This is a genomic window from Marinimicrobium sp. ARAG 43.8, assembly GCF_050113635.1.
Lineage (GTDB): Bacteria > Pseudomonadota > Gammaproteobacteria > Pseudomonadales > Cellvibrionaceae > Marinimicrobium.
The window spans coordinates 1-57,223 of the sequence record NZ_JBNJLT010000005.1 but is presented as its reverse complement, the minus strand read 5'-3'; the positions used below and the strand labels follow the sequence as shown (position 1 = coordinate 57,223).

54 protein-coding genes, 4 tRNA genes and 1 riboswitch (1 of these 59 cut by a window edge) are annotated in these 57,223 nt (G+C 57.4%); of the genes, 20 read left to right on the top strand and 38 right to left on the bottom strand.

Translation table 11 applies throughout. The annotated features are described in order from the left end of the window. The 4 genes from scpB to ACQCLF_RS10955 all read right to left on the bottom strand — a co-directional run. Positions 1-111: the beginning of an SMC-Scp complex subunit ScpB gene (gene scpB / locus ACQCLF_RS10970; RefSeq protein WP_426987186.1), read on the bottom strand. Its footprint begins 624 nt before the window's first position; only the first 111 of its 735 coding nucleotides appear in the window; its start codon is at positions 109-111; its stop codon lies off the left edge, out of view. A 51-nt stretch (positions 112-162) separates the two neighbouring features. Beyond that, the gene (locus tag ACQCLF_RS10965; protein WP_426987184.1) at positions 163-1,197 is read right to left on the bottom strand and encodes a segregation and condensation protein A; all 1,035 of its coding nucleotides are present in this window, start codon (positions 1,195-1,197) and stop codon (positions 163-165) included. Positions 1,198-1,267: 70 nt separating this feature from the next. Next, complete coding sequence (locus ACQCLF_RS10960; protein ID WP_426987182.1) at positions 1,268-1,891, bottom strand: L-threonylcarbamoyladenylate synthase; 624 nt, start codon at positions 1,889-1,891, stop codon at positions 1,268-1,270. Positions 1,892-2,020: 129 nt separating this feature from the next. Next, positions 2,021-2,866 carry a PHP domain-containing protein gene (locus ACQCLF_RS10955; protein ID WP_426987180.1) on the bottom strand — a complete coding sequence of 282 codons (846 nt, stop codon included), beginning with the start codon at positions 2,864-2,866 and terminating at the stop codon, positions 2,021-2,023. Between the two features lie 127 nt (positions 2,867-2,993). On the opposite strand from ACQCLF_RS10955, the gene ACQCLF_RS10950 reads away from it, so the two are divergent. From ACQCLF_RS10950 to rlmB, 6 genes are all read left to right on the top strand, one after another. Continuing rightward, complete coding sequence (locus ACQCLF_RS10950) at positions 2,994-3,728, top strand: VC0807 family protein (protein WP_426987178.1); 735 nt, start codon at positions 2,994-2,996, stop codon at positions 3,726-3,728. Between the two features lie 33 nt (positions 3,729-3,761). Beyond that, positions 3,762-4,061 (top strand): YciI family protein, encoded by a 300-nt coding sequence (locus tag ACQCLF_RS10945; protein WP_426987176.1) that lies wholly within the window; start codon positions 3,762-3,764, stop codon positions 4,059-4,061. A gap of 99 nt (positions 4,062-4,160) precedes the next feature. After that, positions 4,161-4,850 carry a TIGR04211 family SH3 domain-containing protein gene (locus ACQCLF_RS10940; protein WP_426987174.1) on the top strand — a complete coding sequence of 230 codons (690 nt, stop codon included), beginning with the start codon at positions 4,161-4,163 and terminating at the stop codon, positions 4,848-4,850. A gap of 47 nt (positions 4,851-4,897) precedes the next feature. After that, a complete protein-coding gene (locus tag ACQCLF_RS10935) occupies positions 4,898-5,491 on the top strand; it encodes a peptidylprolyl isomerase (protein ID WP_426987172.1) in 594 nt (197 codons plus the stop codon). 34 nt (positions 5,492-5,525) lie between these two features. After that, positions 5,526-6,308, top strand: a complete 783-nt coding sequence (locus tag ACQCLF_RS10930) for a pyridoxine 5'-phosphate synthase (RefSeq protein ID WP_426987171.1) — start codon at positions 5,526-5,528, stop codon at positions 6,306-6,308. Between the two features lie 55 nt (positions 6,309-6,363). Beyond that, complete coding sequence (gene rlmB / locus ACQCLF_RS10925; RefSeq protein WP_426987169.1) at positions 6,364-7,167, top strand: 23S rRNA (guanosine(2251)-2'-O)-methyltransferase RlmB; 804 nt, start codon at positions 6,364-6,366, stop codon at positions 7,165-7,167. A 17-nt stretch (positions 7,168-7,184) separates the two neighbouring features. Here the strand turns inward: rlmB and ACQCLF_RS10920 are convergent, their stop codons facing one another. Together ACQCLF_RS10920 and ACQCLF_RS10915 are read right to left on the bottom strand one after the other, a co-directional pair. Next, positions 7,185-9,254: a transglutaminase TgpA family protein gene (locus ACQCLF_RS10920; protein ID WP_426987167.1), complete on the bottom strand. Its 2,070-nt coding sequence runs from the start codon at positions 9,252-9,254 to the stop codon at positions 7,185-7,187. Then, complete coding sequence (locus tag ACQCLF_RS10915) at positions 9,247-10,218, bottom strand: DUF58 domain-containing protein (protein WP_426987165.1); 972 nt, start codon at positions 10,216-10,218, stop codon at positions 9,247-9,249. Before ACQCLF_RS10915 ends, ACQCLF_RS10920 begins: the two co-directional genes overlap by 8 nt. A gap of 165 nt (positions 10,219-10,383) precedes the next feature. On the opposite strand from ACQCLF_RS10915, the gene ACQCLF_RS10910 reads away from it, so the two are divergent. Further along, positions 10,384-12,318 carry an FTR1 family protein gene (locus tag ACQCLF_RS10910; RefSeq protein WP_426987163.1) on the top strand — a complete coding sequence of 645 codons (1,935 nt, stop codon included), beginning with the start codon at positions 10,384-10,386 and terminating at the stop codon, positions 12,316-12,318. A gap of 8 nt (positions 12,319-12,326) precedes the next feature. On the opposite strand, the gene ACQCLF_RS10905 is transcribed toward ACQCLF_RS10910, so the two are convergent. The 16 genes from ACQCLF_RS10905 to leuC form a co-directional block, all read right to left on the bottom strand. Continuing rightward, complete coding sequence (locus ACQCLF_RS10905; protein ID WP_426987161.1) at positions 12,327-13,247, bottom strand: AAA family ATPase; 921 nt, start codon at positions 13,245-13,247, stop codon at positions 12,327-12,329. Positions 13,248-13,278: 31 nt separating this feature from the next. Further along, positions 13,279-14,466, bottom strand: coding sequence for an O-succinylhomoserine sulfhydrylase (locus ACQCLF_RS10900; protein ID WP_426987159.1), 1,188 nt, complete (start codon positions 14,464-14,466; stop codon positions 13,279-13,281). Between the two features lie 20 nt (positions 14,467-14,486). Further along, positions 14,487-16,022: an amidophosphoribosyltransferase gene (gene purF, locus ACQCLF_RS10895; protein WP_426987157.1), complete on the bottom strand. Its 1,536-nt coding sequence runs from the start codon at positions 16,020-16,022 to the stop codon at positions 14,487-14,489. A gap of 24 nt (positions 16,023-16,046) precedes the next feature. Beyond that, the gene (locus ACQCLF_RS10890) at positions 16,047-16,544 is read right to left on the bottom strand and encodes a CvpA family protein (RefSeq protein WP_426987155.1); all 498 of its coding nucleotides are present in this window, start codon (positions 16,542-16,544) and stop codon (positions 16,047-16,049) included. A 94-nt stretch (positions 16,545-16,638) separates the two neighbouring features. After that, on the bottom strand, positions 16,639-17,241 hold the full coding sequence (locus tag ACQCLF_RS10885) for an SPOR domain-containing protein (protein ID WP_426987153.1): 603 nt from the start codon (positions 17,239-17,241) through the stop codon (positions 16,639-16,641). Then, a complete protein-coding gene (gene folC, locus ACQCLF_RS10880; protein ID WP_426987151.1) occupies positions 17,238-18,569 on the bottom strand; it encodes a bifunctional tetrahydrofolate synthase/dihydrofolate synthase in 1,332 nt (443 codons plus the stop codon). The genes ACQCLF_RS10885 and folC overlap by 4 nt, the downstream gene beginning before the upstream one ends. Then, positions 18,570-19,430 (bottom strand): acetyl-CoA carboxylase, carboxyltransferase subunit beta, encoded by an 861-nt coding sequence (accD, locus tag ACQCLF_RS10875; protein ID WP_426987149.1) that lies wholly within the window; start codon positions 19,428-19,430, stop codon positions 18,570-18,572. 93 nt (positions 19,431-19,523) lie between these two features. After that, on the bottom strand, positions 19,524-20,330 hold the full coding sequence (gene trpA / locus ACQCLF_RS10870) for a tryptophan synthase subunit alpha (RefSeq protein ID WP_426987147.1): 807 nt from the start codon (positions 20,328-20,330) through the stop codon (positions 19,524-19,526). A gap of 36 nt (positions 20,331-20,366) precedes the next feature. Further along, complete coding sequence (gene trpB, locus ACQCLF_RS10865; RefSeq protein ID WP_426987623.1) at positions 20,367-21,590, bottom strand: tryptophan synthase subunit beta; 1,224 nt, start codon at positions 21,588-21,590, stop codon at positions 20,367-20,369. Between the two features lie 17 nt (positions 21,591-21,607). Continuing rightward, positions 21,608-22,237: a phosphoribosylanthranilate isomerase gene (locus ACQCLF_RS10860; RefSeq protein ID WP_426987145.1), complete on the bottom strand. Its 630-nt coding sequence runs from the start codon at positions 22,235-22,237 to the stop codon at positions 21,608-21,610. A 73-nt stretch (positions 22,238-22,310) separates the two neighbouring features. Next, positions 22,311-23,126: a tRNA pseudouridine(38-40) synthase TruA gene (gene truA, locus ACQCLF_RS10855; protein ID WP_426987621.1), complete on the bottom strand. Its 816-nt coding sequence runs from the start codon at positions 23,124-23,126 to the stop codon at positions 22,311-22,313. A 198-nt stretch (positions 23,127-23,324) separates the two neighbouring features. Continuing rightward, entirely contained in the window at positions 23,325-26,531 is a 3,207-nt protein-coding gene (locus ACQCLF_RS10850; protein ID WP_426987143.1) for a FimV/HubP family polar landmark protein, read from the bottom strand. A 337-nt stretch (positions 26,532-26,868) separates the two neighbouring features. After that, positions 26,869-27,978 carry an aspartate-semialdehyde dehydrogenase gene (gene asd, locus ACQCLF_RS10845; RefSeq protein WP_426987141.1) on the bottom strand — a complete coding sequence of 370 codons (1,110 nt, stop codon included), beginning with the start codon at positions 27,976-27,978 and terminating at the stop codon, positions 26,869-26,871. Between the two features lie 67 nt (positions 27,979-28,045). After that, a complete protein-coding gene (gene leuB, locus ACQCLF_RS10840) occupies positions 28,046-29,125 on the bottom strand; it encodes a 3-isopropylmalate dehydrogenase (RefSeq protein ID WP_426987139.1) in 1,080 nt (359 codons plus the stop codon). A gap of 45 nt (positions 29,126-29,170) precedes the next feature. Then, complete coding sequence (gene leuD, locus ACQCLF_RS10835) at positions 29,171-29,818, bottom strand: 3-isopropylmalate dehydratase small subunit (protein ID WP_426987137.1); 648 nt, start codon at positions 29,816-29,818, stop codon at positions 29,171-29,173. After that, positions 29,815-31,251 carry a 3-isopropylmalate dehydratase large subunit gene (leuC, locus tag ACQCLF_RS10830; protein ID WP_426987135.1) on the bottom strand — a complete coding sequence of 479 codons (1,437 nt, stop codon included), beginning with the start codon at positions 31,249-31,251 and terminating at the stop codon, positions 29,815-29,817. The genes leuD and leuC overlap by 4 nt, the downstream gene beginning before the upstream one ends. Before the next feature lie 129 nt (positions 31,252-31,380). On the opposite strand from leuC, the gene ACQCLF_RS10825 reads away from it, so the two are divergent. Both ACQCLF_RS10825 and ACQCLF_RS10820 read left to right on the top strand, forming a co-directional pair. Further along, positions 31,381-32,247: a LysR family transcriptional regulator gene (locus ACQCLF_RS10825; RefSeq protein WP_426987133.1), complete on the top strand. Its 867-nt coding sequence runs from the start codon at positions 31,381-31,383 to the stop codon at positions 32,245-32,247. Positions 32,248-32,421: 174 nt separating this feature from the next. Continuing rightward, positions 32,422-33,159: a TIGR04219 family outer membrane beta-barrel protein gene (locus ACQCLF_RS10820; protein ID WP_426987131.1), complete on the top strand. Its 738-nt coding sequence runs from the start codon at positions 32,422-32,424 to the stop codon at positions 33,157-33,159. 56 nt (positions 33,160-33,215) lie between these two features. Here the strand turns inward: ACQCLF_RS10820 and ACQCLF_RS10815 are convergent, their stop codons facing one another. The 3 genes from ACQCLF_RS10815 to prmB all read right to left on the bottom strand — a co-directional run bounded on the left by ACQCLF_RS10815 (position 33,216) and on the right by prmB (position 36,146). Continuing rightward, the gene (locus tag ACQCLF_RS10815) at positions 33,216-33,992 is read right to left on the bottom strand and encodes an amidohydrolase (RefSeq protein WP_426987129.1); all 777 of its coding nucleotides are present in this window, start codon (positions 33,990-33,992) and stop codon (positions 33,216-33,218) included. Positions 33,993-34,087: 95 nt separating this feature from the next. Beyond that, positions 34,088-35,185, bottom strand: a complete 1,098-nt coding sequence (gene aroC, locus ACQCLF_RS10810; protein WP_426987127.1) for a chorismate synthase — start codon at positions 35,183-35,185, stop codon at positions 34,088-34,090. 49 nt (positions 35,186-35,234) lie between these two features. Next, a complete protein-coding gene (gene prmB / locus ACQCLF_RS10805; protein WP_426987125.1) occupies positions 35,235-36,146 on the bottom strand; it encodes a 50S ribosomal protein L3 N(5)-glutamine methyltransferase in 912 nt (303 codons plus the stop codon). Positions 36,147-36,335: 189 nt separating this feature from the next. Here prmB and folE point away from each other — a divergent pair, with 189 nt between their 5' ends. After that, on the top strand, positions 36,336-36,878 hold the full coding sequence (folE, locus tag ACQCLF_RS10800; protein WP_426987123.1) for a GTP cyclohydrolase I FolE: 543 nt from the start codon (positions 36,336-36,338) through the stop codon (positions 36,876-36,878). A 63-nt stretch (positions 36,879-36,941) separates the two neighbouring features. Here the strand turns inward: folE and ACQCLF_RS10795 are convergent, their stop codons facing one another. From ACQCLF_RS10795 to ACQCLF_RS10765, 7 genes are all read right to left on the bottom strand, one after another. Beyond that, positions 36,942-37,928, bottom strand: a complete 987-nt coding sequence (locus ACQCLF_RS10795; protein WP_426987122.1) for a DUF4892 domain-containing protein — start codon at positions 37,926-37,928, stop codon at positions 36,942-36,944. 37 nt (positions 37,929-37,965) lie between these two features. Next, on the bottom strand, positions 37,966-38,838 hold the full coding sequence (locus tag ACQCLF_RS10790) for an alpha/beta fold hydrolase (RefSeq protein WP_426987120.1): 873 nt from the start codon (positions 38,836-38,838) through the stop codon (positions 37,966-37,968). After that, positions 38,835-39,827 carry a diguanylate cyclase gene (locus ACQCLF_RS10785; RefSeq protein ID WP_426987118.1) on the bottom strand — a complete coding sequence of 331 codons (993 nt, stop codon included), beginning with the start codon at positions 39,825-39,827 and terminating at the stop codon, positions 38,835-38,837. The genes ACQCLF_RS10790 and ACQCLF_RS10785 overlap by 4 nt, the downstream gene beginning before the upstream one ends. Next, on the bottom strand, positions 39,827-40,297 hold the full coding sequence (gene sixA / locus ACQCLF_RS10780; protein WP_426987116.1) for a phosphohistidine phosphatase SixA: 471 nt from the start codon (positions 40,295-40,297) through the stop codon (positions 39,827-39,829). Before sixA ends, ACQCLF_RS10785 begins: the two co-directional genes overlap by 1 nt. A gap of 10 nt (positions 40,298-40,307) precedes the next feature. Continuing rightward, positions 40,308-40,715 carry a DUF4389 domain-containing protein gene (locus ACQCLF_RS10775; RefSeq protein WP_426987114.1) on the bottom strand — a complete coding sequence of 136 codons (408 nt, stop codon included), beginning with the start codon at positions 40,713-40,715 and terminating at the stop codon, positions 40,308-40,310. Continuing rightward, positions 40,712-41,734: an NAD(P)H-dependent glycerol-3-phosphate dehydrogenase gene (locus tag ACQCLF_RS10770; protein WP_426987112.1), complete on the bottom strand. Its 1,023-nt coding sequence runs from the start codon at positions 41,732-41,734 to the stop codon at positions 40,712-40,714. The genes ACQCLF_RS10775 and ACQCLF_RS10770 overlap by 4 nt, the downstream gene beginning before the upstream one ends. A 474-nt stretch (positions 41,735-42,208) precedes the next feature. After that, positions 42,209-42,742 carry a flavin reductase family protein gene (locus ACQCLF_RS10765; RefSeq protein WP_426987110.1) on the bottom strand — a complete coding sequence of 178 codons (534 nt, stop codon included), beginning with the start codon at positions 42,740-42,742 and terminating at the stop codon, positions 42,209-42,211. 219 nt (positions 42,743-42,961) lie between these two features. On the opposite strand from ACQCLF_RS10765, the gene ACQCLF_RS10760 reads away from it, so the two are divergent. From ACQCLF_RS10760 to ACQCLF_RS10735, 6 genes are all read left to right on the top strand, one after another. Further along, positions 42,962-43,038, top strand: a tRNA-Pro gene (locus tag ACQCLF_RS10760). A 25-nt stretch (positions 43,039-43,063) separates the two neighbouring features. Next, positions 43,064-43,140: transfer RNA gene (locus ACQCLF_RS10755), tRNA-Arg, on the top strand. Positions 43,141-43,326: 186 nt separating this feature from the next. Beyond that, a tRNA-His gene (locus ACQCLF_RS10750) sits at positions 43,327-43,402 on the top strand. Positions 43,403-43,597: 195 nt separating this feature from the next. After that, positions 43,598-44,449 (top strand): bifunctional methylenetetrahydrofolate dehydrogenase/methenyltetrahydrofolate cyclohydrolase FolD, encoded by an 852-nt coding sequence (folD, locus tag ACQCLF_RS10745; protein ID WP_426987108.1) that lies wholly within the window; start codon positions 43,598-43,600, stop codon positions 44,447-44,449. A 6-nt stretch (positions 44,450-44,455) separates the two neighbouring features. Next, on the top strand, positions 44,456-45,145 hold the full coding sequence (locus ACQCLF_RS10740) for a pseudouridine synthase (protein WP_426987106.1): 690 nt from the start codon (positions 44,456-44,458) through the stop codon (positions 45,143-45,145). After that, positions 45,138-46,184 carry a methyltransferase gene (locus ACQCLF_RS10735; protein ID WP_426987104.1) on the top strand — a complete coding sequence of 349 codons (1,047 nt, stop codon included), beginning with the start codon at positions 45,138-45,140 and terminating at the stop codon, positions 46,182-46,184. Before ACQCLF_RS10740 ends, ACQCLF_RS10735 begins: the two co-directional genes overlap by 8 nt. Positions 46,185-46,200: 16 nt before the next feature. On the opposite strand, the gene ACQCLF_RS10730 is transcribed toward ACQCLF_RS10735, so the two are convergent. The 5 genes from ACQCLF_RS10730 to ACQCLF_RS10710 form a co-directional block, all read right to left on the bottom strand. Then, on the bottom strand, positions 46,201-46,821 hold the full coding sequence (locus tag ACQCLF_RS10730; protein WP_426987102.1) for a DNA-J related domain-containing protein: 621 nt from the start codon (positions 46,819-46,821) through the stop codon (positions 46,201-46,203). A gap of 159 nt (positions 46,822-46,980) precedes the next feature. Next, positions 46,981-47,056: transfer RNA gene (locus ACQCLF_RS10725), tRNA-Asn, on the bottom strand. 235 nt (positions 47,057-47,291) lie between these two features. Further along, positions 47,292-48,824, bottom strand: coding sequence for an alpha/beta fold hydrolase (locus tag ACQCLF_RS10720; protein WP_426987100.1), 1,533 nt, complete (start codon positions 48,822-48,824; stop codon positions 47,292-47,294). Between the two features lie 99 nt (positions 48,825-48,923). Beyond that, the gene (locus ACQCLF_RS10715; protein ID WP_426987098.1) at positions 48,924-50,132 is read right to left on the bottom strand and encodes a glycoside hydrolase family 26 protein; all 1,209 of its coding nucleotides are present in this window, start codon (positions 50,130-50,132) and stop codon (positions 48,924-48,926) included. A 305-nt stretch (positions 50,133-50,437) separates the two neighbouring features. Further along, positions 50,438-51,190, bottom strand: coding sequence for a hypothetical protein (locus tag ACQCLF_RS10710; protein WP_426987096.1), 753 nt, complete (start codon positions 51,188-51,190; stop codon positions 50,438-50,440). Between the two features lie 132 nt (positions 51,191-51,322). On the opposite strand from ACQCLF_RS10710, the gene ACQCLF_RS10705 reads away from it, so the two are divergent. The 3 genes from ACQCLF_RS10705 (at position 51,323) to ACQCLF_RS10695 (ending at position 54,249) form a co-directional block, all read left to right on the top strand. Then, positions 51,323-52,891, top strand: coding sequence for an FMN-binding glutamate synthase family protein (locus tag ACQCLF_RS10705; RefSeq protein WP_426987094.1), 1,569 nt, complete (start codon positions 51,323-51,325; stop codon positions 52,889-52,891). Further along, on the top strand, positions 52,881-53,399 hold the full coding sequence (locus ACQCLF_RS10700; RefSeq protein WP_426987092.1) for a DUF3806 domain-containing protein: 519 nt from the start codon (positions 52,881-52,883) through the stop codon (positions 53,397-53,399). The genes ACQCLF_RS10705 and ACQCLF_RS10700 overlap by 11 nt, the downstream gene beginning before the upstream one ends. Positions 53,400-53,475: 76 nt before the next feature. Next, positions 53,476-53,637: riboswitch (yybP-ykoY riboswitch) on the top strand. Positions 53,638-53,676: 39 nt separating this feature from the next. Beyond that, complete coding sequence (locus tag ACQCLF_RS10695; RefSeq protein WP_426987090.1) at positions 53,677-54,249, top strand: TMEM165/GDT1 family protein; 573 nt, start codon at positions 53,677-53,679, stop codon at positions 54,247-54,249. An 18-nt stretch (positions 54,250-54,267) separates the two neighbouring features. Here the strand turns inward: ACQCLF_RS10695 and ACQCLF_RS10690 are convergent, their stop codons facing one another. Next, on the bottom strand, positions 54,268-54,693 hold the full coding sequence (locus ACQCLF_RS10690) for an HIT family protein (RefSeq protein ID WP_426987088.1): 426 nt from the start codon (positions 54,691-54,693) through the stop codon (positions 54,268-54,270). Positions 54,694-55,247: 554 nt separating this feature from the next. On the opposite strand from ACQCLF_RS10690, the gene ACQCLF_RS10685 reads away from it, so the two are divergent. Then, positions 55,248-57,086 (top strand): DEAD/DEAH box helicase, encoded by a 1,839-nt coding sequence (locus ACQCLF_RS10685; protein ID WP_426987086.1) that lies wholly within the window; start codon positions 55,248-55,250, stop codon positions 57,084-57,086. The last annotated feature ends 137 nt before the right edge of the window (positions 57,087-57,223 follow it).

The window sequence follows — 57,223 nt, the reverse complement described above, 5'->3', positions numbered from 1 at the left end:
ATCAGGAGCATCTTCTTCGTCAAAAAGGCTTTTCAGACGCGCGATGCTCAGCGGTTGGCCGGCGGCCAGTAAAGCGCCTTCGATAATATTGCGCAGTTGGGTCAATTCCATGGGTCTACTAGCTTCAACGATTGGGTTCAACGGAATCTTCTTGGCCTGGCATCACTGTACCCGGGCCTTGACGTGGATAGGACCGAACGCCTCACTCTGAACAATTTCCACCAGCGATTCCTTGATCAGTTCCATCACGGCGAGGAAAGTCACCACCACACCCAAGCGCCCTTCCTCCACCCGAAACAGCGTCACAAAGGGCATAAACTGGTTATGCGAGAGTTTGTCCAGCACCTGAGCCATGCGCTCTCGGGTGGATAACTTTTCCTTTTCCACATGGTGGCTTTCAAACATATCCGCCCGACGCAGCACTTCGGATAACGCCAGTAGAATTTCTTTTAACTCTACCTCGGGCTCCGGCCGGGTTAAGTTGCGGTCCGGTGCCTCGGCATTGGCCTGAAACACCTCCCGGCCCAACCGCGGCAATTCGTCCAGATCTTCGGCAGCTTCCTTGAAGCGCTCGTATTCCTGCAGACGACGAATGAGCGCCGCGCGCGGATCCTCTTCGTCCTCTTCCTCCTCCTGGGAGCGAGGCAGCAGCATCCGGGACTTGATTTCGGCCAGCATAGCGGCCATCACCAGATACTCGGCGGCCAGCTCGAAATGGGCCTTGTCCATCAGCTCGACATAGGCCATATACTGCCGGGTAATTTCCGACACATCGATATCGAGAATATCCAGGTTCTGGCGGCGAATCAGATACAGCAGTAAATCCAGTGGCCCCTCGAAGGCCTCGAGAAACACCTCCAGCGCATCCGGCGGAATATAGAGGTCCTTGGGAAGCTCGGTGTACGCTTTACCTTGTACCACAGCGAACGGCATCTCGCCCTGGCTGGGGCGCGCATCACCGGGCGCCTGGCTCAGCGTGTCACCCACCTGTGCTTCGGATTCGGGGCTGGACCCTGCGACGGCGTCAACCGGCTGACCGGATTCCTGAGAACCCGACGCCTCCGCCTTTTTATCGTCTGGCGCCTTCTCTTCAGCCGTATTCTCTGCGGATGAACTCATCAAGCCTCTCGCCCGAACCAGATCGGGATCAATGAAAACCGGGGCAAAACCAAAGGTTCCACCATGGGTGCGGGGCATTATAACGATTTCGCCACCCCGGGCCTACTCGCCGTAATCAATCGTCGGTCAGGCTTCACACCAGCGATACTTAAGGGATAAAAGCGGAGGCGTCTCCTTTACCCTGCCGGATGACTTCCGGGACCGGCCCCGTCAAATCCACCACAGTGGTGGGTTCAAGGCCGCAATTGCCGCCGTCGATGACCAGTTCAACCTGATGTTCCAGGCGATCTCGAATATCCTCCGGATCGCTCAGCGGCAGGTCGTCCCCCGGTAATAACAGAGAACTGCTCATCAAGGGCTCTCCCAGCGCTTCCATCAATGCCAGGGCAATGCGGTTATCGGGCACGCGCAATCCAATGGTCTTACGCTTGGGGTGCATCAATCGCCTCGGCACCTCCGACGTGCCCGGTAAAATAAAGGTAAAAGGGCCGGGCGTATGGTTTTTCAGCAACCGAAACGCCTGATTGTCCACGCGCGCATAGGTAGCCAGTTCCGACAGATCACGGCACATCAGCGTAAAGTTGTGGTGCTTATCCAGCTTGCGCATCAAGCGGATGCGATCAAGGGCCATTTTGTCGCCGATATGACAGGCCAGCGCATAGGCGGAGTCCGTGGGGTACGCAATAATACCGCCACTGCGGATGATATCCACCGCCTGCCGGACCAGGCGATCCTGAGGGTTTTCCGGGTGTATCTGAAAATATTGGGCCATAAGTGAACGAACGCTCTGACTGATTGGGAAGTGAAGGATAACAGCATCGATTCATGGTCATTGACCGGTCGGTTCCATTGACCGATCGGTTCCAATCCGATGCGTAACCGGAACCGCGTAAAAGATATTTCAGGGCGACCTGGGTGCCGGGAAGCCCGCCAGCTCCCACACCGGCGTACATCCGCCAGGCAGTGGTCCGAAATTGCCCAGTTCCTGCCAGGGTGCCTCCGGGCGGTGAAAATCACTGCCACAGGAAGCTGCCAACCCGGTTTGTTGGGCGATGCGGGCCAAATCATCAGCCTGGCCCGCTGGCTGCTGGCCGCTGATCACTTCTAACGCATCCCCGCCCGCTTCGGCGAAATCATGGATTAACGCGCACATTTTAGTGCGCGTGAGCGGGTATTTCTTGGGATGCGCAAGCACTGCCAGACCACCGGCACCGTGAATCCACTCAATCACGGTCGTCATATCGGGCCACGCAAACTTTACATCGGCGGGCTTGCCAGCACCCAGAAATTTTTTGAAGGCCGCGCCCATATCCCGCACAACGCCCTGCTCCACCAGAAAGCGGGCAAAATGCGGACGACCGATTTGACCGCCAGCAGCCACCTGACGAGCGCCCTCCAGCGCATGGGGAATGCCCAGTTTTTCCAGGCGCTCGGCGATGGCCAGGGCACGCTCCTCGCGAGCCTGACGCTGACGGGCCACCGCCGCGAGCAAGGCCGGGTGAGCGGTATCCAGCGACAAGCCAACAATATGCACCCCGCCCCGCCCCCACTGACTGGAGAACTCTATGCCGGGTATGAGTGTCACACCTTCGGCCTGCGCGGCACGATGAGCACGTTCGAGCCCATCCAGTGTATCGTGGTCGGTCAGGGCGAGAGTGGACACTCCTTGGGCGCGAGCCCTCGACATTAACGCCTCAGGGCTTAAAATACCGTCCGAGCAGTCACTGTGGCTGTGTAAATCGTACAAGCGCGGCTCCCGCAGCAAATAAGGACATTATGGCACGTCTGCTGGCTCCGGAGCCATCGCGCAGGCCGACATACCAACGACTTTGTGTGCAAATTAACGTTCCGACAACCAGCCATTTGAGGTCCCGATGACCGACAGCGTGAGTGACAAGTCCACACAGGTGGGCCCCAACCCCAAACGGGAGAGCCTGCTGGCCAACCTCCTGCTCAATATTGTGGTCCCCACCCTCATTCTCACCAAGTTCAGCGGCGAAGAGCACCTGGGCATTAAATGGGGCATTGTGGTCGCCCTGGCCTTCCCGCTGATCTACGGGGCCCGGGATTTTCTGGTTCGCCGCCAGTTCAACGTGTTCTCCGCCCTGGGTTTTTTCAGCATCCTGTTAACCGGTGGCATCAGCCTGCTGGAACTGGATCCTCAATATATCGCGATCAAGGAGGCAGCCATTCCTGGACTGATCGGGATTGCCACGCTCGTTTCGCTGAAAACCCGTTATCCGCTGGTACGCACCTTCCTGTATAACGACAAGGTTCTCAAAGTCGATAAAGTCTCCAGCGCGCTGCGCGAGCACGACAACGAGCTCGCCTTTGAAAAAACGCTGCAAACGGCGTCCTATTTGATTGCCGGCTCTTTTTTCCTGTCTTCCCTGCTCAATTACATTCTGGCCAAGGTCATTCTGCAAAGCCCTCCGGGTACTGTGGCCTTTAACGAAGAGCTGGGCAAAATGACCGCACTGAGCTTTCCCGTGATTGCCGTCCCGGCCATGCTGGTGATGATGCTGGCGCTGTTTTATCTGTTCCGTCGCATTCGTCACCTGACTCAATTAACGCTGGAAGATGTCATCAACGACGGCAGCCCGAATTAAACTGAAGCCAGAACCCAACTGGAGACCGCTTTCATGTTTTACGCCATTATGAGTGAAGATGTTCCCAATAGCCTGGAAAAGCGCAAGGGCGCGCGTGCGGATCATCTCGCACGCCTGAACGCGCTGAAAGATCAGGGCCGACTGCTGCTGGCGGGTCCACACCCGGCCACCGATGCCCAGGATCCCGGTGCGGCCGGTTTCACTGGCAGCCTGGTGGTGGCCGAGTTCGCCTCTCTCGACGAGGCGCAACGCTGGGCCGATGACGATCCGTATGTGGCCGCCGGCGTGTACGCTCAGGTGCAAGTTAAACCTTTCAAGCGAGTACTCCCCTAAAGCGCTCTCGATTTTGTGGCCCAGACCACTGGGCCAACGCTCCAATTGGCGTACAATTGGTGGTTTACATCCATTATTTCAGCGACAACAGGTAACCGCGTGAACAAGTTTCTGATCAGTCTCTGCCTCATCGTCCTGTCCATGCCCATGCTGAGCGTCACCGCCAGCGCACAGGACCGCTACGTGTCGGACGTGCTATACGTGCCTTTGCGCAGCGGCATGGGAAACCAATACCGAATCGTGCATCGAGGCCTGCCCAGTGGCACCGCCCTGGAATTAGTGCGGGAAGATCAAAGCGATGATGGTGAGGACTGGAGCCTCGTACGCACCCCGGGAGGCGAAGAGGGCTGGGTGCGCAGCCAGTTTCTGATGAGCGAGCCCACCGCCTCATTGCGTCTGGAGGCGGCCCAACGGCGCGCGGCCAACGTCTCCGGCGAGCGGCAGGCTCTGGTGGATCGGGTGGACACCGCTGAAGCGCGCTCCGAAGAACTGGCGCAAAGCCTGGCCGAACTGCAAACGCGCTACGATGACTTGCAGGCCGAACACGAGGAACTGGAGTCTCTTTCGAGCGATGCGGTCAGCCTGCATGAGCAACACCAGGAGCTCAGCGAAAACTACCAGATGCTGCAAACGCGCTACGATGTCATTCAAGCTGATAATGAGCGCCTGAAAAAAGACCGGCGCTACCAGGACTGGATATTCGGCGGCGGCATTCTGATCATGGGCGTGATTCTCTCGCTGATCTTGCAGGCCATCGGCAAACGCCGCCGGCAATCAGAATGGCGATAAGATAAAAATAGTCGCTCGCGATAACACACGGCCTTGAGGAGAATGGCGTGATAAAAGCCACTGTTGCCCTGCTTTTCTGTCTGACCGCCAGTGCGGTCCCATCTGTACTGGCCGCCGATGAAGGCGACCGCCCGGTGGTCAAGCTCACCACCGATGAGGGGGACATTTTGCTGGAGCTGTTTGCGCAGGCAGCCCCTCAGACCGTTGCCAATTTTTTGCAGTATGTGGATGAAGGATTTTACAACGGCACCATTTTCCACCGTGTCATCCCGGGTTTCGTGGTGCAAGGCGGAGGACTGACTTACGATTTCACACGAAAGGAAACCCGCGACCCGGTGGCGAACGAGTCTGATAACGGATTGAGCAACACACCGATGACACTGGCCATGGCGCGATTCAGCGAACCGGACAGTGCCACGTCTCAGTTTTACATCAACCTGAGTCACAACGGCAGCCTTGATGGCACCGAGGAGCAGCCCGGCTATACCGTTTTCGGGCGGGTGATTGATGGTTACGAGACGATCATTACGATTGTGGAGGCACCGCAGGGCAACTACGAACAGTACCCTAATGCCCCCAATACGCCGATTCGCGTACTGACCGCCCAGCGCGTAACGGATGAGTCAACCGACGCCCACTGACGCCGCGACCGCCGCAACAAGAGAAGCAGGCCCCATGAGCAAAACCACAAAACTGAGCGTCAACCTGAACAAGATCGCGCTGATTCGCAACTCCCGCGAAGGCAATTTTCCCGACGTGGTGGCTCATGGGCAGATGTGCCTCGATGCCGGTGCCGACGGTCTGACCGTACACCCGCGCCCCGATCAGCGCCACATTCGCCCGAGTGACGTTCGCGCACTGGCCGACCTGGTGCGGCCGCTAAAGGGGATCGAGTTCAATATCGAGGGCAATCCGAACGCCGATGCCCTCGGCGACTACCCCGGGTTTATGGCGCTGGTTCGGGAGACCCGACCCGACCAATGCACGCTGGTGCCGGACAGCAACGAGCAGTTGACGTCGGATCACGGTTTCGATCTTACCCGCAGCGGTGAAGCGTTGCGCCCGATCATTGATGAATTGCACGAATTGGGCTGTCGCGTCAGCCTGTTTATGGACCCTGACATTCGGCAAATTGATCTGGCCGCCTCGGTGGGCGCTGACCGCATTGAGCTCTACACCGGTCCCTACGCGGAAGCGCACAAGGCCCATAACTCAGAGTTAGCCGCGCTACTGGAGCAATACCGCTGCGCCGCTGCTCACGCCCGGGACATTGGACTAGGCGTGAACGCCGGTCACGATCTCAACCTCGACAATCTGGAAGCGTTCCTGCACATTCCCGGTATTGATGAGGTCTCCATTGGTCATGCTCTGACAGTGGACGCGTTGCGGATGGGGCTGCCTGCTGCGGTGCGTGCCTATCTGGAGATTTGCCGACACGGCAGCCACCCATCCGTATAATGCGGCGCTGCACGTCGTGCACCCGCCCTGCCCTTCACTCGGTTTCCGACTGTTTATGACCCACAACGATTCAAACCCCCGCGCCCCCAGCCAAACGGACTCGGAGCACTATCGGGAGAAAAAGCGATTTTTCGACACACTGCTCACCGTCTATGGTCGCAACCCCGTCAGAGAAGCGCTACAAAACCCGGCCGCCCGTCTGTTTCGCCTGCACCTGGCGGAGAGCAATAAACCGGCAAAAGTGCTGGATGAGATCATTGCGATTGCTCGACAGCAAGGGGCCGAGATTCAGTACCACGACCGCAAAAGTCTGTCCCGCATTTCAAAAAACGGCAAACAAGACCAGGGCGTTGCGGCGGATTTGCAGTGCCAGGGGTATCAAACTCTGGAACAGTTCCTGCGCTCGCCCCCGGCGTCTTTTCGGTTGCTTGCCTTGGACCGAATTACCAATCCACAAAACCTGGGGATGATTATCCGTTCAGCCTGTGCGGGCGGACTCGATGGTATATTACTGCCCCGCAAAGGCGGCGCACAAATAGACTCTCTGGTTATTAAAGCCAGTGCGGGCACGGTGTTTCGCGCGCCGATTGTGCGTTGCGATAACCTGCCTGAAGCGTTGTCCACGCTTCGCGAGCTAAACGCCACTGTCTGCGGTTTATCCTCCCACTCAACCACCTCGCTCCAGCAACTCGCCTCCAACCGGCGCTCTGTTTACGTGTTGGGAAATGAGTCCGAAGGCGTATCGCGAGCGGTCGCCGATCAATGCAACGCGAGTGTGTATATTCCAATGCACAATGGTGTGGAATCGCTGAATGTCGCGGTGACTGCCGCGCTGATTGCTTTTCGGGGAAATTTATAGTCGCAGACGCACAGTTTTTATGCGGAGCCTTGGTGCGCTGCACTGGAAACAGGCGAAGAACGCAGAGGCACTCGTAACTGAGCAATCGCCGAACGAAGCGATGCCTGAGCGTTACGAGCGAGAGCCGTGCCAGCGGAACTCTGACTGGCTTCCCCATAACTGAGGTAATCGTAAAGAGCGGCAATGTGCGCCAACGACACTGACAGGGCTGGTTCCTCCGGACTCACACGGCGCGCCATGGCCGACAGGGTTTCCCCCCGTTCACGCTCCCACCCCGCCTTTGCCAGCTTACGATCCAGGCGCGCGAGCTGACGATCCGCCGGGTAGCGATAGGTTGCTCGAGTGCGCCAGAACATGAAAAGCAACAAAACGCCCACGAACAGCGCCCCACTAACCAGGATAACGGCCGCAATCCGCCACAACTGCAGACCGCCCAGCCATTCTTGAAGAAAGTGACGTTGCGCGCTGCGGTCATAACTCAGTACCCAGCGATGCCACTGGTAATTCATGGCTTCCCAGCGCAACTGAAGCTGCGCCACGAACGGCAAGTTGCGACCCAGCCCCCGATCCAGCAACTCCGCATCGGCCGTGTCCAGTGACAGATCCAGGCCCTGCTCGATACGCTCGGGAGCCACGGCTTCGGTGGGATCCAGCCGGACCCAGCCCTGCCCTTCGAGCCAGACTTCAGCCCAGGCATGCGCGTCCCGTTGGCGTACTGTCCAGTAATCCTCGACCGGGCTCTGGGTTGCCCCGAGATAGCCGACCACTACGCGGGCCGGGATGCCAGCGGCTCGCAGAAAAAAGACTGTACTGCTGGCAAAATGCTCGCAAAAACCGGCTTGGGTCTGCCATAAAAACTCATCCACACTGTGCTCGCCGAGGGTTCCAGGGCGTAGCGTGTAGCGAAACCGCTCGCGGTAGAACCCCATCAGTCGCTGAATCAACGTTTGCGCCGAGGCGGATTCTTCCGCCCAACGCCGGGCTGTCTCTCGGGTGCGGGGATTACCGTGATCGGGCAACTGTAACTCACGGCGCCGCTCAAGCTCAGTCAGTGCATTCGGCTTGAACCGGTAATCTGTCACCGAGGTGACCTCATAGGACACTCGTCGCATCACTGGCTCTCTACGCTGTAAACGCAGATCCTCCGACAGACCTGCCTCTGTTTGCCACTGAACCGGTGCACCGAGCGCAAACAGCCAGGGCTGGCGCGTCGGTTCAAGCATCACCTCATAACGAAGGGGCTCACTTTGAAGCTTCAATGCGCTGCTCTGCCAGGTTTGCGCCTCCTCCTCACGCCACATCAACGCCCTGGCATCTTCCTGCCAATAGCCCGGTTGCCAACGACGACCATCAAACTCGGAGAACACCAGCCCCCGCCAGTAACGGTCAGTCGGCGGTGGTGCCGGGCTTTCAAAGGTCACCCGGAATGCCAGGGCATTGGATTGGGCCAGCGTACTGACATCACCCGGCGACATGGAATCACTCAAGCCGGTCACACCAGCTCGCTCATCATCAGGGACAGACCACAGCGCGCCCGTGCGAGGGACCAGCAGAAACAAGACCAGCATCAAGGGAATCGCCTGCAGCAACAGCGGCACGGCGCGCCGTGCTCCCGTTGCCCAGCCATTCCTGCGCTCAGACTGGTGAGCGGCCGCCAGCGTGGCCGTCAAACACGCCAGCGATATCAGGCCGTACAGGGCACCCAGCGGGCCGGAGTGGAATAGAAACTGCGTAGCGGCTACAAAATATCCCAGGTAGATGGTGACCAACAGATCTCGTTTGCGGCGCAGCTCAAGGAGTTTCAGAATGAAACCGGCCAGTAGCAGGCCAATCATCGCACTCATGTCCAGGCGTCCGCCGTAGCTCGCCACCAGTCCGGCGGCAAAACCGCTCATCAGCAACAGTCGCACAGGCAGAGTCGGAAAACTCCAGGCACCCCGAAAAATTTGCCACCGCCACAGAACGACCCACAACCAGCCCAGCCAAAGCCACCAGGGCGCATGGGTAGAATGTGGCACCAAAATGACGGCCTGAGTGGCCAGCAGCCACGCCAGGCTGCTGCGAGGAACTCGTTCTGCTTCAGCCATGCTGGCGCCCCGGTAAGCCAAACTGCGCCAGCGCACGCAACACATCCGTCTGGTGGCCCACACCCCGGCCGGGCGGCAACGTCAATCCAGGAAGTCGCAGGCCATACTCGGCGCGAGTCTTACCGTACTCTACGGCCCAGAAACAGAGACGGCTCAGACGGCTCTCCTGGTCCAGCCCTGCCAGAGCCTCCCAGTCGAGCCAGACCTGCTCGCTTTGATAACCCCGAAAGTCCTTCAAAAACAGACCGCGTTCCCGGGCCAGCACTTTCCAGGCCACGTGCGCCAGGGGCGCCCCCTCCTGATAACGGCGAAACCCCTGAAATTCCTCTTGATTATCGTCGGACAAGCGCTGCCCCTCTTCGGGGTTGGCATAACTCTGCGGTGGCGTTTCTCCCGTCCGGGGCGCCGGGTAGATCAGAGCCTCGGCTTGCGGGTATACCCAGGACCATACCCGGAAAAACCCAAGCGGGTAGACGCTGTCCACCCTCAACCGCCCCGGAACGAGCCAGCCGCGATAACGGGCCCGGTGCGCCAACCTCAACTGATGCTCGCCCCCGGTCGGAATATCAACGGTCAACGGCAAATCCTTATCCCAGTACAACCGCAACGCCTCATGAGCGGTTCTGGGCGCTGCCTCCACCAGCACCTCGAACTCAACGTGCTCTCCGGCGAAGGCGGCGTGACTGCGCACCACTGAAAGCCCCAAACCGGACAGATTGCGAAAAGCCGGCACAATAGAAACGGTCATCAAGCTGAACAACAAAAATGCAGTCGCCAACACCAGATTATTGTTGTAGTTGGTGCCGAGAACCCAGAGTAACGCAATCACCACCAGAAACCCCGCACCCTGCCAGGTTGGCAGGACGTAGATGGCACGGTGACGCAGGCGCACTTTTGCGGCTCGCGGTGCGCGACGGGAGGCCCATCGGTCAAACCAGGCGGAAATAAGAGTGGATGATCGCATTGGGCCTCGGCGCGGCAGCACACACAAACCTCATACCTTACCCGCGAGCGCCACCAGGCGCCAGCCGCGCCGACACAAAACCCAAAGAATACTTTGACATTCCCGGGCGATAGCGCGACCATAAATGAGAATAATTTGTTTTCTCCTGTAGTAAGGCCCCATCGCATGGCTCTTTTCTCTCGGCGACTGCCCACCGCCTTTGTTCTGTTCGGCCTGTTGTTCGCATTGATGCTGCCCGCTTCCGTACACGCCAGTTCACAAACCGCCCTGGTGCAGTTGGTGGAATACATTGGCGCGGATTACGTGAATGCCGTTCAGGATGGGGAGATTATCAGTCAGGAAGAATATGACGAAATGAGCGAATTTTCCCGGCTGCTGCACGAAGGCATCGGCGAGCTGGAAGCGGTGGATGGCCGGGAACTATTACTGGAACAAGCCCGCCAATTACAGGCCGCCGTGACAGAGAAGGCACCAGGAACCCGAATCAAGTCACTGGCCCAGGCCATTCGCGGCACCCTGGTTGAGGTTTATGGCATTCCGGTCCTGCCCCAGAGCGCGCCCGACCTCAAGAATGCCCCTGCGCTTTACCAGACACACTGCGCGGCCTGCCATGGAGCGGAAGGCCGAGGCGACGGCCCGGCATCTGGCACACTTGAACCGGCACCCACCAATTTTCAAGAGCTGGAGCGCTATGCCGGTCGCTCCCTGCTGGGATTGTTCACCACAATTACCGGTGGCGTGGACGGCACCGGTATGGCGGCTTTTGACAACACGCTGAGCGAAAAAGAGCGCTGGAGCCTCGCCTTCTACGTCGGGAGTCTCGCCGTTACTCCCGACATGGTCACACGGGGTCGACAGGCTCTGGAAACCATGCCGGGATTAAAAACCCAGCTACCATTGGAGGCGGTGATCGCCAAAGCGCCGGAGGATGTTCGTGATGACATCAACGAAGCGGCGTTTGACGCGGTCGGGTATCTGCGCACGCAACCCGAGGCTCTGTTCAGCCAGAACCGCTTTATCGAACTCAGCGAGGCCCGCCTGGCCGAGGCGGATCTCGCTTACCGTGAAGGTCGTCTGAAAGACGCCCGGACCGCCGCGCTGTCGGCCTACCTGGATGGCTTTGAATTGATTGAGCAGCAGCTGGCGGCCGTGGATGCCGATATGATGCGCGAAACCGAGCGGCATTTTATGGCCGTGCGTGAAGCCATTGAACGCGAGCGTTCGGCAGATGAAGTCAGTGACCGTATTACCGAGGCCAGAAGCCACTTGCGTGCGGCGGCAAACCGTCTCGACGGCGACAGCCTGGGTGCGGCCGCTACCTTCTCAGCCAGCTTCTTTATTTTATTTCGCGAGGGGCTTGAAGCACTGTTGATCGTCGCCGCCCTGCTCACCTTTACGCGTAAAGCCCACGCCACCACCGCCCGTCGACAAATCCACGGTGGCTGGATTCTGGCGCTGATCGCCGGGGTGGCCACGTGGTATGTGGCCTCACAACTGATTACCCTCAGCGGGGCAACACGAGAGCTGACCGAGGGTGTCGCCGGTCTGACCGCGGCATTCATTCTCTTCTATGTCGGTTTCTGGATGCACAGCAACAGTCAAAACCAGCGCTGGTTAAGTCACTTGAAAGGCAAAGTGGACAATGCGTTGGACGGGGGCACCGGCTGGGCCTTGGCGGTCGTTTCGTTTATTTCCGTGTACCGGGAGATGTTCGAGACCATACTGTTCTATCAGGCCCTGTGGAGTCAGGTCGGTGCCACCGCCGCACCGTACCTCTTCTACGGCATGTTCACCGCCGTACTCGCCCTGGTTGTGGTCTGTGTGCTGATTTTCCGCCTGGGAATGCGCCTGCCTTTAGGGGTGTTTTTCAAGGCCACCAGTCTGGTGCTACTGGTTCTGTCGATCATTCTTCTCGGCAAGGGCATCGCGGCGCTTCAGGAGGCGGGCTGGCTCAACGCCCGCTATCTGCCATTGCCAAGCGTGGAATGGCTGGGTTTCTTCCCAACGGTTCAGGGCGCGGTGGCTCAGGCCATAGCGGTGGTATTAGCCGTGGTGCTGTGGGTCTACGGCCGACAGCAGGCGGCCCGGGCCGCCAGGTAGTCGGGTAATCAGGCGATGACATCCACCGCATTAAGCAATTCGGCCACCAGTGTCTGAGCGTGCCCTTCCGAGCCGCTGGTGGCGGAAGTCACACGATGCCCGATGACCGATGGCACCAGCGCCTGCAAGTCTTCGGGAATCACATAGTTGCGGTTGTGCATGAAGGCCCAGGTCTTCGCCACGCGCAACAATGCCAGAGCCCCGCGGGGCGACAAGCCGCACGCAAACTCCGGTGAGTGCCGGGTGTGTTGCACCAGTCTCTGCAAGTAATCAATCAAACTATCGGACGTTTTCACCTGCTTGGCCGCCCGCTTGATCGCTGGCAGCTTTTCGGGGCTCAGGCGGGCTTTTAGCCGGGCCAGTTGCGCCCGTGGGTCGCCGCCGAGAAAGAGGCGGCGCTCAGCGTCCGGCGACGGATAACCCAGGCTGATACGCATCAGGAAGCGGTCCAGTTGGGATTCCGGCAGAGGAAAAGTACCCATTTGGGATAAGGGATTCTGGGTCGCGATGACAAAGAAGGGGTCGTCCAGCTTCCGGGTTTCCCCCTCAATGGTCACCTGTCGCTCTTCCATGGCCTCAAGCAAAGCGCTCTGGGTTTTGGGGGTGGTACGGTTGATCTCGTCGGCCAGGAGCAGCTGGGTAAACACCGGACCGGGATGAAACACAAAGCGTCCGGGATCACGTTCATACACGGACACCCCGATGATATCGGCGGGTAACATGTCGCTGGTGAACTGGACTCGCTGGTAGGACAAGCCGAGGGTTTTTGCCAGCGCATGCGCCAGTGTGGTTTTACCCATCCCCGGCAGGTCTTCGATCAACAGGTGCCCATCCGACAAGACACACGCAAGCGCCAGCTTTATCTGCTCTTCCTTGCCCAGTAGCACCTGACCAATCTCATCGATAATGGTCTGAATAAAATCTCTCATACCGGCTCCCCTTCCGATGATGAGGGCCGGATCAGCCCAGGCCTCGTGCCAGATCGTTTTTTAGATCGTCTACATCCTCCAGCCCTACCGCCAGGCGGATCAGGTTGTCGGTAACTCCCGCTTCAGCGCGCTGTTCCGGAGAGAGTCGACCATGGGTGGTGGTGGCCGGATGCACGATGGTGCTTTTTGCATCCCCAAGATTGGCGGTCAGGGAAAAAATTCGCGTGCGGTCAATCAGGCTCCAGGCCGCCTCGCGATCGCCTTTAACCCGGAATGACAGAACACCGCCAAACGCTGATTGCTGGCGCCGTGCCAACTCGTGACCGGGGTGAGATGCCAAACCGGCGTAGAACACTTTTTCCACCTGCGGCTGCTCCTGCAACCATTGCGCCAGTGCGAGCGCATTGCGGGAATGGGCTTCCATGCGCAGCCGCAAGGTTTCCAGCCCTTTCAGAAATACCCACGCATTGAAGGCGCTCATCGTGGGACCGGCGCTGCGAATAAACGCGAGCACTTCTCCCATGCTTTCGCGATCCCCCGCGACGACACCACCCAGGCACCGCCCCTGCCCATCAATGTATTTGGTGGCCGAATGCACAATGATGTCGGCACCAAATTCCAGGGGACGTTGCAGCGCTGGTGTGCAAAAACAGTTGTCTACCACCAGCCGCGCGCCCTGCTCGTGCGTCAGTTCAGCGAGCCGGGTCAAATCCACCACATCGCACAACGGATTGGATGGAGTTTCCACAAACACGAGCCGGGTTGAGTCCCGAAACCCGTCGCGCCAGGCGTTCATATCCGTGGGGTCCACAAACGTGGTGTCCACACCAAACTTTTTCAGATATTTGGTGAACAATACCGTAGTGGTTCCGAACACACTGCGTGAACACAGAATGTGGTCACCGGCCTGCAATAACGCCAGGCAGGTACTGAGAATGGCGGACATACCCGACGCGGTCGCCACGGCACTTTCAGCCTTTTCCAGCGCGGCGATACGCTCTTCAAACGCTCGTACCGTGGGGTTGGTATATCGCGAATACACATTTCCGGGAGTGTCGCCGGCGAAACGCGCTGCCGCTTCACGGGCACTGTCAAACACATAGCTGGAGGTCAGGAACAGCGCTTCACTGTGCTCGCCCTCCGGTGACCGGTGACACCCGGCACGTACCGCTAACGTATCCAGTCCGGTGTGTTCGAGAAAATCATCACTGTCTGTCATGAGTATTTGCGTCTTTACCGTCAGGAGTTCTCTGCCAGATCATTGTGCAGACCAATCAGTGTCGCCTCAGCCTTGGCCGCCGTGATACTGGCTTTTTGCCGGGCACCTTCGTGACGTTCCGCCTCCAGTTTCTCCAGGTAGGCATTGTCTACGTCGCCTGTGACATATTCACCGTTGAACACCGCACAGTCAAATTCGGTCACCTTGTCGGTGCCTTCCGCCGAGGCCGCAATCAAGTCGTCCAGATCCTGGTAGATCAACCAGTCCGCACCGATTTCCCGACACACCTCTTCCTGAGTCCGGCCGTGCGCGATCAGTTCTTTCACCGTTGGCATATCGATGCCGTACACATTCGGATAGATAACCGGCGGCGCGGCTGAGGCGAAATACACTTTGGCCGCACCAGCTTCCCGTGCCATTTCAATAATCTGCTGGCAGGTGGTGCCCCGCACAATGGAGTCGTCGACCAGCAATACATTCTTGCCCTTGAACTCCAGTTCAATGGCATTGAGTTTTTGCCGCACCGATTTCTTGCGCTGCTGCTGGCCGGGCATAATAAAGGTCCGGCCAATGTAGCGGTTTTTCACCAGTCCTTCCCGGAACTTTACGCCCAGGTTGTAAGCCAGCGCCTGGCCGGCCACCCGGCTGCTGTCCGGGATCGGGACCACGACATCGATGTCGTGGTTGGGGCGTTCGCGCAGGATTTTATCCGCCAGCCTCTCGCCCTGGCGCAAGCGCGCTTTATAGACGGAAATACCGTCCATAATGGAATCTGGCCGGGCGAAGTAAACATGCTCGAAAATACAGGGAGTCAGGCGGGTTTTCTCAGCGCATTGGCGGCGATGCAACTGACCCTCGGCGGTAATGTAGATGGCTTCGCCGGGAGCGACATCATCAATCAGGTCAAAGCCCAGCACATCGAGCGCTACACTCTCTGAGGCCACCATGTACTCAACACCGTCCGAGGTCTCACGCTTGCCATACACCAGAGGGCGAATACCATGCGGATCGCGAAAGGCAATCAGTCCATAGCGCGCGATCATTGAAACCACGGCATAACCGCCACTGACCCGATGGTGGACGCCGGAAATGGCCTGGAAAATGTCGTCTTCGTTGGGCTGCAATTTGCTCTGGGATTGCAGTTCGTGCGCGAAGACATTCAGTAACACTTCGGAATCCGAATCGGTGTTGACATGACGAAGGTCTGTTTTAAACAGTTCTTCGCTCAGCTGGTCCGCGTTCGTCAGGTTACCGTTGTGTGCGAGTGCAATCCCGTACGGCGAATTGACATAAAACGGCTGTGCCAGCGCCGGGCCGGAGCTGCCCGCCGTCGGGTAGCGCACATGGCCGATACCGATGTTGCCCACCAGGCGTTGCATGTGGCGGGTGCGGAATACATCTTTTACCAGTCCGTTGGCTTTCTGCTGGGCAAGTTTGCCCCCGTCACAGGTCATAATACCCGCTGCGTCCTGGCCGCGATGCTGGAGTACGGTCAGCGCGTCATAGAGCTGAAGATTGACGTCGCTCTTGCCCACAATACCCACAATGCCGCACATAGAAAACCACCTTTATGTTGCTGTTTACTCAAACCATTGCAGAAAAAACCGGCTTGTCTCGCCCGCCAGAGCCCGAGCCCAACCTTCAAAGGCCAGGAACTGCGGTATCAGGGCGGACTCTCGCCACCATTCGTCCTGCTCCATGGGAATAATTGTCGGAAGAAGAATCAAAAGCGCCATCACCACCAGCAGACCACGAGCCAACCCAAAAATCATACCGAGCAGCCGGTCGGTGCCGGACAGCCCGGTCATGCGGACCAGCTCGCCAATCAGGTAGTTCACCATGGCGCCAACAATCAATGTCGCCGCGAACAAGGCCACAAACGCGACCACTTCGCGAATAGAAGGGGTGGGGATCAAATCCGTCAGCAGTACGGCCAACCGGTCACTGAACAACATGGCAATGACGAACGCCACTATCCAGGTAACCAGGGACAGGGCTTCTTTGACGAAACCACGCTTGATACTAATAAGGCTGGAGACCAGCAAGATGCTCAGTATGGTCCAATCCGCCCAATTCATGACCTGGCCTGACTCATGTGCTTGTGGAAGGCTCCCCGGTTGCTTGCGCGCGCATTTTAGCAGAGGCACCCCATATCAGATACCCCCGGTTGAATCAGGGTTCGAAGCGCATGATTAACGCGTCAACCTTCAGCAGCCGATCCACTTCGGCCTTGGTTGCCTCGGCATCGGAACGGCTGATTTTGGGGCCGATGTAAACCCGGCTCACTTGAGCATCACCCACGGTGGCGGTACGTACATAGGCGCGATGCCCCTCGGCCTGCAACCTGTCCCGTAGCGTCCGGGCGGAGTCCGCAGAACGATAGCTGATGACCTGCACGACCCAGGCACTCTCGCCGGCCGCGGCGGGGGGTTGCTCAGATGAATCTTCGCCCTGCGGTGGAACGCTGGCGTCGGCGTCTGTCTCGGATTCAACCGCGTCGTCAGAGGCAGCAACCTCTTCACTGGCAACGGGCTCTACCGGCACCTGATCACTTTTCGGCATAAACATGGTGTCAGGTTCAGGAGCCGGCTCGATATCACTGGGCGCCTGCGGCGATTGGAAGGTGAGCGTCTGGGTCGGAGGCCGATCAGGAATCAACGTTTTCGTACTGACCGGCTCTACCTGTCGGTCACGCAGAAAACTGGGCAACACCAACACAGCCACCGCCAGCAGTACCACGGCACCCACCAATCGCTGTTTAAGACCGATGTTCACTTGTCCTCCAGAGAGTCCGTGTCGGATAGGGGTGCCTCATTGCCGGCGTGCTCACAGGGCTCGCCTTTGTTCAGAGCGACCAGGGCGGCACTTACCGTGAAAAACGAGCCCATAAAGACAATTCGATCACCCGGCTGCACACTGAGTTCAAGCCAGCGCAACGCCTCCGGTACTGTACCATAGCCTCCCGGTTGTGCCCCCAGTTCGGCCAGATCCTTCTTCAGCTGTTCGGGAGACGCCGCGCGGGGCACACCCGGTAGAGCCGCCAGCCACCACTCTGTGGCCAATGATTTCATCGGGGCCAGCGTCCCCACCCGGTCCTTATCCGCCATGATACCGACAACGACAAAAGTGCGGGCCACCGGGTGTCGCGCCAGCCGTTCGGCCAAATGGCGAGCGGCTGCAGGGTTGTGTGCCACATCTAATATAACAGGACAGCCTCGCCAGCTTAATTGTTGGAAGCGCCCCCGCAAAGTCAGCTTCTCCAGTCCGCTTTCTGGAACAATCGCCGGGAGATCCACGCCCAGTTGAGCAACGGCTTGCAACGCAGCCGCCACACTCGACCAAGGCAGCAACGGGACCGGGAGGGTCAGGTGCAGTGGTTGATTCTCCGCGGAGCTCCCCCACCAACACCAACCTTCTGCGCGCACTTCGAAGCCAAAGGCGTCTCCCGCGCACTGCAATGTCACACCCATCTGAGCCGCCGTGTCCAACAGCCCCAGCGGCGGCTCTGGATCCGCACAGAGACCGGGTCGGCCCGTGCGATAAATACCGGCCTTTTCACGACCAATACTGTCCCGGTCATTGCCCAGCCAGCTCTGATGATCCAGGTCAACGCTGGTGACTACCGCGACATCAGCGTCCAGAAGGTTGACCGCATCCAGACGCCCCCCCAGCCCAACTTCCAACACCATCACATCGACGTTGACATCGCGAAAAATCTCAAACGCCGCCAGAGTGCCAAATTCAAAATAGGTGAGGCTGATATCGCCACGGGCTTCATCGATTCGTGCAAACGCTTCGCACAACGCCGCATCAGAGACCGGTTGACCGTTTACGCACACACGTTCGTTGTAGCTGAGGATATGGGGAGAGATGTAGCTGCCGACTTTCCAGCCCGCGGCCCGCAATAATGCAGAGCAGACCGCTACGCAGGAGCCTTTGCCGTTGGTGCCGCCAATCGTAACAATGCGGGCGCGGGGATTAAGCAAACCCAACCGATCCGCCACGATGCGGATGCGACCGAGACCCAGCTCAATCTCGACAGGGTGATGACCTTCAAGCCAAATGAGCCAGTCATCAAGCCGTTCAAATCGCTTTGACGTCAATCAGACCGCCTCTTGCCGAGTCAGCTTTGCCAGCAGCCGCCCTACCGTATCACGCATATCACGGCGATGAATAATCATATCAATAGCGCCCTTATCGAGCAGGAATTCACTGCGCTGGAATCCTTTGGGCAATTTCTGCCGAATGGTTTGTTCAATAATATTGGGGCCGGCAAAGCCCGCTCGCGCATTGGGTTCCGCTGCGTTGATATCGCCGAGCAATGCCAGACTGGCCGAAACGCCACCGTATACCGGGTCCGTCATAATCGAAATGTAGGGTGTGCCCTGCAGTTTCAGTCGTTCAATAACGGCACTGGTTTTGGCCATCTGCATCAGGGAGATCAATGCCTCCTGCATACGTGCCCCACCCGTCGCCGAAAAACAAACCAGTGGAATGTCGTCTTCCAGCGCCACTTTGGCGGCGCGGGCAAAACGCTCGCCCACCACATACCCCATGGAACCGCCGTGAAAAGCGAACTCGAAGGCCACCGCTACAACTGGCATCCCTTTCAAGGTCCCTTTCATGGCCACCAGAGCGTCTTTCTCGCCGGTGCTTTTCTGGGCGGTGGTAAGCCGGTCCTTGTATTTTTTGACATCCCGGAATTTCAAACGGTCAATCGGCTCCACGTTGGTCGCCAGTTCCTGCCGGTTCTCCTCATCCAGAAACAGGTTGAGCCGCGATCGGGCACCGATGCGCATGTGATGGTCGCACTTGGGGCAAACGTCCAGATTACGCTCCAGTTCAGGCCGGTACAGGACTGACTGACACTTCACACATTTTTTCCAAAGGCCCTCAGGCACCTTGCTGCTGCGCTTGCCTTCCGAACGGGCCATGCTGGGGACAATTTTCTCAAGCCAACTCATGACAATTCTCTCTGCTCAATCGGTTCAAACTCATTAAACGATTCAAAAACACTGACGGCGACGACAGGCTCGTCGGCCTGGCGTTGCGGAAATCTAACCATCCAGACCGGCACGAATATCTTTCACGATGCGTCCCACCTCCGTGGCCACGGTGTCGGCACTTTCATCGGCCAGTTCGCCCATGCGATTCACCAGGACACTGCCTACTACCACGCCATCGGCCAAGTCGGACAACTTTTTCGCAGTCGCCGCATCTTTAATACCAAACCCGATACACAGCGGAAGATCGGTCAATTCCCCAAAGGTTTCCAACTTCGCCTTAACCGCATCGACATCCAGGTGACCTGCGCCGGTCACCCCTTTAAGTGAGACGTAATAAATAAATCCGCTAGCCAATTTGGCAACGCGGCGCGCACGCTCGACACTGGTCGTCGGAGCCAGCAGCAAAATGTTATCCAGCCCGGCGGCATGCAGTTCACGGCTAAAGGCCTCGGCTTCTTCCGGCGGCAAATCCACGGTGAGAAAACCATCGACACCTGCCTCGGCCGAGCGGGACGCCACCGCTTGGTACCCCATGCGCTCGACCGGATTGGCGTAGCCCATCAGCACCACGGGCGTCTCGCTGTCTGTTTCCCGAAACGCGCGCACCAACTCCAGCGTACTGCTCAAGCTGATGTTGTGTACCAAGGCCCGTTCGTGGCCTTTTTGAATGACTGGACCTTCGGCCATCGGGTCGGAGAACGGCACACCCAGTTCGATAATATCAACGCCCTGACGAACCAGTTCGTGCATGGTGGGCAGAGTGGCGGCGGGCGTCGGGTCACCGTTAACAATATAGGTGACCAGCGCTTTGCGTCCCTGCTGACGCAGTTTTTCCATACGTTGGGCAATACGACTCATGAATTCGGTTTCCTGGTGTCTAAACTTCGATGCTATCTACACTTCAATACCATCAATCTTGGCGACGGTCAGAATATCTTTGTCTCCGCGGCCTGACAGATTGACCACGATGGATTGCTTCGGACTCATTGTCTTCGCCAGCTTCTCCGCGTAAGCCAATGCATGGCTGGATTCCAGCGCTGGCATAATGCCTTCGACCAGCGTTGTTTTGCGGAAAGCCGAGAGCGCTTCGTCATCATTGATAGCGACGTAATTGACCCGCCCAAGGTCTTTCAACCAGGCATGCTCGGGCCCAACACCGGGGTAATCGAGACCGGCAGAGACCGAGTGCGTTTCGATAATCTGTCCGTTCTCATCTTCCATCAAATAGGTGCGGTTCCCGTGCAATACCCCGGGGACGCCATCGTTAAGTGGCGCCGCATGGCGGCCGGTTTCAACCCCGTCGCCCCCCGCTTCCACGCCGTACATTTCAACACTATCGTCTTTGAGGAAGGGATGGAACAGGCCAATCGCATTGGAACCGCCCCCCACACAGGCCACCAGCGCGTCCGGGAGACGGCCGGTCTGCTCCAGATGCTGAGCGCGGGCTTCACGCCCAATGACCGCCTGAAAATCACGCACCAGCTGCGGGTAGGGATGCGGACCAGCGACAGTACCGATAATATAGAACGTATCATCGACGTTGGTGGCCCAGTCGCGCATGGCCTCGTTCATCGCATCTTTCAATGTGCGGGAACCCGAGGTGACCGGGATGACTTCCGCCCCCAGCAGCTTCATCCGGTAGACGTTCAGCGATTGGCGCTGGACATCTTCAGCGCCCATGTAAACACAGCATTTCAACCCGAGTCGGGCGGCTACCGTGGCGGTGGCCACGCCGTGTTGCCCGGCACCGGTTTCGGCAATCACGCGCTGCTTTCCAGTGAACTTTGCCAGCAGTGCCTGGCCAATGGTGTTGTTTACCTTATGGGCTCCGGTGTGATTCAAATCTTCCCGCTTGAGATAGATTTGCGCCCCACCCAGTTCGCGGCTCCAGCGCTGAGCGTGGTAAAGCGGAGAGGGTCGCCCCACATAGTAGGCGAGATCGCGATCAAACTGGGCTTGAAAGTCCGGATCGTTTTTCAGGTTGGAATAAATGCTTTTCAGTTCGTCCAGCGCATAAATCAATGTCTCCGACACGAACCGCCCCCCATAGGGGCCGAAATGGCCATCATCACTCGGGAACTGGCTGTAGTCGGTTTCGGAATACCGTTTGCCGGACAGGGTTTGAGTCTTTGAAGTCACCGTTGCTCACCTTTAACGCCGTTTGAGGCATTCTCTATAAATTGCCGGACCTTCCGGGCATCTTTACGCCCCGGCCCGGCCTCTACGCCGCCACTGACGTCTACACCATAGGGGTGGGTAGCAGCAATGGCGTGGGCCACGTTGTTCGGGGTCAGCCCGCCGGCCAGAATCACGGGACGGGCCGCTTGTCTGGGTACGCGTTTCCAGTCAAACGTCTCACCAGTACCTCCGGGTACGCCCTTTCGATAGGCATCAAGCAAAAACCCGTCGGCTCTGGGGTGGGCGGCCATCGCTGCATCCAGATCCAGCTCTGGTTTCATACGTAATGCTTTAATATAAGGACGCCCAAAGGACTCGCAATGTTCCGCAGATTCGTTCCCATGAAACTGTAGCAGTTGCAAGGGGACCCTTTGCAACACGGTCTCCACGGCCTCGGGCTCTGCATCCACGAACAGGCCAACCAGCGTTACCAAGGGACCGACCGCATCGGCCACGGCGCGCGCCGCCTCCACATTCACCGCTCGCGCACTCGGCGGATAAAACACCAGCCCGAGGGCGTGCGCACCAGCGTCCAGGGCCATACGCCCGTCTTCTGGCGTTGTGATGCCACAAATCTTGATGCGCATAACAGCCCCCTAAAATCCGAGCGCAAATACTAGCAGAAATTGGGGTGAATTGCTGCGCCCCTAGGAGTGGTGCTCAGCTCCGCCGCAAACCGCCCAACGGCTCGGGGATCATCAATGGCCCTGGCTCACACGCTGGCAGACCGAATCGGCTGGGATACTCGACATTCACCAGGTATAACCCAAAAGGACGGGCGGTAACCCCGCCGACGCTGCGATTCTTCGCAGCCAGTATCTCAGCAGCGCCCCCCACCGGCATCTCACCCGCGCCAATCGCCATCAACACCCCGACGATATTGCGCACCATATGATGCAAAAATGCGTTGGCTTTGACCTCCAGAACGATCAGCTCGCCGCGACGAGCCAGGTGTAAATACTCGATGGTGCGCACTGGGCTGCGGGCCTGGCACTGGCTGGCCCGATACGAGGTGAAATCGTGCTCTCCCACCAGGCTCTGGCCCGCCTCATGCATTGCCTCCACATCCAGCGGTTTGCGGGACCACGTGATGTGCTGGTGGGTCAATGCTGAATAGCTCGCTCGATCAGAAATCAGGTATCGGTAGGTTCGAGAGTGAGCGCTGAAACGGGCATGGAACTCCGACGTCACCGTTCGAGCCCATCGAATACCAATATCAGCAGGTAAATGCGCGCGCGTTCCTTTAACCCAGGCTTTTTCCGGTCGGTCCGCCAGTGTATCGAAATGGATGATTTGACCTGTGGCATGTACGCCGGCATCGGTGCGCCCGGCGCAAACCAGGGTGACAGGCTCATTGGCGATCGCCGTCAAGGCCCGCTCCAAATGTTGCTGCACAGTCGCCACACCGCTCGGCTGTGTCTGAAAACCGTGATAGTGAGACCCCAGATACTCCACCGCCAATGCCACACGATGCATACCTTCCGGCCAGGGCGTTTCAGACCCGATTTCAGAATTGCGCACGTAGGGCCGAGCGAGAGCATGTTCGGGGTCAATCATCAGACGAAAGACTTTCTCTGGTGTTAACAGAATGCCACCCTCAGGTAGCCGCATTTCTTAAACAACAAAGCCTTGCGTCCAACGACACAAGGCTTTGTCGGCGAGCTTTCGACGAAATCAGGTGATAATGCGTCCCAGCAGCTCGTCGGCTTCTTTACGCTGATCCTCATTGCCTTCCTCGCGAACTTCTTCCAGGATATCGCGAGCACCATCCGTGTCTCCCATATCGATGTAGGCACGAGCCAGATCCAGCTTGGTAGCGGCTTCATCCGCGTCAGCCAGAAAGTCCAGCTCGGCATCCATGTCCTCGTCGTCAATCAGATCCGCCTCACTCTGTGTGTAGTCTTCAGGGAGGATATCGTCCGACGAATCGCCGCCCTGCACGGAGAGATCGTCTTCCACCGCCGGCGGTTCGGCTTCCTGTTCGTCCCGGTTTTCCAGATCGGCGTCCAGATCGCTCATCTCTTCATCCAGCGATGATAGATCCATGTCACCCATATCCAGACTGTCGAGGTCCAGGTCATCCTCCGCTTCGGGGGATGTGGCCTCTTCCTCAGCGGGAAGTTCTTGCTCGAGCCTGGTTTCTGCTTCGGGTTCAAGACCGCTTTCAGGTTCGCGATCACTTTGGGATGCCGACCAATCTTCAGTAAACGCTTCCTCGTCGTCCAGATCGGCGAGACCTTCAGAGGCCGCGGCCTGCTCATCCTCTGTGGTGGCGGCACTGTCGAAGTCAGTGTCACTCAAGGTCAACTCATCTTCAGCATCTTCTTCCAGGGAAAACCCCAGGTCGCTCGTATCAGCCTGTGCTTTGGGCTCGTCAGACGCTTCTGGGGAGTCGTCAAGCAATGACAATTCGTCGTCCAGTGCCTCTAAACGATCGCCATCAGCAGCGTCGGTCTCAAAATCGAATTCCCAGTCATCAAGCTCGGACGCCTCAGGTGATTGGGCAGAGCGCTGATCAGCACTGTCGGAGAGAGCAAAGTCTCCCTCGTCCAGTTTGAGATCCAGCTCGGGGAAGTCGTCACTCTCTTCCTCGGTGCGGTCTTCCTCGGTGCGGTCTTCCTCTGTGCGGTCGCCTTCTGCACGGTCACCTTCTGCACGGTCACGTTCCGTTAAGGTAACGGCGTTGTCATCACTTTCATCCAGAGTAAAGTCCAGGTCGCCATCGATGTCACCATCGATCTCATCGAAGGAGAAGTCATCACCCTCAGCGGACGCCTTCACCGCGCCATCATCGGTGATGGACGCCTCGGACTTCGGCTCCTCGTCCAGGTCAAACTCAAAATCGTCATCCAGCCCAAGATCAAACTCACTGTCCTCACCGGCCTCAGAGCGTTCCTCATCGTGCGTCAGCGTAACCGCTGCGGATTCCGGCTCGCCGGATGGCTCCAGCGCAGACACGTCAAATTCGCCCGCCCCGGGAATCGTCTCGCGCAGCTCGGACGCACGTTGAATAGCGTCCCGATCCCCAGTCTCCAAAAGCGCCGCATAATGGTGATCAAAGGAGCGTACGTCACGATTTTCGGCGTATATCTCCAGCAGCTTGGAGCGGATTGCCGGAGAGTCCGGCTCTTTATCCAACGCTTTCAACAGCAACTCTTCGGCCTGATCCAGTTTGCCATAGGCAATATAGATATCCGCTTCACCGACAACGTCGCCTGTTTCCGCCTCGACCTCGGGCTCCTCAATGGCCTCATTCCAATCGTCTGGCGCCATGTCGGAAGTGTCGTCTTTCTCGGAGGCATCATCCAGGCGGTCCTCTCCCACTTCCATCGTCTCCTGCTCTGCCTGGAAAGCAGCGTAATCGTCTTCAGTGAAGGCCGGATCCAGCGGCTCATCAGTGTCAGTGTCCTCAAAGTGGCCGTTGCTTCCGTCGTTCGATGGCGAGGACTGGCGGCGACGCACTGCCAACAAGATCACTATCAACAGCCCCAATACGCCAAGACCCACCCACAACAGGTTGTCCATTACATGGTCCACTAACGTCTTTGGCTTTGGAGCGGAACGCACTACCCGCTTACCCCGGTCGTCCGAGGAGGTGGCCACTTCAGCGCTATCTACCTCAGCACCTACCTCAGCATCTACCTGAGGATCAGCCTGCGAATCACCCTCTGACGATACATTGCCGGTATTCTCTGCCGACGCCTGGGTGTCGGCACTGTCATCACGTGACGGCTCTTCCGCATCCTGATTCTGACGTGCAGTGGCCTGAAGAGCGCGCAACTGCTCGTTAGAGGCTTCGATCAGGCTTTCCATGGTTTCAATTTGCGCTTCGAGCTCCTCTACCCGCGACGCCAGTTCGCGGTTTTCCCGACGACTTTTATCCAGTTCTTCACGAGCCCCGGCCAGCTCCGCTTCCACCTCGGCTCCCGAATCCGTACTTTGCCCGCCGCTCTGGCCTGACTCACCACTACCATTTTGCGTTGGGGCCGCCAACCGCACCTGGCCGGACATACCGGAAGACTCTCGCGGCGCACTACCAGAGCGTTGACCCGCGTCAAGCTGGGCACCCAGTGTCCCGCCGGACCACTCACGATTTTGTTGAGCGACTTCACGCACGGCGCCTTGCCGGTTCTCCCGCAGGATTTGATCCCGGTCGGGCAGACGCAATACCTGTCCTTCCCTCAACAAGTTGATATTGCCGTTGATAAAGGCTTCCGGATTTTCACGCTGAATAGCCAGCATGGTTTGTTGCACCGACAGATCTCGGTCCGGGCGAGCCCGTAAGGCGATTTCCCACAGCGTATCGTTTGCGTTGACGCGATAGGTATCACTGCCGCCACTGGAGCGCGTTCCACCGGATTCGGTGCGAGATGGCTGCGACGCGGGATCCTGGGAAGACGTCGCGCGACGGCCTGAGGACCGCTGCTGCGCTTCGCCCGGGCTTACGGCCTGCACGGGAGACGTTTGCTGCTCGTCATCAAAGGTCGGCAGGTCCAGCAGGAACGTATACTCCCGCAGCAACCTTCCACTGGCCCAGCGGGCCTCCACCAGAAAGTTCATGTAGGGCTCGCGCACAGGCTCACGGGAGGTGACCCGAACCAGCGGACCGCCGGGTGCGTCGAGCTGGACCTCAAACTGCAGCTGGTTGTAGAACTCCAGGCGCTCAATACCGGCCCTTTGGAAGTCCGCGGTGGACGCCAGGCGCACGATAATCTCATCCCCGCTCAAATCACGCAGGTTAGTGAGCTGAATATCAGCACGAAATGGCTGATTGAGTGCCGAGTGTAGCTCGGAATTGCCCAGCCCCAAGGCGAACCCTGGCTGAGAGACCAACAAGGTAGCCAACCCCAAGACAAAAACCAGCTGACGAAGCAGATGCATAGGATGATCCTTTATTATCTCCCTGGTCCCCTTGTGCCCGACTGAAGTCATCGACTTTCCCGTCGATTTTTGTGGCACGGTGAACCTGAATTCGCTGAGCAGGAGTCAATAAACCTAGAATAGTTCTTCACTAATGGCGGTAAGTATTCATTATACGTAGCCTTTTATCAACACTCCAGCCTCCGCCCTCGCCGTGTTTCTGGCATGTTTTTATACATTCTTTGCACCGTCGCACAAAAACCCCCTCCCTTTTGTGTCCCCGCTAGACAAAAAGACCCCGCCAACAGAGCGGTTGGCGGGGTCTTTTCCGTCGGTCGATTCGACTAACGAATGGGTATCAGGCTTCCTTGAGGATCCGCAATACGCGACGCAGCGGCTCCGCTGCACCCCACAGCAACTGGTCCCCAACGGTAAACGCGGACAGGTACTGGGGCCCCATGTTCATTTTGCGCAACCGCCCTACAGGTACCGTCAGGGTTCCCGTCACCGCCGTCGGTGTCAAGTCGCGCAACGTGGCCTCTCGCTCATTGGGAACCACCTTGGCCCACTCGTTGGCTTCCGCCAGCATTTGCTCGATTTCATCCAGCGGCACATCTTTCTTCAGTTTGAGCGTCAGAGCCTGGCTGTGGCAGCGCATGGCACCGACACGAACGCAAAGGCCATCAATCGGCACCGGGTTTTCCCCGCGACCCAGGATTTTGTTCGTCTCTACATGCCCCTTCCACTCTTCTTTACTTTGACGGTTCTCAAGCTGCTTATCGATAAACGGCAGCAAACTGCCCGCCAATGGTGCCCCGAAATGCTCAGTCGGAAAATCGTCACTGCGCATTGACGCCGCCACTTTCCGGTCAATGTCCAGGATGGCCGACGCCGGATCGGCCAACTCGTCTGCCACAGCGTCACGCAGCGTACCCATTTGCGTCAGCAGTTCACGCATATTTTGAGCGCCCGCACCACTGGCGGCCTGGTACGTCATCGCGGATACCCACTCCACCAGGTCGTTCCGAAACAGGCCACCCAGGCCCATCAACATCAGGCTCACAGTACAGTTGCCACCGATGTAATTCTTGACCCCTTTGGCAATGCTGTCTTTGATCACGTCCAGGTTTACCGGATCGAGCACCAGCGCGGCGCTATCGTCCATCCGCAACGTCGAGGCGGCGTCAATCCAGTAGCCGTCCCAACCACTCTCTCTCAGTTTACCAAACACCTGGGTGGTGTAGTCGCCCCCCTGACAGGTCACAATAGCATCCAGCCCCTTTAGCGCTTCCAGGTCAAAGGCGTCTTTCAGCGGTGGCACACCATCCACTACCGCAGGGGCTTTACCACCGGCATTGGAGGTCGAGAAAAACACCGGCTCAATGTCCGCAAAATCATTCTCTGCCTGCATGCGCTCCATCAGCACAGAACCGACCATACCTCGCCATCCGATAAAACCTACTTTCATAATCTTTCTCTCTTTTTCAGTGAGTGAATTCTGAGTGGTATTTTCCCGACCGCTGCCGAAAGCCGCTTCAGCTTTTCAGCGCGGCGACCACGGCATCGCCCATTTCCCGGGTGGATACTTTGCGACCGCCTTCGGTGACAATATCCGCTGTGCGCAACCCCTGATCCAGCACTTTGCCCACCGCCGCCTCAATGGCATCGGCGGCTTCGGTCATGGACAGAGAATAACGCAACATCATGGCGGCGGACAGTATCGTCGCCAGCGGGTTGGCTATGCCTTGCCCGGCAATATCCGGCGCCGATCCGTGACAGGGTTCGTACATACCGCGCCCGTTTTTATCCAGTGAAGCAGACGGCAGCATACCAATGGACCCGGTCAACATCGCGGCGGCATCGGAAAGGATGTCGCCAAACATATTACCCGTGACGATCACATCAAACTGCTTCGGCGCTCGCACCAGCTGCATGGCCGCATTGTCCACATACATATGGGACAGTTCGACGTCCGGGTACTCCGGCGCAAGGCGCTCCATGACTTCACGCCAGAGCATGGTCGCTTCCAGCACGTTGGCTTTGTCCACCGAGCACACTTTACCGTGGCGTTTGCGTGCCATCTCGAACGCCGTGCGCCCGATTCGCTCGATTTCACTTTCGCTGTATTTGTAGGTGTTGAAACCCTCGCGCTCGCCATTATCCAGCATCCGGATTCCGCGCGGCTCGCCAAAATAAATGCCGCCGGTCAACTCTCGAACGATAAGAATATCCAGCCCGGAGACTACATCCGGTTTCAAGCTGGAGGCCTCCACCAGTTGCGGATACAACATCGCAGGTCGCAAGTTGGCGTAGAGCTCCAGTGAGGAACGGATTTTCAACAATCCTTTCTCGGGACGAATGGCACGATCCAGCTTATCCCATTGCGGCCCGCCAACAGCCCCGAGCAAAATGGCATCGGATTGCCGGGCTTTCTCCAGCGCCTCGTCGGACAAAGGCACCCCATGTTCGTCGATGGAACATCCACCCATCAAGTCTTCTTCAAACGTCAGCCCCAGATCATACTGATCATTGACCACATCCAGCACTTTGGCGGCCTCGGCTACGATCTCCGGGCCAATACCATCGCCCGGCAATAACAAAATCTGTTTTCCCACTACCTTTCTCCTGTTTGCGTGATTAAGCGTGAGCGCTGGCCGACACTAGCGCAGGCCATCGAACAGCCAGGGAGCGTCCTGTCGTCGTTGAGCTTCATAGGCTTTGATGGCCTCGGCCTGCTCCAGCGTCAAGCCAATATCATCCAGACCGTTAAGCAAACAATGTTTGCGAAACTCATCAATCTCGAAGCTAAAGGACTCGCCGCCAGGTGTCTTCACCGCTTGGCCATGGAGATCCACCGTCAACTGATAGCCCTCTTCGGCGTACATCTCCCGAAAAAGCTGATCGACAATGTCTGCCTCAAGCACGATCGGCAACAATCCGTTTTTGAAGCAGTTGTTGTAGAAGATTTCCGCAAAACTGGGAGCAATGACGCACCGAAAGCCGTAATCGTCCAGTGCCCAGGGCGCATGCTCGCGACTCGAACCGCAACCAAAATTTTCGCGAGCCAACAACACAGTTGCCCCCTGGTAGCGCTCAAAATTCAGCGGAAAATCCGGGTTTAATGGGCGGCCACTACAATCCTGGTCGGGCTTTCCTTCGTCCAGATACCGAAGCTCATCAAACAGGTTTTTACCGAAACCGGTACGTTTGATGGATTTCAAAAACTGCTTGGGAATAATCATATCGGTATCGACGTTAGCCCGATCCATAGGCGCGGCAATGCCGGTCATTTGAGTAAAGGATTTCACGCGGCTTGTCCTCCGGTAATATCGGTCACATCAACAAAATGGCCTGCAATCGCCGCCGCAGCCGCCATGGCCGGACTGACAAGATGGGTGCGGCCGCCATACCCCTGACGCCCTTCAAAGTTGCGGTTGGACGTGGAGGCGCAATGCTCGCCCGCGCCAAGCTTGTCAGCGTTCATGGCGAGACACATGGAGCAGCCTGGCTCGCGCCACTCAATGCCGGCGTCAATAAAAATCTGATGCAACCCTTCTTTCTCAGCCTGCGCCTTGACCGTACCCGAACCTGGCACAACGATAGCCTCGATCACGCTGTCGGCTTTGCGATGCCCTTTTACCACCGAAGCCGCCGCCCGAATGTCTTCAATACGGGAATTGGTACATGAACCGATAAAAACACGGTCCAGCTTGATGGAACGCACAGGCTGGTTGGCTTGCAAACCCATGTACTGCAAGGCCCGCTTCATGCTTTCGCGCTTGACTGGATCATTTTCACGTTCGGGGTCGGGAACCTGGTCGTCAATGGAAACCACCATGTCCGGCGAGGTTCCCCAGCTGACCTGAGGCCGAATGTCTTCACCGCGCATTTCCACCACTTGATCAAATGGGGCGCCCTCATCACTTTTCAGGTCTCGCCATGCCGCCACGGCTTTTTCCCAGTCCTCGCCCTTGGGCGCGTAAGGACGCCCTTCGACGTAATCGATGGTCGTTTGGTCCACTGCCACCATGCCGGCACGGGCACCGGCCTCGATTGCCATATTGCAAACCGTCATGCGCCCTTCCATGCTCATATCCCGGAAGACGTCACCGCCAAATTCAATGGCGTAACCGGTGCCCCCGGCGGTACCGATCTTCCCGATGATCGCCAATACCACATCCTTGGCGGTGACACCCGGATTGAGGGTGCCGTCCACTTTGATCAGCATGTTTTTCATTTTCTTGGCCACCAGGCACTGGGTGGCCATGACATGTTCCACCTCGCTGGTGCCAATGCCATGCGCGAGCGCCCCGAGCGCCCCATTTGTGGCCGTGTGCGAATCGCCACAAACGATCGTCATGCCGGGCAGACTCGCGCCGGACTCAGGGCCGATGACATGCACGATGCCCTGCCGGTGATCGTTAATTTTGTACTCGGTAATGCCGAACTCGTCGCAATTGTCATCCAGGGTTTTTACCTGGATGAGGGAAACGGGGTCCTGAATACCGGAGACGCCGGAGGCGCGCTCTTTCGCGGTCGTCGGTACGTTATGGTCAGGCGTGGCCAATATGGAATCCGCCCGCCAGGGTTTGCGGCCCGCCAGACGCAGACCTTCAAAGGCCTGCGGAGACGTCACCTCATGGATAATATGCCGGTCAATATAAATCAATGCGGAGCCATCGTCGCGCTCTTGCACGAGGTGGGCGTCCCATAATTTGTCGTAAAGAGTTCTGGCGCTCATACAATTGATTCCACTGATGTTTTGCACTTAACTAATCGCGGTGAAACTATTGTAAAAGCGACCAACCAATAAAACAAATTTATAATTTTTATGTATTGCATTCCCAAATGGAATGGATAAACTGAGATCATGGATACCCAACACCTTCACGCCTTTGTCGCCGTGGCCGAAACCGGCTCCTTTTCCGCCGCCGGGCAGCGGTTGCATTTGACGCAACCGGCGATTAGCAAGCGCATTGCGACACTGGAACAGCAACTCGATACCCCGCTGTTTGACCGCGTCGGTCGGAAAATCAGCCTGACGCACGCGGGTGTGTCCCTGTTACCCAACGCTCGGCGCATTTTGCAGGAAGTCGCGGATGCCGAGCGCGCCATCATGGACTTGCAAGGAGAGGTGCGCGGCCAACTGAGCATTGCCACCAGCCACCACATCGGTTTACACCGCCTGCCCCCCACGCTGCGACACTTCACCGAGCGGTACCCCGAGGTCAAACTCGACCTGCACTTTCTCGACTCCGAGCAGGCCTATCATGAAGTGTTGCAAGGGCGTTTCGATTTAGGGATTGTGACGCTGGCCCCGGAGTCAGATCCCCACATTGCCGAAGATATTATCTGGCGGGATCAACTGGACTTTGTGGTCGCCCACAACCACCCTCTTGCCGAGCACGACCGCATGACGCTGGCCGACCTGTCACCCTGGCAGGCCATCCTTCCGGATAGCGGTACTTACACGACTCGGTTGGTGCAACAGTTGTTCGACGCCGAGGCACTGTCTCTGGATATCGGCATGGTCGCCAATCATCTGGACACTCTGAAAATGATGGTCTCCATTGGGCTGGGCTGGGGGGTGTTGCCGCAAACCCTCTCCGGCGACGGCCTCGTTCAGCCCCTGCCGCTGGAAGATGTGGTGCTCACTCGCCACCTTGGCGCGATTCACCACCGACAACGAAGTCTGAACAACGCGGCGCGAGTATTTTTACAGTTCCTGAAGGGCTGACAATATCAAGCAGGGCGGGTTACTTTTCGTCTTTTTCTCTGCACGGCACCCCGCTTCGCAAGAGTTACGCCCCACACCCAACGAATCACACTTTTCACTCCCTGCTCTGCTACTATAGTGAGTAGTTTATTCACCCCAATAGCAATGGGAGTTGTCATGAATGGGAATACGGTTATGAAAAAAACGATACTGGCCAGCGGCCTGGTGCTGGCGGCACCGTTTGCGGCGGCCGACGTGCTGGGCGTCTACGTGGGCGCCGGTCAGTGGCAGAGCGATTACTCTGGCTTACTGGGCGACAGCGACAACAGCATTTATGTCGACGAGCTTGGCCTGAAGGACAGCGACAATAACTTTTTCTACATCGCTTTCGAGCACCCCATCCCCATTTTGCCTAACGCGCGTATTCAACATACGGATTTAAGCAGTCGGCAATCGGCGATGATTACCCAGAGCTTTACACTGGACGGCGAAACGTTCGTAGTCGGTGACGACGTGGCTACAGACGTCGACCTGACCCACACGGATTACACACTCTATTACGAGTTACTGGACAACTGGGTCAATCTGGATTTAGGGGTGACAGTTCGCCAGTTTGATGGCTACGTCCAGGCCGAAGGCAACCTCAACAGCCAATACGTGGATCTGGACGAGGCCATTCCCATGATTTACGGGAAGGCGCAGTTCGATCTGCCTTTAACCGGACTGTACGTCGGTGTGCAAGCCAATATCATCAGCTATGATGACAATGATCTGAGCGACATGAGCGCCAACATCGGCTACCGCTTTATCGATTCGGTGCTAGACCTCGGGATAGAACTGGGCTACCGGCAAATGTCACTGGATATCAATGAAGATGTCACCGCCGACGTGGACATCAAGGGACCCTATGCAGCCTTGACCCTGCACTTCTAGCAGAGGCGCTGTCGGTGGAGGGCGCTTTCGCCCTCCCCCCTCTCACCTCTCGTTTTTTAACGCCTTACCAGCTCAAAGTCGTCCGCATCCATCCAGGCCGGAAACGATTGGCGATAAGAAGTCAGCCGCTCTGCACTGAGTACACAGGAAAAACGCCCCTCCTCACTGGCGGCATCCAGAAGCACTTCGCCAGCGGGGCCATAGACCGCACTATCGCCGCGATAATCCTGCTCCTTTTCATCTCGACCAATACGGTTAACAGCGGCAACATAGCTGAGGTTTTCAATCGCTCTGGCCTGTGAGAGACGCTGCCAATGCAGCGCCCGTGCTGCCGGCCAGTTGGCGACAAACAGCGCAAGATCATAATCATTCTGGTTGCGGCACCACACAGGAAAGCGCAGGTCGTAACACACCAGAGGCAATACCCGCCAACCGTTGAGTTCCACTACCAAACGCTGATCGCCCATACGATAGCGCTGGTGCTCGCCCGCCATGCGGAACAAGTGGCGCTTATCATAGTGAGTGAAAGAGCCGTCGGGGCGCATCCACACGAGCCGATTGCTGTACTCACTTCCCTCCCGTACTACCAAAGAGCCGGTCATCACCGCATCGAGCTTTTTCGCCCAGTGGGCCAACCATTGATAGGCTCGCCCGCCCTCGACTTCAGCGTGAGCACGTGCCGTGGCACTAAAACCCGTGGTAAACACTTCCGGAAGAATCACCAGATCACTGTCACCGGCATTGACCAGCCAGCGTTCATAGGCCTTGAGATTGAACTCGGGGTTGTCCGGCTCAATAGCGGTTTGTATCAGGGAAAGCGCAAGGTCCTGCATAGCCGACTCCAGTGTTGTACAAGCCACCCGATGCCGCTGGAGCACCGGCGGTCCTCCAGCATGCCACAGCTATGGGGCGGTTTTGTACCCGTCGGTTAAGCCTGCCCGGGGATGATCGGGGTCTCAGTGCGCACGCCGGCGTTCTGGGCACGATGGCGCAAGGTGTGATCCATCAAAACCAACGCCAGCATGGCTTCGGCAATGGGGGTTGCACGAATACCTACGCAAGGATCATGACGCCCAGTGGTCACCACCTCGGTGGGCTCGCCATGAATATCGATGCCACGGCCCGGAACCCGCAAGCTGGAAGTAGGCTTGAGCGCCAGGTGCGCGACGATATCCTGACCGGAGGAAATTCCTCCCAGCACACCACCGGCATGGTTCGACAAAAAACCCTGGGGCGTCATTTCATCACGATGTTCGGTGCCTTTTTGAGCCACCGAGTCAAAACCCGCGCCAATTTCCACGCCTTTCACGGCATTGATACTCATCAGGCCATGGGCAATCTCTGCGTCCAGACGGTCAAAGATCGGTTCTCCCAAACCGGGCTTGACCCCAGTGGCCACCACCGTAATTCTGGCACCCACTGAGTTTCCTTCTTTGGCGAGAGCCTGCATGTACGTTTCCATTGCCGACACTTTGTCGACGTCCGGGCAGAAAAACGGGTTCTCGCTGATCTGGTTCCAATCCACTTTCTCGATGGCAATGGGGCCGAGCTGAGAGAGGTAGCCGCGCACCTCAATGCCACAGTGCTCGCGCAAATATTTCTTGGCGATCGCCCCCGCCGCCACTCGCATAGCCGTTTCCCGAGCAGACGAACGGCCGCCCCCACGATAGTCCCGAATGCCATATTTGTGGTGGTAGGTATAGTCGGCGTGCGCCGGACGAAACTGGTCTTTGATTTTCGAGTAGTCTTTGGACCGCTGATCGGTATTTTCAATTAACAGTCCAATCGGGGTGCCGGTGGTTTTGCCTTCAAAAACGCCGGACAAAATGCGCACTTGGTCCGCTTCACGCCGCTGGGTGGTATAGCGAGACTGCCCTGGCTTGCGCCGATCCAGATCCCGCTGCAGATCTTCCTCAGTCAAGGCCAGTCCGGGCGGGCAACCGTCCACGATGGCACCCAGGGCGGGGCCATGGCTTTCGCCAAAGGTAGTGAGTGTGAACAGCTTGCCAAAAGTATTGCCGGACATAAGGGGTTCCGATGGTTCCTGTTGTTGTGTGGATTGCGGGCATTATACCTTATATAAACGCGGACAGTGCTCGCGCACTCAGTACGAACACACCGTGCCCGCCACGCTCGAACTCGACCCAGGCAAAGGGCAATTCAGGGAACGCCGACTCTAACGCGACCTGGGAATTACCAACCTCTACCACCAAAATGCCATCGTCATTCAGGTGGTCCCGGGCTTCTACCAGCAGACGACGGGTGAAATCCAGACCATCTTCACCGGAACCGAGACCGATGCTGGGTTCTGCGTGATACTCAGCGGGCATAGCCGCCAAATCAGACGCGTCCACATAAGGCGGGTTGCTGACGATGATGTCATAGCACTCGCCACGCAGCGCCGCGAAAAGATCGGACTCCACCGCGCGCACCCGCCCTTCAAGTTGATGCTGGGTGATATTGGCCCGGGCGACGCTCAACGCATCGGCGGAGATGTCACTCACATCAATCTGCGCCTCCGGGAAGGCATAAGCGCAGGCGATGCCGATGCAGCCGCTGCCGGTACACAGATCGAGCACCCGCTCGGGTTCACCATCAAGCCAAGGCTGGAAGCCGGCTTCGATCAGCTCGGCAATCGGCGAACGCGGCACCAGAACGCGGCTGTCCACCTGGAACTTCAAGCCACAAAACCAGGCCTCACCAGTGAGATAGGCGGCAGGCAGACGCTCGTCGATTCGGCGCTGCAAAAGGTTCACCACCGCCAGCCGTTCAGGATCCGTCAACGTCGCATCAAGCCATTCCTGGCGACTGTTTTGAACGGGCAGATGCAGAGCGTGGAGAACCAGCTGCACCGCCTCATCCCATGCGTTGTCCGTACCGTGGCCAAAATACACCCCCTCCGCACCAAAACGACTGGCCCCCCAGCGGATAAAGTCGCGAACAGTGGTTAACGGTGCCCACTCGGGCGATTGTGGCGTAACTGGCACGTACGGATTCCTTATGGCGCAATTATAGAGATGGGTTATTGTACCGCTTATCAGCCATTTTCTGGCGAATCATTCGCCGCCCAGGCGAGGCCATCCACGACAAAAAACGCTTTACCAAATGAGTGGCTTGTCGTAGGGTAACCGCCCTCCAGAAAAGCACGAGGCCCGCTTGAGGCCGAGGACAGCGCCATGAACGAACATTTCGCCCGGATTATCGAAGGCATCGGTGAAGATCTGAGCCGACCCGGTCTTGTTGATACCCCTAAACGAGCCGCCAAGGCTTTCCAGTTTCTTACCAAGGGGTATGGGCAGAGTATCGAGGAAGTGGTGAATGGAGCGCTGTTCCCGTCGGACTCCAGCGAGATGATCATGGTGAAGGATATTGAACTCTATTCACTGTGCGAGCATCATTTACTGCCGTTTATTGGCAAGGCCCACGTAGCCTACATCCCGACCGGCCATGTGTTGGGGTTATCCAAAGTGGCGCGAATTGTTGACATGTTTGCCCGTCGGCTGCAAATCCAGGAGCAGTTGACCCTGCAAATCGCCGAGTGCATTCAAGACATTACCGGCGCTTCGGGTGTCGGGGTCATTATTGAGGCCAAACACATGTGCATGATGATGCGCGGTGTGGAGAAGCAAAACTCGCTGATGAAGACCTCTGCAATGCTGGGCAGTTTTCGCAGCAATCAAGCCACTCGTTCGGAATTTCTCTCCTTATTGCGGGATTGAGTGTTGCGCGACTGACCGTCGCGCCGACATGCCCCGCCGTTCTTACGGCCTTTTGGCTGTAGCCTACTCTTTTGCAATCAATACCACTTCCACTCTCGCACTGCGATCACCGCGACCCGCCGGAGCGAGACCGCCCACCCCGAACACCTTGATACGCGACTCGGCCACGCCTTTATTGACGAGCTGACCGCGTACTTGCCGCGCATAGGCCAACGATTGATCCCGCTGAACCTGGAGAGAGGACGGGCCATCGTCGTGGCCAACCAGCGCAATTTGCCACTCCGGCTCCTGCCTCAAGAGCGCGGCCAGCGCCGTGATCACGCCTTCTGCAGTCGATACGCTCCATGCGTCCGAGGCACCGGTCACTTCAAAACCGGGCAACACGAAGTAGCCCTGCTCCCGCAACTGGCGATGAAAACTCGCGGGGTTTTCAGCCAGCGCCGCAGCCTGGGATGCCTCTGGAGCCCTGACCAAATCCAGCTGCACATACACGCGCCGATTACCCCGCTGCACCGCGTAAAGGCTGGCGTAGTACACCGACGAAGCGTCAGCGATTTCGTAAACCCCGTAGTATTGAAACTGGTCCAGCCCATATAGCTGAATAACGTTAAAATGGTTGTTTGCCCAGTTGATACTGCCCCCGCACTCGCGCTGCTCACAAGCGAATAACTCACGCATCCGATAACCATCGAACTGCTTGCGGTAGAAATCAAACCCCTCTCGGGCACTGAAGCCGGAGGGCAGTTCCAGAGTACGCCGACTTAATGGACCAGGCACGCGTTGTTCGCGATCTGCTACCCAGGTACCGCCCACCTTTTTGTAGGTGCCCAGCGCCAGAACGTAGGTCCCACTGGGCTGAAATTCACGCGTAACGACCCGGGCGTCAGGGAAGTCGCCCAGCGGCGGGAAACCCTCGGACTGTGCCGCACACGGCGCCTGGGCGAATACCGCAGAGAAAAGCCCTGCCAGGAACACCCTCAGGAAGAACGAGAAAGGCAGAGGTAAGGCGACAGGCGCCAGAAGGCGGGAAGTGTGGGATAAAACCTGCATGGCAATTCTCTGTCAGCCCGTCTCAAGGGGTTGAAGCTTAACAGATAACGTCATAGGCCAGAAATCGGTTGATCGCATTCGCCACACACTCTGCCTGGGATTCCAGATGCAGATGGTGCCCTCCTGGCAGCTGCAAGGTTTGTAACCCGGCCGGGAAACATTGTAGCGCGTCACGATAGTGACCAAACAGGGATGGAATACCCTCTTTGCCCAAAATCATGGCCATGGGCGCGGAAGCTTCTTTTAGAAAGGCGGTGATGACCGGCTCAGTCAACTTAACCGCTGATGGCGCCAGCAGACGCTGATCGGTACTCCAGGTGTACCCCCCTTCAATGGACCTGACGCCGCGCTCAGTCAGCAGTCGAGCCGCCTCATGACCGAGCGGAAACATGCCCCGCTCGCGGGCGCGAATCGCGAGCGCCAGATCCTGATACACTGGCACTCGCTTGTGTTGCAATGCGTCAAGGCCTTCAATGGAGCGCCTCAGCTGCCCCGGAGCTTGCTCGGAAATATGCACTTCCGGCCACAGCGCCTCAATCAGCACCAGCCGCTCAATACGCGCGGGGAAAGTTCCCGCCGCAAGCATCCCGATAATGCCGCCCCGCGAATGCCCCATCAACGTAAAACTGGGCCAGCCAAGCTGGTTCGCCACTTCGAATATTTCCGGAACGTCTTCCCAGATATTGTAGGGTCCAACACCCGGGCGATGATCGCTTTGTCCATGACCGGCCAGGTCCAGCGCTACCAGATGAATGTGATTCAGGAAAGGCACCAGTCGCTCAAAACTGGCGCTGTTATCGAGCCAGCCATGAAGGGCCATGACCGCTGGCGCGCCGGGCGATCCCCACTCCTGCGCCGCAATGGTCAACCCATTCAGCTCGAAACGGCGCTCACGCTTAACAGGATTCATTGCAGCCCGTTCACGGTGCCAGAAGCTTCTGCCCCTAACGTTTCCGAATCGTGGTCGTCGGGGTGCCACCATAACGCCTTCCGATCCAGTGGCGTTTTCTCCGGCAACAGCGGATTCTCAAGCCGCAGGATCCGACGCTGATGCACGTTACTGCGGTGAAACATAATTTGATGGCCCGAATAGCCGTAGAACAGTCGATCAAAACTGCCATCGGCCAGTGCTTTTTCAAGCCCCCGCTCCAGGCGGGCCGCTAACGCTTCATTGTCTTGCTGAACAAAAAAGTAACTGGCGGACGGATAATGCAACAGCAGGTTCGGCGCAACCACCAGATTCAGCTCAGGTCTTCTGGCCAGCTCAGCCCAGGGCTCAACCATGGCACGAGGAATGTAATCAATACGCTCACGATGCAACATCGTGAACAAGGCAAGATAACCACTCGTGGTCACGGGTAAGCGATTGTGGCGCAAAATCTGAGTATCCGGCCAATCCTCTTCCTGCCCGGCGGTTTGCTCGGCCAGTTGTTCAGCCGTTTGAATGTCTGAAAATTCATCCGCATCCATTTGTCGGATAATCAGCAGGCGATAACCCGTCAGGCCCTTGGTCAAGGGGATCCGCACCGGACGCAAATAACGTTCTCGTTCGCGACTGGTCATACTCCACAAGACGTCTACTTGGTCACCCACGGAAAGCATTCTCAGAATGCGCCCCTGAGGCACATTCAACGCAACGGGTTCCAGTTGAAAATCCCCCTCGCTGCCTCGAGTTTTTCCCAGCGCCAACTTCAACATTTGCACAAAATAATCATTGCGCTGATCCACTTCGCTCCCCATTTCCGGATAGCGAATGACCCGTGCACTTTGCTCCTTCGCTACCGCCGGGGCGACGCTCACTACAGTGAGCAGAAGGCCCAGATAAATGCCTGTGCGCCAGCGTCGGGCTCTCAGGCAAACGGCGCCAACGTTATGACACTGAAGCAAAGCCCTTCGCATCAGAAATCCTCTCGGTGTCGCAGCCAGCACAGTTGCCCCAGCCCGCCCGCAAACACTTCCGCGTCGATCCGAGCGACGGAGGCCGTTCCGAACACGTATCGCCCGGGTTCGGCCCCCGTTAAGTATTGCACCAGATCCGCCACCAGTGGCATATGGCTGACAATCAGAAACCGGTTCGCATCGTGCTGCTCCAGCGCCTCGCACAGCGACTTGGGTGACGACTCGGGCGTCAGTGAGTTGACTTCCTGAGGCTCGATGTTCACGCCCAGAGTGCCAACCAGAATGTCCATCGTCTGCCGAGCGCGCCGATAAGGGCTCATCCAAAGCTGCGTCGACTGCGCCAGCTCGGAAGAGAGCGCCCGACAGACACTGGAGACATCCTGACGCCCCCGCTCGGTAAGCTCGCGCAACGAATCCGATGCGGCGTGAGCCTGCGCTTGGCCATGTCTCATAATCAGCAAGGTTTTCATCGGAGCAGCCTCAAGAACGCGGTGATTCTTCACCCGGTTTGCGCTGATCGTCTTGCGCGGGGTCCACGGTATGAGCCCCCGGTTCAACGGTGTGGACCCCATCGAACGTTCCCACGGGATCCTGCGGGCCTGAAGGATGATCCGGCGAAGGCCAGTCACTGAATGGAAACGGTTTGTCGTTACGACTGTAGGTCAGAAACTGCAGGATTCGGTAAATATACAGCGCCAGAGAATCACCAAACTGCTGCAAATTCCCATTGGGTGCGCCCCCGATTAATGCGAATAAAAACTGCAATACCACAATCACACCCATGACCAGGCCGGCCACATACAGGATAACGGCGAATAACAGCATGTAGAGTAGACGCAGCCAATGCGTCCCCGAGGTCAAATTCTCTTTCAGCGTATTATTACTCATTGGTCAGCTCCCATGTATTCCACATCGTGGTTCTGTTCGCCCAGCATTAATTTACGCGCCACATCCGCAATGGACTGGTCTTCAAACAGCACGGCAAACAATCCCGTCACCAGCGGCATGTAAACATCGAGTTCATCCGCCTTTTGTTTCACCTGCCGCAATGTGTTCACACCTTCAGCCACCTGCCCCAACCCCGCAATGATTTCCTCCAGCGGCTTACCCTGCCCCAAGGCATAACCCACCCGATAGTTTCGGCTCAGGTCAGACGTACAGGTGAGAATCAGGTCCCCGACACCCGCCAGCCCGAGAAAGGTCATTGGATTGGCGCCCATGGCGGCCGCAAAACGCCCCATCTCTGCCAAGCTACGAGTCAGGAGCATTGCCTGAGTATTATGGCCGGCCCCAAGGGCGGCCGCCATACCACAGACAATGGCGTAGATATTCTTAAGTGCTCCACCCAACTCCACACCATAACGGTCCGGGTTGGCATAGACGCGGAACGTTTCAGAGCGCAAACAGCTCTGCACACACTCCACCAGTGCCTTACTCTCACTCGCTATCACGGTGCCTGTTTGCTGCCGCGCCACGATTTCACGGGCGAAATTGGGCCCGCTGAGCACACCGATGGCGTGCTCAGGCAACTCTTGCTCCAGCACTTGGCTCATCAGGGTAAAGCCCTCGGGTTCGATCCCTTTGGCTGTGCTCACCACCATGGCCTCTGGCCTGAGTAGTGGCGCGATTTTGCGGGTCACCGAGCGAAAAGAGTGGCTCGGTATTGAGACAAAAACAAGCTCACTGCGACCCACCGCTTCCTCCAGGTCAGAGGTCGCTCCCACTCCCTCAGACAGGGGGTGGCCGGGAAGATAGCGCTGATTCTCCCGGTTCTGCTGAGCCTCTCGGGCACTCTGCGCGTCGCGCATCCATAAATAGGTGCGATGCCCGTTATCAGCGATAATGTTGGCAATCGCTGTCCCGAAGCTACCGCCTCCCAGGACCGCCACGGTAAGTTTTTGGGTCATAAGGTTATGTCCATCCTGCACTGCTGCGTTCTTGTTCCCAGTGTAGCCCGTCTAAACGAACCACCAGATGATAGCGCGACACCCGGGGAGCGCCGCTGTCATTGACACGAAAAATTCACATTTGCATTGTCCACATTTTCTGTGGATAACTTGGTGGATACTTTTTGGGAAAGTGCTCCCAGCCCGCATCATCCCTGAGCACCCCTTAGATTGTCCAAAAAATAACCTTCGCTAATTTTTCTTTATTTTTCAATAAGTTACAAATAATCTGGACAAATAATCAGGGCTTGTGCCCGGGCGTCGACAGGCTTGACAGGTGTCGCACCGCCAATGTGCATAAAACAGTTAGTGGACCTTAACCGCCAAGCTCCCGCAGCCACAAAAGCTTCATAATGCAAGCGTAAAATATGCCGCCCTGAGCCCCCATAACAGTGCTGCCGGACGCCCGAAATTGGCGCCTTTCTCCTTGCACGCTCATGCCTTTCCCGACTGGCTCGACGCCAGGGATCCGTAACCTCCGTCCACGTACAGCAATGGATCCACTTCCAGCTCACCCAGGCTGACATCGATGATACGAGCCACCACGATGTGATGGGTACCATAGGTCATCACCTGATCCGAACGACAGAAGAATGTGGCCTGGGCGTCGGCCAGATAGGGCACATCGTCCCGACCCTGCTGCCAATTGCCACGGCTAAAGCGAGGGGTGTCACCCTCAAAGCCAGCACACAGGTTCGAGATATCTTTTTGATCCGCCGAAAGAATATTAACCGCAAAGGGTGTGCCCGGGGTTGCCAGGTGCCCTTCCAGGGACAGTTGCCGATTGATGCACACCAGCAACGAGGCCGGGTTATCGGACACCGATGTTACGGACGAAACGGTAATCGCAAAGCGCTCGCCATCGTCTGTACGCGTCGACAGCACCGAAACTCCGGAAGCCAGGCGTCGCATTCCCATTTTCATGGCCATACCCAATTCAGCGTCTGGGGTGGTCGGGGATTCTTGCATGATGACTCCTCACGTTGACGAAGCGACTATTCTGACGAGCCGCTCGGGCAGACACAAGTACCCAAAACGATCCGCCTTAACAATTGGGCATTGACGCTCCCCCCTCTCGTGGGTATTATGCGCACCTCGCGAAAGACAGCATCCCCAGTAAACTGGCAACCCGGGTCCGCAACGGGCTGTGGTTTACAACGGAATGTTTAACGGCGGGATGTTTTACGGCGGAGTGTAGCGCAGCCTGGTAGCGCGTCTGCTTTGGGAGCAGAATGTCGGGGGTTCGAATCCCTCCACTCCGACCACTCGCCTGCGCGACCTCCCAGCCTTGCGCCCGTAGCTCAGCTGGATAGAGCATCCGCCTTCTAAGCGGATGGCCGCAGGTTCGAGTCCTGCCGGGCGCGCCACTTTTCGCCAACATTGGACAGCAAAGAGCGGCGGCGGTCTTGGGACGGGGCGGCGGTCTTAGGACGGAAGGTTTCGACACACGAAAACGACCGTATTTCGCGAATATTTGGGCTGGATTCACGCCGACAACTTCGGTAGAGTACGCGCCCTGCAAAACCTGCCCTGTCGAACAGGGTGCCTCAATGGTGGCTGTAGCTCAGTTGGTAGAGCCCTGGATTGTGATTCCAGTGGTCGCGGGTTCGATCCCCGTCAGCCACCCCAATTTCTTCCCCCTCTGCTCTCGATGCGCTCTCCGAATTTGGCGCTTCACACTGTATTGCCACGCTTCTTCCCCGACAAGATGACCAGCGCTATAAACGAGCAGAAAGGCCTCGGTTGCTGCTCTTTGCCTGAGCTTGGCTCTGTGGGACAATAGCGCCCTTCTCAAACTTCAGCCCTGCATGAGGAAGCCACTCCATGCCCGCACAGATTCTCGATGGTAAAGCGCTCGCCAAGAAAACCGAAGAGGAGCTCGCCCAGCGTGTTGCCGACCTGAAGACCAGCCGCGATGGCCGAGCGCCGATACTGGCCACTATTCTGGTAGGCGACGACCCCGCATCCGCCACTTACGTCAAAATGAAGGGGAACGCCTGTGAGCGTATTGGCATGGAATCCCTGCGGGTAGAATTACCGGCCAGCACCACGACCGACGAACTGCTGGGAAAAATCAACGAACTGAATAACGATCCGAATGTGCACGGTATTTTGCTGCAACACCCCGTGCCGGAGCAGATTGATGAGCGGCGTTGTTTTGACGCCATCAGCCTGGAGAAGGATGTGGACGGTGTCACTTGCCTCGGCTTTGGCCGCATGAGCATGGGAGAAGAGGCTTACGGTTGTGCCACGCCCAAGGGAATTATGCGCCTGCTGGAAGCTTATAATATTCCTCTCTCCGGGAAGCATGCGGTGGTGGTCGGACGCAGTCCGATCCTGGGTAAACCCATGGCCATGATGCTGCTCAATGCCAACGCCACCGTGACCATTTGTCATTCGCGCACAGAGAACCTCCCGGATATTATTCGGCAAGCCGACATCGTGGTCGGTGCAGTGGGCAAACCCGAGTTCATCAAAGCCGAGTGGATTAAAGACGGCGCTGTGGTGGTAGATGCCGGTTACCACCCACAGGAAAAAGTGGGCGACATCGAACTGGCCCCACTGACCGAACGAGTCGCGGCCTACACACCGGTTCCCGGTGGCGTTGGCCCAATGACCATCAATACATTGATCTACCAAAGTGTGGATTCGGGCGAGAAGAGTTTCGGCCGCTGATTCGACATGCGACTCGATCGCTTCGTCAGCCAGTGCAGCGGACTGTCCCGCAAGGCGGTGAAAATCGCTTTGCGGGCAGGCCGCATCAGTGTCAATGCCCATCGCGAGGCCAGCGCAAGCCTGATTCTGAAAGCAACCGATGAGGTGCTTCTCGACAACCGGGTTTTACACCTGCCTTCCGCGCGTTACTTGATGCTGCACAAACCGGCTGGCGTGATTTGTGCCACAGAAGATCCTGCTCATCAGTGTGTGATTGACCTGTTACCAGCCGAACTGGCAAAGGGTCTAAAGGTAGCTGGCCGCCTGGATATCGACACCACCGGCCTGGTACTGCTTACCGATGACGGCGACTGGAACCACCGACTGACTTCGCCGCGTCGCGCCTGCCCAAAGGTGTACGAAGTCACTACCGCCGATCCGATTGCACCCGATACCGTCGCACGTTTTGCCGAGGGGCTTCTGTTAAAAAGCGAGACCAAGCCAACCCGTCCGGCCGAGCTCACACTGATTGCTGCCAATCGCGCACAACTCGTTCTACACGAGGGCCGCTATCATCAGGCCAAACGGATGTTTGCCGCTGTCGGCAACCGGGTAACGGCCCTGCACCGCTCTGCGATCGGCAACATACAGCTAGACCCGCAATTGAACCCCGGAGACTATCGATCACTGACAGCGACGGAGGTCGCCAGTGTCTGAGGCCAACGATGCCACGTTCCACTGGTTACTGGAACAAATGCGGCAAGCTGACGTCGAGCACAACGCCATTTGGTTTCTGGACGAGAATGCGCCAGACCACTGGGCCCTGCCCGCCCGTGCCAGCCTGACCGTCGCGAGCAACCGCTGGGATCAGGCGGAGGCGGCACGGGCAAAAGGCTTTACGACCCACTTTACCGATTTTGAGGAAACCCTCTGGCAAAGCGCCACCTTTGATTGCGTGTACTACCGTATCGCCAAAGAAAAACCGGTAACTCACCATATCATTAATCTCGCTGGCCGTTTATTGAAGCCCGGCGGACAACTGGTGTTATGTGGTCAGAAAAACGAAGGGGCCAAAACAGTAATCGACAATGCGGGAAAAGCCTTGGGCGATCACCAGCGAGCCAGCAAATCAGGCAACGTGTACTCCGCTAGTATCACACGCGCCGAAACACCACCGAAGGCTTTAAACGACAGCGACTATGCGCACCCAAGAGTAATTGGAAATTATGATGGTCTTGAGTTCCACAGCAAGCCAGGACTGTTCGGCTGGCAAAAAATCGACCGTGGGAGTCAGCTGCTGTGGCAAAGCGTCAAGCCCAGTCTTAATGTCCAACCGCCTCGGCAACTATTGGACCTCGGTTGCGGCTACGGTTTTCTTGGGTTGCTGACCGGCCAACTTCCCATTGAGCGGCGCGTTTTAACCGATAACAATGCCGCCGCGTTGGCCATGGCGCAACACAATGCACAACGGCATGGTATTAACGCCGAGATCATCGCGGCTGACTGTGCAGACCGAATCACTGAAACGTTTGATGTCGTGCTGTGCAATCCGCCCTTTCATCAAGGCTTCAGTGTTCGAGGTGATTTGACGGATCGGTTTCTCGCAAGTGCGAGAGAGCATCTGAAGCGCAACGGTACCGCCTATTTTGTGGTCAACCGTTTTATTCCGCTGCCACAAACAGCGAAACGCTATTTTTCGCACTGTCAGAAACTGGGCGACGAGGACGGTTTTACCGTCTTTGCGTTGACCCCCTGAGCAGACGTCTCCGCTATCAACACCGTCCCAGAACGGTCATAGCGGCATTAATTCGTTGCAAGCGGTCCGGCGAGCCGCCGCGATCCGGATGATGTGCCATGGCCAGCCGCCGATAGCGCTGTTTGATGTCCTCGACCGACACCGGGTCCTGCAAATCGAGTTCCGCCAGGGCTTCTTCACGCTCTGATGCTGACGCAGTCCGTCCATTGCTGCTTTGCAGTTTCCGCCAAAAGCCGGACAGTAACTCTACGACGCTGTCCTCGGTAGCAGACTCGTAGTGCGTCCAGTCCAGATAAAAACGCCTGAGCGCGTCCTCGGCCCCCTCTACCAGAGCAGACTCTCCCTCGGCCAGCGGCCTGAGGTAAATCGCCAGTGGTGAGATCACCAGCGCCTGCCCCTGATGGGCAAATTCCCGCTGCAACTGATACAGCGCATTAAACACCTGAAAGTGCGCGCGAAACAGGGATAAGGGCTGGAAACTGTAGTCCTTCTCTACCAACCCCTGTGCTTTCAACCCTTGAATAAGGGTAAATTCGGTCTGGGCAAGGCCATTGGCAGAAACCAGTAACGCCCGCAGAGGCGTCAACAGCGGATTATGAACGTTGCATTCAGGCTCGCCGGGAAATTCATGGGTCATGGAGCAAGTATAAAGCATCTCGCCAGAGGACCAAAAAGCGACGCTCCGCTAACACGACTACAGCAACATTTAGGAAGGGAGTACCCACAAAAAAAGCCGCATCCTATGATGCGGCTTTTTGGGCGACTGTCTGATTTATGACAGTTCACTTCACAAATTTGGCTCCGCCTGCTGGGCTCGAACCAGCGACCCAATGATTAACAGTCATTTGCTCTACCAACTGAGCTAAGGCGGAGTGGCACCTTCCTGTGCGGAAGTGGTGCGTATCCTATAGTCCGGACCCGATGTGGTCAACCCTTTTTCGCAAAATTTTACCCGACCCATGTCTTACTGGTGACGGTTTGTGCAATTCGCCCAAGAGTTGGCCAATTATTGGTAAAAAGAGTCTGCTTTCAATAGGTTAGACCAGCATCTCAATCACTGGCGTCGAGCATAAAACGGCACTATAAAGGCCTGCACTTCCCTGCCCTTCACTCCTTCGCGCTCTTACAGTCAGGCCGCCATGGCTGTCGTGGAGCGTCGAGGAATTTCCCCAGGCCGGCTTCGACACAGGGCTCACTCCACAACACCGAATGCCCGATCTCCTCCGCGCTATACAGCTGGGCCGCTGGCCACTGATCCGCGACTTGATAGGCCCAGTGGGCCGGTGTCACCGGGTCCAGCGCTCCAGCCAGAATCAACGTCGGTATGTCGGGCTTCTCCAATGGCAATAGCGGCTCGTCAGCGGAACCCAACCAGTGACAGACGCTTTGGTCCCAGGTGTCGAGATACTGACGAAAACGCGGATATTGCGCCAACTGAGCATCAAAGGCCGCCCGAGAACCCAGTGGGTGATCCAGGCAGTCCACCGCCATGAAGGTGAGACTGGAGAAGCTGTCATCCAGTGCACGGCCAATAAAATCGGTTACCAACGGCACCAGCGCCGCCTCGTCTCGCTCCACCGCTCCCCGCAGAGCCCGGGGAACCTCCCCCCATAGGGTTCGATCATAGAGGGCACTGAAGACCGCCGCTAACAGGCGGTTATCATCCAGCACCACCGTCACCGGACCGTTGCGATTCCAGGGCTCCACCGTCAGGCGCAGCGGCTCTCCTGCCAGCGCCTGCAATGCCTCATCCAGCAGCGCGTCCAGTGAAGTTTCAGACCCCACGCAACTACGGCGCTCAGCGCAATACGCCATAAAGCGGTCAAGGCTCTCCGTCACCACACCCGGCCAGGACACCAGACCGCCCTGATCCGGCGGATACAGAGAGTCGAGCGCTAGACTTCGGATGCGCGACCGGGCCTCCGGCCGACGTGCGGTCGCCAATGCCAGCCGAGTGCCATAGGAGACACCCACCAGATTCACCTGTTCGTAGGGCAAGCGCACCAGCAACGCTTCCAGATCTCGAGCGCTCTGGTCGGTACCGAACTGATCCGGATGAAACGCCCCAGCCTTCTCCAGATTCTGAAAACAACGCTGCAAAATACGCCCGGCGCGCCGCGCTTCCTCTTCCGGCGCGACGGCTTCGCCGATCACCTGTTCACTGAATTGATCGTAGGCTTTGCAGACCAGCGCCGGTTCGCTGTCGCCAACACCTCGACGCTCCATCAGAATCAGATCCCGGTGCAGGTTGGCATAGTCCTGCCAGTTCTTCCAGAACGTCAGGCTATCGGCATCAAGCCCGGCGCTGCCCCCAGGGCCACCCGGCAGATATACGACGGGGTCGGGGCGACGCTGCGGACTCTGGGAAGGAAGGATGACGACAGGCAACCGGAACCGTTGCATTCCGGCGGCGGTTTGAATAGCCGGTGTGACCAACGTGGCGCACCGCATTTCGGAGCGCCAGTCCAGAGACGAGCTGCAGGCCCTGTCTATCAGTCTATAACCGTCACCCTTTGGTTCCGCCTCTTGCGGCGTGACCGTCGCCGTACGGGGGTCAGCTTCGTCGAACAGGTAGAGCATTAACGTCGCCGTGCCCATCAGCAACGCGACGCCGAGCAACGCTCTCCTCCACCCTGTCATTCGCTGTACCACTCATTCGCCTTACCGCCCTGCGCGGTTCATGTCATCCAATCCTGGCAGAATACCAATCCACCGAACACAGGGCCAGCGAAGGGATTGTCATTCTTCTCGCTGGTACATGTCCGGCAGGTCTCTCTCAAACAAAGTGACCGGATGCTCATAAAATTCGACAAAATCATTGGCGGAAGCATGCCCCGGGTAGGGAACGTAAAAATGGTCTTTGTTTTCATCGGCCCGGTTGGCGTTGCGCCATACCTGAATGTACCGAATCTGCCGGGTATACTCATTCGATAGCCAGCCTTTCAGCAAACGGTCCGTATAAAAATCTGTTTCAAACACCGTGTCCTGTCCACCTTCGGTCATAGCGGGCAACTTGCCGTGCTGCTCAGCCACTCTGGCCACTCCCGCGAGGCTCTCGACGAACTGGCGCTCACTCTCAGCACGAGTCGCCTTGTTATTGCCGTGGCCCAAGTCCCAGTAGTTGTCGATGCCCATAATGTCTACATAGGCATCGCCCGGGTAGCCGTAGAGGTAGGAGGTTTCAAAATGAGCCATATCGATTCGGCTGCGGTCGGGGGAAAACGCAAACAACAGGTTGTTTAACCCACGGGTTTGCGTCAGATACTCAAAGGTGAAGCGCCACAGTACCTGGTAGTCTTCCTCCGACGTAGGGCCTTTGCCCCACCAGAACCAGTCGCCATTGTGCTCATGCCAGGGGCGGAAAATCAGTGGCATGGGGCCGGTTTCGCCGTTAGGTAACGTCACCGTTAACGACAACGCAAAATCCACAAAGTGATCCAGCGCCTGCTTCAATTCCTCGTGGTGGCGACCACCGGGAAGAAGTTCAGCGGCGCCCGTATCGATGTCCCAGGAAGTGGCACCGGTGGCCGGGTGGGTCATATGCCAGGAAATGGTAACCACCCCGCCCCGCTCATAGGCTGAGCGCATCCAGTCACGCATAGCGTCAAAAGCGACGCCATCCAGGTTAACATCGTCATTCAACTCCAGATGCCCCAAATCCCAGCCATATAAGGCAGGGTAATCGCCTGCGGAGAGTTTCACATCCGAGCGGTCCTCATTAGAGTCCTGCCAATCAGAGCCCCGCCATTCCACGCCATAGGCGAGAGAGTCCTGATGACCAAACATAAACGCATCGCCATCCAGCGCCCAAAGCTGCTGCCACAGCGCCCGTGTGCTCTCGCTTACCTCGGCACTTGCCAGGGGCGGTTCTTGCACGGACGGCGCCGACGGATCACGAGCCACACAGCTCGTCAATGTCGCTACCAGCGCCAGTGAAATCAAAATCATGGAGGAGCCCCACAGGCCCCGGAAACGTTGAAAAAGATTACTATTCATCAAATGTCGGCCTATTATCGATCTTTATGTGGGTATGCGGGTATGTGAGTACGCAGGTCTACAACCCACCGATTGTAATCGGTTACAGTATGAATGGGTACCCCTCCCGATGAGGGCCTGAGCGTCGAGGGGGAGCGCTTTAACGGAGATGGCGACTAACAGCGGAGATGGGGACTAACAGCAAAGATCGGGACTAACAGAAAGGGGCGAGCGCATGAAACGTGGCTTGGGCCGCCCGAAGGGCGGCCCCGAACTGACTACTGACCCAGTAACGATCGGACGGCGTCGACTTTTTCTTTGTCTTCGTCAGAGAGACGGTCTTCCAGCTCTTTTTTCAGAGCCCCCTCCGCCTCGGAACGCACCTCCTCTTCTACTCGCTCTCGCGCGGCCTGCAACAGCGGATCAAGCAGCGCCCGTGTCAACTGCGCTGGAGTCAGCCCCTTCTCCCGATCGCCGAGATTATTCAGCTCCAGGTCACGCATGGTCAACTCCCGCTCCCCAAACTCATCCGAACTCAGGTTCAAACTGGCGTTGGTAAACGACAGGCGCTCCACCATAAAGCGCACATCCGGGCTGGCGGTCGTGGATTTCGGCTCCTCCTGAGCCTCAGGGCGCATCTGGTCCAGCATGGTTTTGAGGTTGATTTGCGTGAGGTCGCGATGCTCAGCATTTAATTGCGCGCCGTCCACCGTAATCTCTTCTACGACCACGACATCCTCGGTAATGGAGCCCGGCAGGATATCCAGCACCACGTTCCCAACCCGCAAAATCGGGTCACTGGAGAAGCCCTCCGGATTGGCCACACTCAGCCCCCGAATTTCGCCACGCCCCTCAGTCAGTTCGATATGCACGCTATCCACCTGAACATCGGTTTTGGTGACCATGGGGCCGACCGACTCAATGGCCGCCTCCACCAACGTGTCCAGATTGCGCAACCCGATAACCACGACAATGGCAACCACCACTACCAGGGCGACTATAATACTGAGTAAGATTTTTATCGCTTTCATTAAGCATCCCTCACGCTAACCAACACAATAAACTGACGGAGTACAACGTGGCTCGTGGCCGCCAAAACCCTTATCATAGCGATCTCGACAACCTTGCGCCAACTTTACGGCTGATTGGAGCCCCCGCCACTTATGTTTGACGACGTATTCGCCCTGAAACTGCTCACGGTAATGGTGCTGATTTTTGTGACTCTTATCGGGGTGGGCCTACTGGTGATCGCCGCGATGTACATTGTGGATGTCACCCAGCGCCAGCACGCCATCCGTCGCAATTATCCCGTTATTGGCCGCTTTCGCTACTGGTTCGAGCATCTCGGTGAGTTTTTCCGCCAATATTTTTTCGCAATGGACCGCGAGGAGATGCCGTTCAACCGGGCCGAGCGTACCTGGGTTTATCGTGCAGCGAAAAACCTCGATTTAAACCTCGCCTTTGGTTCCACTCGCGACCTCAACCCACCGGGGACGGTACTGTTTTTAAACTCCGCGTTTCCAACCCTGGAACAGGACGCGGCACACTCATCTTCGGTGACGGTCGGCCCTTTTTGTCGACACCCTTATACCACCCGGGAATTTTTCCACATCTCGGGAATGAGCTACGGCGCTCTCTCCCGACCCGCCGTGCGTGCCCTCTCTCGAGGCGCGGCCAAGACGGGTTGCTGGCTCAACACTGGCGAAGGCGGCTTGTCTTCCTACCACGAGGAGGGAGGCTGCGACCTGATTTTCCAGTTGGGAACCGCCAAGTACGGTGCCCGCGATGCCGAAGGCCGGTTGTCGGATGAGCGTCTGGCATTCCTGGCCGAAAAAAGCGCCATCAAAATGTTCGAAATCAAACTCAGCCAAGGGGCCAAACCCGGTAAGGGCGGTATTTTACCGGCGGAAAAGGTCTCCGCCGAAGTCGCTGCCATTCGCGGCATCCCGGAAGGTCACCCGTCAATTAGCCCGAACGGCCACCCCGACATTCGCTCCGTGGAAGATTTGTTGGATCGAATCGCTCATATCCGGGAAGTCACCGGCAAACCCGTGGGTTTTAAAACGGTACTGGGAGACAAGCAATGGTTGCGCGATCTGGTCGCGGAAATCCATCGCCGAGGTGAAGACCAGGCACCCGACTTCATCACCCTGGACAGTGCCGACGGCGGCACCGGAGCCGCGCCCCAGCCACTCATGGACTATGTTGGTCTTCCGCTTAAAGAAAGCCTGCCGTGGCTGTGTGACCTGCTGCACGAAGCGGGCCTTAAAGAGCGTATTAAGATCATCGCCTCCGGCAAACTGGTCAATCCCTCTATGGTCGCCTGGGCTTTGGCCTGCGGTGCCGATTTCATCAATAGCGCCCGGGGTTTTATGTTTTCTCTGGGGTGTATCCAGGCCATGCAGTGCCACGAAAACACCTGTCCTACCGGCGTTACCACCCACAACCCAAAGCTGCAACGCGGACTCGATCCCACCAATAAAGCCGAGCGGGTCGCTCACTACCAGCGCAACCTCACCTACAGCGTCGGACTGATCGCCCACGCCTGTGGGGTTCCCGAACCGCGCCTGCTGCGCCGCCGTCATGTCCATATGGTGTTGCAATCCGGGTTGTCGAAACCCTTGGATGAACTCTACCCCGAACCCGTTACTCTGATAGAAGATGGAAATGATCCGAACCCTCACCTAGAAGATTCGTCCCCCAAGCTCCAAGAGGTATCTCATGAGCCGTAATGTTATTACTTTTTATGTGTTGCTGCTTTTTGCCAGCATGGTTTCGGCCCAAAACCCAAATGCCACAATCTCTGATTTTGCCTGGATGGATCGCAATCACATGGCTCAGCAAGTGGACAGCGTCGCGAAACTGGCACAAGCGAATTTTGGCGTGCCCATTCGCGGCGACAAATCCGACCTTGACACGTTGCAACGAATTATTGACCGCGGGCTAATCGACAACGACGACCGGCTGCAGCTTCAAGCCCTCGGCGCTGTGCTGGGTAATATCATGGCCAGTGAAGTCGATGATCTGAAATGGAAGGTTTACGAGGATAATCGTGGCCGCAGCCGCGCGTTGTGCGTCGACGGCACCCGCCAATGCCTGTTTCCGATCACCATGCTCTCCCGTCGAATGGAGGCCGGTCTGAAGCCCAGCGTACAGCGTGTGTATGACGACGCTTTGGAGATTATCGAGCCCTATCGCCCCGAAGTACCCTACGGTGGCGCGGACGCCGGTGGTTATTAAGTGTCGTTCAGCCGGAAAACGCTTTCACCAACCGTTGGCGCATTTGACAGCCTGACCACGGCTCCATAAAATACCGACTCTCTTCTCGGGGGAGTAATCGGTCGTCCTACTGACGACGCTGTTGTCAACATAATTGCGCCACAGCGCATGGCAGCAGCACCCGCCCAGCGGTCCTCACCGCACGGGCCGGGCTGATGAGACCTGGGATACAGACGCTTTTCCCGGCGGGGCGGCGTGTGTATCTCTGGTGAACAGCCCCGCCCGGACGTTTATTACAATGGAAGCGTTGCTTGGCTCTACCCTCGCCGTTGCCCTGGCAGAAATCGGCGATAAAACCCAACTGCTCGCCCTGCTGCTGATCTCCCGCTACCACCGCCCCTACCCCATTGCGGCGGGCATACTGGTAGCCACCCTTATTAACCACGCACTGTCCGCCTGGCTGGGAGGCTGGTTATCCTCGGTGATTCCCGCCAATTGGGTACCCTGGATCATCGCAGCCAGTTTCCTTTTGGTCGCGTTGTGGACGCTCATCCCCGACAAAGCCGACGACGAGCCTGGACGCTTCCACCAATACGGCCCATTCATTGCGACCCTGATTTTGTTCTTCCTCGCTGAAATCGGCGATAAAACCCAAGTGGCCACCGTCGTGCTTGCCGCCAAGTTCGACGCGTTTCTCATGGTGGTGATCGGCACCACCGTCGGTATGCTGCTGGCCAACGTGCCGGTATTGTTCGCCGGGCGCTGGCTAATGGACCGAATCCCGCTCAAATACACTCGCATCGGCGCTTTTGTGTTGTTTGTTGTCCTGGCGGTGTTGACCCTGGTGCATGCGAACGGACAAATGTTCTAGGGGCTCTTGTTCCAGGGGCTAGCCGTCGACACGTGCTTCGTCATGGCCCTGCGCCAGAAGCACTTCGCGAATTTTGGTCGCGGCCGCTGCCAGCCTCTCGGGCTCAGCGTTGCGGGCGTGATCAAAACTCAAGTCACCCATATTATCCAGTGGCACCAGATGGATATGCGTGTGCGGCACTTCCAGTCCGGCAATCATCATCCCGACCCGTTTTGCGGGATAGGCTTCTTTCAACGCCTTGGTCACCTTCTGACTGACGCGGGTTAAATGAGCCAGTAACTCTGGAGGCAGGTCATCCCAGTGATCCACCTCTTCACGCGGCACCACCAAAACATGGCCATCACGAATGGGCTGGATGGTCATAAACACCACGGCTTTGTCATCCTTCCAGACAAAGTGACCGGGAAACTCACCGGAAATGACTTTGGTAAAAACGCTGGCCATACACTATCTCCTTCGAACAATGAGCGGATGGATGAAAGCATAACACTCAACGCATCAAACATTCACAAGTACAAATCACTGCCAGGTCATTCCCCCGGTCATTGCGGAGCACAGGCTCTGGGTGAGGAAGGCTGGGCTGAGACTCTTGGAGGCATGGATGCCGACATGAAGCCTACAGGGAAGTATTCACGGCGCGTCTCAGCTCAGCCTTCCTCACCCAGAGCCTCACTAGCCCCCACAGTAAACACCACAGCAAATAACACTGGCAACTGTACAAAAAACCGCCTATACTGCGCGCCTCTTCAGTAAAGCCCTCTATGCGTTTGGGGAAATGGTGTTACAGGGCAGCGCTGAGCAGACAAGGAATGTTCGGCTGAATGACTTCAGCCCGGCGACCGCTCATAGCGGACAAGCGCCCAATCAACGTGCCGCGATAAAGCTCCGGACCTGCCGAGATCGCACCCCCTGATAACCCGACACACCCCTGTTACGCCGCGCCCATTCTCCCGCTGCTCCGGCTGCCGCGCGTCCAGTGCATTTGAGGCTTTAACATCATGACTGAACAAACCCTCCCGCTTTTTACCGATCTGGGTCTTTCCGACGCGGTGCTGGAAGCTATCCAGTCCGTTGGCTACGAGCAGCCCTCTCCTATTCAGGCGGCCGCGATTCCGGCTCTGCTAGAAGGCAAAGACATTGTGGGCATGGCGCAAACCGGCACCGGTAAAACGGCCGCCTTCGCTCTACCTTTGCTATCACGTTTTAAACCGGAACAACGTGCGCCACAAATTCTGGTCCTTGCACCGACCCGAGAGCTGGCAATTCAGGTGGCGGAAGCCTTTCAGCGCTATGCGAGCAAACTGAACCAGTTCCATGTTCTCCCCATTTATGGCGGCGGTGATATGGGTGCGCAACTGCGTCAGCTCAAGCGCGGTGCACAAGTGATTGTGGGAACGCCGGGCCGCGTTATGGATCATTTACGCCGCGGCACTCTCGATCTTTCCCACTTGCAAAGCCTGGTTCTGGACGAAGCCGATGAAATGCTGCGTATGGGCTTTATCGACGATGTGGAGTGGATTCTCGAACACACTCCGAAAGAACGACAAACCGCGCTGTTCTCGGCCACTATGCCCAGCCAGATTCGCAAGGTTGCCAACCAGTACCTGAACAATCCGCAGGAAATCAAAATTGCCAGCAGCACATCCACTGGCGATAACATTGAGCAGGTGTACTGGATGGTCAGTGGCACGAACAAGCTTGATGCCCTGACACGCATTCTGGAAGTAGAGCCGTTCGACGGCATGATTATTTTCGCACGCACCAAAAACGCCACCGTAGAACTGGCCGAAAAGCTCGAAGCGAGAGGCTATGCCGCCGCCGCCCTGAATGGTGATATGAACCAGCAACTGCGGGAGCGGACCATTGAGCGCCTGAAAAGTGGCAAGATCGATATCGTCATTGCCACCGACGTTGCAGCGCGAGGTATCGACGTGGAGCGTGTCAGCCACGTACTGAACTACGATATTCCTTATGATAGCGAAGCGTACGTCCACCGCATTGGTCGTACCGGGCGTGCCGGGCGCAGCGGCAAGGCCATTCTGTTTGTGGCTCCTCGTGAAAAGCGTTTGCTGTACGTTATTGAAAAAGCCACTCGCCAGCCTATCAAGCATATGGAACTGCCTACGGGCGAAGCCGTTACCGCGCATCGCATCGATCAGTTCAAACAATCCATCAAGAACGTTTTTGACTCCAGTGTCGACCTGAGCTTTTTTAATGACCTGCTGGCCGATTTCAGCCACCAAACCGATCATTCGCCGGAGGAAATCGCCTCGGCGCTCGCGTATCTGGTGCAAAAAGAACGCCCACTGCAAGTTAAGTTTGCTGAGCTGAAACCGGCCAAAGCCCCTAAGGGCAAAAACAAGCTGGCAAGAGAAGCGCAGGCGGACAGACCGCGCAAGCCCCGTGCCAACGACTCGGATTTACAACGGTATCGACTGGACGTTGGCCGCAGCCATGAAGTGCGCCCCGGAGACATTGTCGGCGCTATCGCCAACGAAGCAGGCATTGAAAGCCAGTACATTGGCCACATCAAATTATTCGACGACTTTTCAACCGTAGACCTGCCAAAAGGCATGCCACCGGAAGTGTTTCAGTTGCTCAAAAAAGTGCGCGTGCGCAACCGGCCTCTGAACATTTCCGAAGACAATGGTCCGCGCGCGGATGACGCACCGGATTTCAAACGTCGCGGCCCGAAGCCGGCTGGTAAACGCGATGGCGGGAAGTTCGCCGGAAAGAGTGGCAAAAGCGGAAAGTTTGATGCGAAGCAAAAGCCCAAGGCCAAGGTCCGCCAGCGCGACTTGAAAAACAAAGGCTATCGCGGGAAGAAAGACGTTTAGCAGGCTTTGATGTATTTCTTGGTGCCTGTAGATGGTCCGGCAGGGACGGGGTAGCCCAGTGATAGACTCGCCGTAAACCCATCCATGGGGGCTTCATGTCGGCATCCATGCCTCCAAGAGTCTATCACTGGGCTACC

Excerpts from the sequence above, each read along its gene's own strand:
- ACQCLF_RS10710 (WP_426987096.1), bottom strand. The coding sequence starts at position 51,190 with ATGAAAGCGATAAAAATCTTACTCAGTATTATAGTCGCCCTGGTAGTG.
- ACQCLF_RS10960 (WP_426987182.1), bottom strand. The coding sequence starts at position 1,891 with ATGGCCCAATATTTTCAGATACACCCGGAAAACCCTCAGGATCGCCTG.
- folD (WP_426987108.1), top strand. The coding sequence starts at position 43,598 with ATGCCCGCACAGATTCTCGATGGTAAAGCGCTCGCCAAGAAAACCGAA.
- ACQCLF_RS10950 (WP_426987178.1), top strand. The coding sequence starts at position 2,994 with ATGACCGACAGCGTGAGTGACAAGTCCACACAGGTGGGCCCCAACCCC.
- leuC (WP_426987135.1), bottom strand. The coding sequence starts at position 31,251 with ATGAGCGCCAGAACTCTTTACGACAAATTATGGGACGCCCACCTCGTG.
- ACQCLF_RS10695 (WP_426987090.1), top strand. The coding sequence starts at position 53,677 with ATGGAAGCGTTGCTTGGCTCTACCCTCGCCGTTGCCCTGGCAGAAATC.
- ACQCLF_RS10730 (WP_426987102.1), bottom strand. The coding sequence starts at position 46,821 with ATGACCCATGAATTTCCCGGCGAGCCTGAATGCAACGTTCATAATCCG.
- aroC (WP_426987127.1), bottom strand. The coding sequence starts at position 35,185 with ATGTCCGGCAATACTTTTGGCAAGCTGTTCACACTCACTACCTTTGGC.
- ACQCLF_RS10890 (WP_426987155.1), bottom strand. The coding sequence starts at position 16,544 with ATGAATTGGGCGGATTGGACCATACTGAGCATCTTGCTGGTCTCCAGC.
- sixA (WP_426987116.1), bottom strand. The coding sequence starts at position 40,297 with ATGAAAACCTTGCTGATTATGAGACATGGCCAAGCGCAGGCTCACGCC.
- ACQCLF_RS10965 (WP_426987184.1), bottom strand. The coding sequence starts at position 1,197 with ATGCCCCGCACCCATGGTGGAACCTTTGGTTTTGCCCCGGTTTTCATT.
- ACQCLF_RS10770 (WP_426987112.1), bottom strand. The coding sequence starts at position 41,734 with ATGACCCAAAAACTTACCGTGGCGGTCCTGGGAGGCGGTAGCTTCGGG.
- ACQCLF_RS10945 (WP_426987176.1), top strand. The coding sequence starts at position 3,762 with ATGTTTTACGCCATTATGAGTGAAGATGTTCCCAATAGCCTGGAAAAG.
- asd (WP_426987141.1), bottom strand. The coding sequence starts at position 27,978 with ATGAAAGTAGGTTTTATCGGATGGCGAGGTATGGTCGGTTCTGTGCTG.
- ACQCLF_RS10790 (WP_426987120.1), bottom strand. The coding sequence starts at position 38,838 with ATGAATCCTGTTAAGCGTGAGCGCCGTTTCGAGCTGAATGGGTTGACC.
- ACQCLF_RS10715 (WP_426987098.1), bottom strand. The coding sequence starts at position 50,132 with ATGATTTTGATTTCACTGGCGCTGGTAGCGACATTGACGAGCTGTGTG.
- ACQCLF_RS10740 (WP_426987106.1), top strand. The coding sequence starts at position 44,456 with ATGCGACTCGATCGCTTCGTCAGCCAGTGCAGCGGACTGTCCCGCAAG.
- ACQCLF_RS10700 (WP_426987092.1), top strand. The coding sequence starts at position 52,881 with ATGAGCCGTAATGTTATTACTTTTTATGTGTTGCTGCTTTTTGCCAGC.
- folE (WP_426987123.1), top strand. The coding sequence starts at position 36,336 with ATGAACGAACATTTCGCCCGGATTATCGAAGGCATCGGTGAAGATCTG.
- ACQCLF_RS10825 (WP_426987133.1), top strand. The coding sequence starts at position 31,381 with ATGGATACCCAACACCTTCACGCCTTTGTCGCCGTGGCCGAAACCGGC.
- accD (WP_426987149.1), bottom strand. The coding sequence starts at position 19,430 with ATGAGTTGGCTTGAGAAAATTGTCCCCAGCATGGCCCGTTCGGAAGGC.
- ACQCLF_RS10860 (WP_426987145.1), bottom strand. The coding sequence starts at position 22,237 with ATGCGCATCAAGATTTGTGGCATCACAACGCCAGAAGACGGGCGTATG.
- ACQCLF_RS10775 (WP_426987114.1), bottom strand. The coding sequence starts at position 40,715 with ATGAGTAATAATACGCTGAAAGAGAATTTGACCTCGGGGACGCATTGG.
- ACQCLF_RS10905 (WP_426987161.1), bottom strand. The coding sequence starts at position 13,247 with ATGAGAGATTTTATTCAGACCATTATCGATGAGATTGGTCAGGTGCTA.
- ACQCLF_RS10705 (WP_426987094.1), top strand. The coding sequence starts at position 51,323 with ATGTTTGACGACGTATTCGCCCTGAAACTGCTCACGGTAATGGTGCTG.
- ACQCLF_RS10720 (WP_426987100.1), bottom strand. The coding sequence starts at position 48,824 with ATGACAGGGTGGAGGAGAGCGTTGCTCGGCGTCGCGTTGCTGATGGGC.
- ACQCLF_RS10850 (WP_426987143.1), bottom strand. The coding sequence starts at position 26,531 with ATGCATCTGCTTCGTCAGCTGGTTTTTGTCTTGGGGTTGGCTACCTTG.
- ACQCLF_RS10685 (WP_426987086.1), top strand. The coding sequence starts at position 55,248 with ATGACTGAACAAACCCTCCCGCTTTTTACCGATCTGGGTCTTTCCGAC.
- ACQCLF_RS10820 (WP_426987131.1), top strand. The coding sequence starts at position 32,422 with ATGAAAAAAACGATACTGGCCAGCGGCCTGGTGCTGGCGGCACCGTTT.
- ACQCLF_RS10795 (WP_426987122.1), bottom strand. The coding sequence starts at position 37,928 with ATGCAGGTTTTATCCCACACTTCCCGCCTTCTGGCGCCTGTCGCCTTA.
- ACQCLF_RS10930 (WP_426987171.1), top strand. The coding sequence starts at position 5,526 with ATGAGCAAAACCACAAAACTGAGCGTCAACCTGAACAAGATCGCGCTG.
- ACQCLF_RS10785 (WP_426987118.1), bottom strand. The coding sequence starts at position 39,827 with ATGCGAAGGGCTTTGCTTCAGTGTCATAACGTTGGCGCCGTTTGCCTG.
- ACQCLF_RS10915 (WP_426987165.1), bottom strand. The coding sequence starts at position 10,218 with ATGCGATCATCCACTCTTATTTCCGCCTGGTTTGACCGATGGGCCTCC.
- ACQCLF_RS10815 (WP_426987129.1), bottom strand. The coding sequence starts at position 33,992 with ATGCAGGACCTTGCGCTTTCCCTGATACAAACCGCTATTGAGCCGGAC.
- ACQCLF_RS10900 (WP_426987159.1), bottom strand. The coding sequence starts at position 14,466 with ATGACAGACAGTGATGATTTTCTCGAACACACCGGACTGGATACGTTA.
- truA (WP_426987621.1), bottom strand. The coding sequence starts at position 23,126 with ATGCATCGTGTGGCATTGGCGGTGGAGTATCTGGGGTCTCACTATCAC.
- trpA (WP_426987147.1), bottom strand. The coding sequence starts at position 20,330 with ATGAGTCGTATTGCCCAACGTATGGAAAAACTGCGTCAGCAGGGACGC.
- ACQCLF_RS10920 (WP_426987167.1), bottom strand. The coding sequence starts at position 9,254 with ATGGCTGAAGCAGAACGAGTTCCTCGCAGCAGCCTGGCGTGGCTGCTG.
- purF (WP_426987157.1), bottom strand. The coding sequence starts at position 16,022 with ATGTGCGGCATTGTGGGTATTGTGGGCAAGAGCGACGTCAATCTTCAG.
- ACQCLF_RS10765 (WP_426987110.1), bottom strand. The coding sequence starts at position 42,742 with ATGCAAGAATCCCCGACCACCCCAGACGCTGAATTGGGTATGGCCATG.
- rlmB (WP_426987169.1), top strand. The coding sequence starts at position 6,364 with ATGACCCACAACGATTCAAACCCCCGCGCCCCCAGCCAAACGGACTCG.
- ACQCLF_RS10910 (WP_426987163.1), top strand. The coding sequence starts at position 10,384 with ATGGCTCTTTTCTCTCGGCGACTGCCCACCGCCTTTGTTCTGTTCGGC.
- ACQCLF_RS10690 (WP_426987088.1), bottom strand. The coding sequence starts at position 54,693 with ATGGCCAGCGTTTTTACCAAAGTCATTTCCGGTGAGTTTCCCGGTCAC.